The following is a 57,671-nucleotide window of genomic DNA, read 5'->3' on the forward strand; positions in this document are numbered from 1 at the left end:
GGGCAAGAATCCTCCTATAGAGGAGAAAAAAAATCAACGTCGACATAAAAACCGTACGGATGATGCCTCTAAAAATGATTAAAAAAACGAAGCATCTCCAAAATCGGGTTTTTAGAGATGCCCTTAACGATTAACGATTAACGATTAACGATTAACGAACTCACCATTAACCGATAACAGATAACCGCCTTCAACAATGAAAAATATTCTCACAGAGCTAATAGATCATCGGTCATTGACTAAGGATACTGCACGTGATGTGCTCCTGGATTTAACGAGTGGAAAATATAATCCGAGTCAGATGACAGCGTTTATGACGGTGTACATGATGCGGAGTATTACCGTTGACGAACTTCAGGGCTTTCGTGATGCCATGTTAGAGCTTTGCATTCCTGTTCGGTTTGATCAACCGGTGATGGATGTGTGCGGCACTGGAGGTGATGGAAAAAACACCTTTAACATGTCAACACTGTCGTCCTTCGTGGTGGCGGCTGCAGGACAGCCTGTTGCCAAGCACGGAAATTATGGTGTATCATCCGCGTGTGGGTCGTCTAACTTGTTGGAATACTTCGGTTATAAATTCACCAACGATCATGATGAACTGAAACGCAGTATCGATCGCGCCAATATCTGTTTCATGCATGCGCCACTCTTTCACCCGGCAATGAAAAACGTTGGACCAATACGAAAAGAGCTCGGCGTGAAGACGTTTTTTAACATGCTTGGGCCAATGGTAAATCCGGCGTTTCCCAAACGTCAACTGGTAGGTGTATTTAGTCTTGAACTTGCGCGTCAATATGGATATCTTTATCAGAATACGGATAAGGAGTTTGTAATCCTTCATTCGATCGATGGCTATGATGAAATTTCGTTGACGGGGGCTTTTAAATATTATTCTAATAAAGGAGAGCGACTCGCCACACCTGCCGATCTTGGATTACCCCAATTGCAATATGAAGACCTTCGCGGTGGAGAGACTGTTGAGGAATCTGCGAAAATATTTATGAACGTGTTGGAAGGTAAAGGAACGACTGCGCAAAACTCGGCGGTTATCGCTAATGCAGCATTGGCATTGTATGCAGGTCATCAAAACGATGGACTTTCTGCTGCGTTGTCGCGCGCAAAAGAGTCATTAGAAAGTGGAAAAGCGCTACAATCATTTGAGAAACTTATCGAAGGTCAACGCTAAAAGTTATACGTTATGAATATTCTCGATCAAATCATCGAACACAAAAAGAAAGAAGTAGAAGACCGTAAGTCGCTCTACCCTGTAAAGCTTTTAGAGAAAAGCATCTTCTTTGCAACACAACCCGTGTCGATGAAGAAGTATATCACACGTGAAGATAAAACCGGAATCATTGCCGAATTTAAAAGGAAGTCGCCAAGTAAAGGTATTATCAATGCGCATGCAGGTGTCGAGCGAACTTCCATTGGCTACATGCAAGCGGGAGCGTCTGCACTTTCGATTCTCACCGATAAACAATTTTTCGGTGGCGCTAACGAAGATCTCACCACGGCCAGGAAATATAATTTCTGCCCGATTATTCGTAAGGACTTCACGATCGATGAGTATCAAATCATTGAAGCTAAATCAATCGGGGCGGATGCTATTCTTTTAATTGCGGCAGTGCTTGACCCAGAGCGTTCGAAAATATTAACGGCCTTTGCGCATTCTTTTGGACTTGAGGTTTTGTTAGAGGTTCATGATGAAGATGAATTGAAGAAAAATCTCGACGTCGGTGCCGATATGATCGGCGTGAATAACAGAAACTTAAAAACATTTGAGGTGAGTATCGATGTGTCAAAGCGCCTTTCTGCATTGATGCCGGAGCATGTTGTAAAAGTTTCAGAGAGTGGAATCTCGTCGCCAGAAACAATTCTTGAACTCAAGAAATACGGATATCGTGGTTTTTTGATGGGAGAAAATTTTATGAAGCACAGCAGGCCTGATGAAGCAGCGATGGAGTTTATGACTGAGCTTCGTAAACAAGAAACTGTAAAGCAACACGCATAAGCATATGAAAGAAAATCTCAAAATAAAGATCTGTGGCATGCGCGACCATGATAACATTGTGGAAGTCGCGACCTTTCAACCAGATCTTATGGGATTCATCTTTTATGAAAAGTCGCCACGATTTGTGGGAAGCGATTTTATAGTACCACCAACATTTCCATCAGCAATAAAGAGAGTGGGCGTATTCGTGAATGCCTCAACAGAAGAGATGATTCAACAAATGCAACGTCTTGAGCTTGATTTCCTCCAGCTTCACGGCAAAGAATCGGCGGCGCAAGTAGCAGCACTTGCAACGCGTGGTGCAAAAGTGATCAAAGCATTTTCTGTTGACGACAATTTCGATTTTGAGCAAGTGAAGCCTTACGAAGGGTTGGCGTCATATTTTCTGTTCGACACGAAAGGAGAATACTATGGTGGAAATGCGAAGGTTTTTAATTGGCGGGTGCTCGCCAAATACAATCAACATACCCCGTTCTTTCTTAGTGGCGGTCTTACACCTGAAAATGTTGTCGAGATCGAGCCGCTCAAAGATATGAACCTATACGCGCTCGACATCAATAGTGGAGTGGAGCGTTCACCAGGCGTTAAAGACCTGGAAAAAATTAAGGCACTCTATAAAGTAAAAGAAACGATCAGTTAAAATTATTGTATGAGTAAATACACAGTTGACGAAAGAGGATATTACGGCCAATTCGGAGGTGCATACATTCCCGAAATGTTGTATCCGAACGTTGAAGAATTGCGACAAAATTATTTGTCAATCATCGAGTCGGCCGATTTTAAGAAAGAGTTCGATTTGTTATTGCGTACATATGTTGGCAGGCCCACACCATTATATTTCGCTAACAGACTCTCGGAAAAGTATAAGACTAAGATTTATTTGAAACGTGAAGATCTTTGTCATACCGGCGCACATAAAGTAAACAATACAATCGGTCAAATACTGCTAGCCAAGCGCTTGGGCAAACAAAAGATTATCGCAGAGACCGGAGCCGGGCAACATGGCGTTGCAACAGCAACGGTTTGTGCGTTGATGGGAATGGAATGTATCGTCTACATGGGGAAAGTTGATATGGAGCGTCAGAAGCCCAACGTAGAGCGTATGCGCATACTCGGAACGAAAGTAGTTCCTGCACTGAGCGGTAGTATGACGTTGAAAGATGCGACCAACGAGGCCATGAGACATTGGATCAATAATCCGACCGATACACATTACATTATTGGTTCTGTCGTAGGACCACATCCGTATCCTGATATGGTGGCGCGCTTTCAATCTGTGATCAGTGCCGAAATAAAAAGTCAACTGCAGTCGGAGATTGGAAATCCATTTCCCGATTATGTCTTCGCTTGCGTTGGTGGTGGTAGTAATGCTGCTGGTGCTTTCTATCATTATTTGAATGATGAGCATGTCACACTCGTTGGTGTGGAGGCTGCTGGCAAAGGTGTTGATTCAGGAGAATCGGCAGCGACAACAGCACTCGGAAAAATCGGCGTGCTGCATGGGAGTAAGATGCTATTGATGCAAACGCTGGATGGACAAGTTGTAGAACCACATTCGATCTCCGCAGGGCTTGATTATCCGGGTATTGGTCCGATGCATGCTCACCTATTTGATGTTGGCCGTGTGAAGTTTGTGAGCGCAACGGATGATGAATCTATGAATGCGGGTATTGAATTAAGTAGACATGAGGGAATTATTCCTGCGATCGAATCAGCGCATGCATTGGCCGCATTGAAACAATTTGAATTTGCTGAAGATGACGTTGTGGTAGTGAACTTGTCAGGAAGGGGAGATAAAGATCTGGAGACTTACATCCGATGGGGTAAGTACTGATCCATTTTAATTATTTCTCCACCTTAAGTTTATTATCATGAAAAATAGAATTACAGAATTATTTTCTAAGAAGAAAGACAACCTCCTTAACGTATACTACACTGCAGGCTATCCAAAACTAAACGACACGATTGTCATTGCAAAAGCCCTTGAAGCGGGAGGCGCTGACCTTATCGAAATCGGAATACCATTTTCCGATCCTGTGGCCGATGGTCCAACGATCCAAGCCAGTAATAAAGTAGCGATCGACAACGGTATGAATGTGTCACTTTTGTTAGCGCAAGTACGCACCATTCGTAAGGATGTAAAAATACCGATCATCTTAATGGGGTATCTAAATCCAGTGATGCAGTATGGCGTAGAAAAATTTGTGAAAGACGCATCGGCCGCCGGTGTTGACGGATTGATCCTGCCTGATATGCCAATACATGTATATGAGGAGGAATTCAAAGAACTCTTCCATCAGCATAACCTTTGTAATACATTTTTGATTTCACCGACAACCTCAGAAGAACGTATTCGAAAAATTGATCATGCGACCCATGGTTTTATTTATGCCGTATCATCGTCGAGTATTACAGGCGCGAAAGGCGAATTCACACAAGGGCAATTGGATTATTTCAAACGTTTAAAAGATTTAAAATTGAATAATCCATTCATGATTGGTTTTGGTATCTCTAACAATGCGAGCTTTAAAAAAGCGGCAGCGTATAGCGCGGGTGCTATTGTTGGTAGTGCCTTCATCACATTACTCGGTGAAGCAAAGGACTTAGATAGTGAAATTCAAGCGTTCGTAAAATCGTTGAAAGGATAATCTTAAACACCAACGTTATGATCATACAATTAAATCCAAAGATCACGCAAGCGGAAAAAGACGCAATCGTAAATGCTGTCAAAGGGCTGGAGTACAAGACCACGTCTGTAAAAACGCAAGTGGGATCGTACCTTGTTGGAATTGGTAAGAAAGATTTTGATATCCGCCAACTGGGCAACTTAAGCGGAATTGTCGATATCCATCGCGTGTCTGACGACTACAAGCTCGTCTCACGTAAATGGAAGGTTGGCCGGACACACATCGACCTCGGTGATGATGTCGTGATCGGAGACGGATCGTTGTCAATTATGGCAGGGCCTTGCTCCATCGAAAATGAATCACAGGTTCAATTAACGATTGATCACCTTGTTAAGAATGGTGTGAGAATTATGCGCGGTGGCGTGTTTAAGCCACGAAGCTCGCCCTACGCTTTTAGAGGACTTGGTGTCGAAGGCCTGAAGATGTGGTATACACAAGCGCGCAAGGCAGGGATTAAAATTATAACCGAGGTGATGCAAGTGAGTCAGATTGCTGAGATGTATGACTATGTAGATGTGTTTCAAGTCGGCGCACGCAATACTCAGAACTTTAACTTGCTCGATGAACTTGGGCGCGTTGACAGAGCAGTAATGATCAAGCGCGGAATATCTGGAACCATTGAAGAGCTATTGTACTCGGCTGAGTATGTATTCTCAGCAGGTAATGAAAAATTGATGCTTTGTGAACGCGGCATTCGTACCTATGAGAAGGCAAGTCGAAACACCATGGATGTGAATGCGATTCCGATTTTAAAATCAAAAACACATCTTCCAGTGATCGCAGATCCCTCACATGGAATCGGTATCCGCGAGTTTGTTGAGCCTGTTGCATTAGCGTCAATAATGGCTGGAGCGGACGGTGTGATTTATGAGACGCATCAGAAACCAGAGGAAGCTGCTTCCGATGGACAACAGACTTTGGATTTCGAAGAGAGCGCGAGATTAATTGAGCGCATGAAAAAAATATTTGAATTGAAGGAGTCCTTCTGATTTTGATTAAAACATTCTCGTATGAAGAAAGTTTATGGAATTAAAAATTGTAATACGGTTAAGAACGCTCTTGATTGGTTGAAAAAGAACAACGTCGAGTATGAGTTTCATGACTACAAGAAGGATGGTATAACGGAAGCAAAGTTAAAATCATGGAGCAAGCAGGTAGGGTGGGAGAGTCTTGTCAACAAGCGTGGCACAACATGGCGACAGCTTGATGAAGCGACACAAGCAAAAGTAAAGAGCGAGTCGGCCGCGATTGCCTTGATGAAAGATAAGACCAGCGTTATTAAACGCCCATTGATAGAAGATGGGGACAGTGTCGTGACATTGGGCTTTGATGAAGAAGCTTTTAAAAAGGCATACAAGTAATTTTGCTGATTCGGTTACAACGGCGGGACTTTTTTGCGTGTCTAATGCAGAAATGAATTGCCCATGAAAAAGCTTTTTGGAATAGTATTGATTGCTGTCTGTTTCGGACTCTGCGCCTTTACGTGCGACGAATCAGATGACGGCGATGTTGTGACGGAGTTTTCACCGATTACTTCTACAACGCTGCCTGACGAAGGGAAAGTTAATCAGTCAATCGAATTCGTGATTACGCATCGCGGTAGCAATGGATGCGCTCAATATTCACACAACAAAACCGTTACAAAAGGCCGCGATGTTTTCGTGACATTTTTTAATAGTTACAAGAAAGATTCATTTTGTACCTACGCGCTGACAACGTTGGAGACTTCATATTCTTATAAACCATCGGCGGTTGGTGAGTACACTTTTCACTTCAAACAGGAGGATGGGAAGTATCAGGAAGAAAAGATTACGATTTCGGAGTAATCAAAATGGCGAATTGGAGTTAGCGAAAGTAGACGTTGACTCCAATGCTCACGTTGTGTTGCTAAATGTTACGAGATGGGATAGGGCGTGAAAGAGATTACAAAAATAATCAACGAAATCCATCCAAGAATGACGCGCGTTCTGTTTAGCGGTTGCTCAATTTCAGAGGGCGGATGATATAATCCGATCACGCGTGCGATGAGAAACAAGAATAACATCCCGCCAGAGTATCCCGTGATCTGCGGTGCTAGCCATCCGATGACAAGTTGAATTGCAAAAACAAGCAGCGTAATCATCACTGTATTCTCTGTCGTCGTCTTTAATGCGCCGAAACAGAAGTAATAGAATAGTAGCGTCAACGGTACACTCCATTGAAGTTCGTCAAACGAGTCGGTGGGCTTCACAGATCCCAGTCCGGCAAAGAAAATTAGCGAGACGAACGTAACGGTTGCAATAAGACGATGCTTTTTCTCGCCGAACAAACCATACGTGATATGACCGCCATCTAATTGACCGATTGGAAATAAGTTAATGCTTGTAAAAAGCAGCGACAATAGCCCAGCCATTAAGACAGGATAGTGCATCAATTCATGCGGATTGGGAACACGTGCAGGATCAGCAACAACATGTTTGAAAAAATAGAACAAGAGGTTGTCGCCGAACTTGATATCAAATATCTGTTTCCCTTCGATGTACTCCGGCGTGTAAACATGGCTAGCATAATCTAAACCATACTGTTTATACTCAGGATGGAACTGAAAGATATACTCGGGTGGAGGAAGTGTTAGGAAACCGTAAGTGATTACAATTAGCGCTACAATAAATCCAGCAAGAGGTCCTGCGAGCCCAATGTCAAAATTCTGTACGTTGGTTCTAACGCGCTCACGAATTCGGATGACAGCGCCGAGCGTTCCAAAGCTTGGCAACCCTGGTATAGGCGGCACGGGTAAATAGTAGGGCAATGAAGATTTAACTTTATACGCTAATGCCGTGAAGTAATGACCGAACTCATGCACGGTTAAGATGAGTAAGAAGGGTATTGAGAAATTCATACCCAGACAAAAATCAGCCCAACTGAAGTTAGTGTTTATGCCGAGACCAGCTTCCTTCGTGTAGCTATAAATTGATTTTGAATAAGCCCATTCAGCACCAGCTAAAGTTGTAGATACGAAGGTGAACAAGAAGAGAAAGATCTGGACAAGAATTGTCTTTGTTTCTTTTTTCATCGAAAGTACTCCGTTACAATATCTGGATGAGTAACCAGTAAGGTTTTTATTCCCAACGCTGCTGCGCCCTCTATATTTGCTTTATTATCATCAAGGAAGAGTGTTTCCTCGGCCTTAAGATTATTCTCTTCGAGTACTTGCTGGAAAATCTCAGCGTCTGGTTTTCTTTTCTTCATCAAGTGGGAGTAGTATGACTTGTGAAAATATCCATCGAGTGAAGTAACGCCAGCGACCGGTGGTAAAATATTTTCGTTGATGAAGCGAAGGTGAATGGTGTTGGTATTGCTCAGTAAAAATGTTTGGTGCGTCGACATAAGTCGCGTGAGTAGATGCAATTTTGCTATCGGCAGGCCAAGTAGCATTGCATTCCAGGCGTGATCAATTTGCGCGTCCGTGGCGGTCACATTGTAAGTTTCGCGAACAAAGTCACGGAACGCATGCTCATCGATGAGTCCTTTTTCGAATTGCATAAAACCCTGCGCGTTCACGAAATGGTGAACAACCTCGTTTTTATCAAGTCCGGAAAGCTTTGCGACAGCTTGTAGGGTAGTGTCTACAGACAGGTCAAGGATTACGCCACCCAGATCGAAGATCAAGTTTTTAACAGAAGAATCTTTCAGCACAAAAGTATTTTGTCTATTCGGTCCCAAATATGTAACATTGCACCACTTTTTCAAAAGGAATTAGTACAACCTGGTGCAAACCAGGCATTTTGGACACTTGGGATGAAATCCCTGCTCCAAAGAAGTCTTCCTAGACTTAAAAAACTTGGGCCCTTAGCTCAGCTGGTTAGAGCACCTGACTCATAATCAGGGGGTCGTGGGATCGTGCCCCTCAGGGCCCACTAAAAGACTTCTGAAAGGAAGTCTTTTTTCGTTGTATGTCACATTACGTCTATATACTTGTACGGATCGATATTATGTTGGTCAGACAGAAGATTTCACGAACCGCTTAGCGATGCATCATAGTGGCTACTCTGCTTTTACCGCGAAGGCCAAAGATTGGAGTCTTTATTTGATCATTGAATATACAAGCAAGTCTGTGGCGATGAAAATAGAACGACATATCAAGTTGATGAAAAGTCGTAAGTATATTGAGAATCTTTTACGCCATAAGAAAATTACCGAGCATCGCTCTCTCGCGATAATGAACGGACTCTTAATCAACACGGTAGTTGTTACTCCACCAACATCTTCCTTACAAAAACTTTGCTACCGTTTTTCAGTTTCACAAGGTAGAGTCCGCGAGCGGGGGATTGTAACGTGATCTTTCTTTGATCCTGAAAGAACTCGTTGCTGAATGGAACAGCTTGTCCCGCTAAGTTGATGATTCCTGTCACTTCTGTTCTAACATCTGTAAAGAATTCGCCGCGCGATGGATTAGGATAAAGGGGCACATTTGTCAAATCTTCTTCAACGCCTGTCGGAATCCGAACGCCAGTACCAAAGAGTGGTCGTATCATAATACTGCCAACAAATTTGTCGGTATGGAACCATTCGCCTCCCTTGGCGACAAACACTTTGTCTACGGTGTTATTACTGCGGTCGACGCCGACATTAAATTTGCCGAAGGTTGGATGTACCCAGCCGATATAAATCTTGTCTTTAATCTCCAACTGCACTTCTTCGCCTTCAGGAATGGTAAAGCGTTGGAACTTGTTGAGCGGCGTACGTGCGATAACTTTACTCGGCATGGTGTAGATCGCTTCTCCTGGGCCATTCTTTTCAGTATCATGGTCGTAGAAAATAAAGTCTATTCGCGATTCATCCGTTACGGTAAAAGCTGGTACAAAAATATCAAAGCCTGCAAAGCGTCTTAGCTGCGTCGAATCAATATCGAATTGATAAAGAATTCTATTGCCTGGTTGCGCAAGCTCTACGGAGTACTCTGCCGACCCATCATCGTAAGCGTAGTAGTTGTGCAGACGATAGTGTGTCCGTAAAGTGTCATTTACGCGATAACGCAGTGGCTCATCGATTTCGCTCGTTGTTGTGTTGAATGCATCTAGCCATACCGTTACGTCGAAGTCGACCCAGTCGGAGGTATCGATCACGCTACTCTCTTCGATGAAGTTGTCAGGGATTGATGCTTCTTTGCGTTCGAAGGGAAGAAAATTCACCGAGGCAGCTTCAAGTGGGCCGTATGAATAAGATTCTTCCAATACTTCATCGCTGTAATTTTTAACAGCAGCAGTTGCAACTACTTTTCGGTTTTCTGCTACGTCTTGCAAATTTTGCATCGCCACCGTGATGGGACTGAATTTTTCTTTCGTCAATTTGAATACACCCACAGGAACAGAATAATAGCGTCCAAACAATGGCGTTAATGGTGCAGATAAGGCAATGTCTTCTGGCTTTTCGTCAACGCTTAGCCGTCCTTTATTCAGGTAAATGTGGTCTACCATCCAGGTGTCGACTGGACCTTGTAGTCCTCCAAATGAACGGAATCGGAATTGAAACTCGTTGTGAAAGAAATTGACATCTTGGTTTACAGAGATCGTCGTGTCATAAAAAACGTTCACGGCGTCTATGGTTTCGGGATATATTGTTGCAACTTCTTTCCAAACAGAATCAACATTTAAAAACTCCAAACGTAAAAAATCATTCTTGTCAGGCGCTTCGCCATTACCAGCAAATTGATAGTAGAACGTAAACAGAACGGTGCTCCGTTCTCCATTGGATACGGCTACGGGGCCGAGGTCTATCAGCTGAGAGGTTAGTACATCGCGATACCCGTTTGCATCTTGGTTTGATGAATAAGCTCTTCCCGTAGAATCAAGGCCATCGAAAACGGCGGCGTTGATTGAGGGGAGGTTGATTCCTGTAGCGGATGTAATGGCTGTTGAGGAGCTCTTCATCCACCGGGATTTCAACGGGAAATTTGATTCTGGATTTGTCGGATCGTCTACCGGTGTTGTTGAAAAATCTTCGAAGAATGGAAGCTGTAAAGTCACTGACTTGATCCTCGCATTAGACAGTGGTGTGGATGCCGTTGTGGGCGGAATTCGTTCAATCGGTGATACTTTGATCTGCGTGTAACCCAATGAGGTGGCCAGTAGCATCAACATCAATACTAGCGCATGGCGGTGGAGCGCTTTTCCCGTAGTAGCTATCGTGTTCTTGATATTGAAATGCATAAAGACGTTTTAAAATTCTTCTTCGGGTACTTCTGTTCCTTCTTTACCTATCCAAAGATCAACGTTGTCGCCTACCTTAACATTTTCTCCAGCCGTAGGTTTTTGTTTCAACACGACGGCACCAGTAGTATCTCCACCAACGATGATCACCTCTCCGAGATTTAAGTTCTTTGCTCTGATGGTGAAGAGCACGTCATCGACAGGCTGTCCAACCCAATTTTCGATACCTATTTCGTTCAGTCCTCCGTCCATCACAACCAGGTCAATCACTGAACCCTTTGGAACGCGATCACCAGCATGTATCGGCTGACCTTTGAACTTCATTTCTTTCACGATATTGAAAGGTCCTCGCACCAAGGTGATCTTCCCACGCTTCAGCTCATTGCTTTTGAGTACAACTTCGGCGTTCAATACCGAGGCGTCGATCAAGTTCGGCACGGGTACACTTGGCGGTGTAACGCTGTTGATCGAGATATAGATTTTTCTACCTTCTTTAACTTTTGAACCTGCCTTCGGGTATTGCTTGAGTACCGTGAGTGGTTTAAAGTCCGGCGAGTATGAAGAATCGTCAATCACATAGTCGAGATCTTTTTGAATCAACTTCTCTTCCAGTTCCTCAAGGGTTGCGCCTTCAATGTCCGGCACAGTGATCGTCTCACCATGGTTGGTAGTGCTTGGAAGGTATGCGTAGAAATAGATTACAACCAGCGTCATCATGATGGCGAATGCAATGAAGAAGTGAATCAACACACCGCCGAGATTGTCCTTGTTGTATTTGCCGAATTTGATATTCATAGTGGGATAAGGATCAAAGATAAGCGATTAGAACTTCAGCGAAGATTGGAAATCGCGCGCAATGCGTTTGCTTCGGTCGTAACGCTCTTGTGCGAGGTCAAGCAGTCGTGTGATCAGTTCCTTAAATCCGATACCGCGCTCTTGCCACATCACAGGATACATACTTGAATTGGTAAATCCTGGAATACTGTTTATCTCATTGACATAGATGTTTCCTTTCTCGTCGAGAAAAAGATCGATGCGTGAAAAATCTTCACAATGAAGCGCTTCGAAAGCTTGAACCGATGCCTTCCGAATTTTTTCGACAATATTCTTGGGAAGCTTTGCGGGTACGTCAATGCGCACGGCATTAGGATCTACGTATTTTGCATCGAAGGTATAAAACTCGTAGTCTTTGCTGATCACAACTTCGCCGGGGAGCGACGCCTCTGGTGGATTATTTCCTAAGATTGCACATTCAATTTCGCGTCCTTTTACATACGCTTCGGCAATCATTTCATGATCATATTTAAATGCCTCCTCAACGGCTTTCTTAAAATCCTTTTTGTCGTTCACCTTCGAAACACCAACGGAAGAACCCAAGCTTGCAGATTTCACCATGAACGGTGTTCCAAGTCTTTTTGCAATAGCATTGAAGCTGATTTTATCTTTCTGGTCAAACGTAAAGGTTACAAAGTCTGTAACAGGAAGTCCAGCATCGCGTAGTAGTCTTTTCGCGACGATTTTATTCATCGCTGTGGATGATCCTAACACCCCCGTGCCAACCATTGGAACGTCCATTACCTTAACCAATCCTTGGATGCTACCATCTTCGCCGTCTGTACCATGAAGCACCGGGAAGATGATGTCTGCTTGAAAGCGTTTGCCGGTTTTTAGATTGATAAAAGCGGGCTTGGCAGGATCAAGAGACAACGCGAGAGGTTGGCCATTTTTCTTGATGTCTTTATTGACACCGGTGGTCAGGTACCATTGGCCGGTGGTACTAATGCCTATTGGAATTGGTTCGAACTGTTTCTTATCGATGTTTTCGAATATGTTACGGGCTGAATTGATGGAAACACCGTGTTCGACCGAACGGCCTCCGTAGAGGATCACTACTTTCTTCTTTTTAGGCATTCAAAAAAAATTTGCGGCAAGATAATGAAAAGCGCTTTTTAAATAACATGCTATCGGATATGCACGAATTTTTCAGTATAGCTTTTCTTTGATGTGACGACCTTAACGATATACACGCCAGGGCTCGCGTCCAACATTGGAAGCGGTATCGTCTGATTCAAACCATTGGTATAGGGAAATGAAAACAGATGTTTACCCGACGTGTTGGTAACGCCGATTTCTACATTGTCGCGCTCCGGCAGGTTTAATCGCAATGACGGCCCCGCGGAGTAGTCGTTGAAGATTTGTAAATAGTCGTTGCCATCGGCGCGTGTATTGGTTTCGGAATCGAAAAAGTCTATGTTGTCGAGGTAGAGATTGTTGCCATTTGCATTCGTAAACACAAAAGCAATACGCACGTTCTCAAAGCCAACCAGTCCCATCAGTGATAGATCTACATGACGCCAGTCATCTTCATTTACGGGCACCCATTTAATATTGCCATTGTCAACTTTTGGAATGGTGTTTCCCGATACGTCATACAACACGACATCATAGCTATCGCCGCAGTTTGTCGACGCGAGAACTTTCAGATTATCATTCTTCCCAATGCGATACACATACGATATATCGAAAGAAAGGCTGGCCTCCATGATTCCGGATAAATCGAGTAAAGGACTAATCAACCATGCGCGGTCACCAAGTAGTTGATTGGAATAACCATCGAAATGAACGGAGTTAGCAAAATTAGTCCCAGCGTCTTGCCAGTTCATGCCTTGTCTGGGATTGGTTGCAATCCAGCGGTCGCGATAGTCACCGCCAAACGTCTCTTTCAACGGAAGAAAATCCGTCTCATCGTTTCGATGTATTGTATAAGTCAGCACATTGTCGGCTGGATAGGTATCGGCATTACCGTTCGGTTGCGTGAGTTGGACCGTAAAAATGTTAGCACCAGCATTCAATGCGTTGGCGGGTAAGGTGAATGTTGCTTCATCGCCGGGCATAAAGTTCAAATCACTAAAAGGAACAGTAGTGGTACCGTTGATCACCGCGGAAAACGAGTTCACTTCAACGCCGCTGTTTCGAACTTTTAAAATTAAATCGGATTGCGCTTCACAGGTCACTACTTTTCCATCCACGCTTTTTAGCGTGAGGTTCTCTGTCGTGACAGGATCGGGATCGTTCAAACCATCCGACACCAACAAACTCGCGCGTCGCGGACTGTTCTCCAATACGGTCGACATTCGCTCAATTTGTTGAATAGTAAAAAGGTTCATACACTCGTCGTCAGTGTAATCGAGGTAATTTTGATACATGGTGTTGACACCGCAGGCCGTTCTCACCCCGGCAGGGCATCCAATAGTATTACCAGCTTGATCGGGCGTGTCGGCAACAAAATCATTGTCGTCGTTGCAATCATTCGTATCTCCCCAAGTGTGACGAAGACCGAAGAAGTGCCCGACCTCATGGGTTGTCGTTCTTCCTTTATTGTATTGATCATCAAGGTCAAAATCGCCGTAGTCCGTTGAACCAAAAACTTCGTAGCTAATCACCACGCCATCGGACTCTGCTACATCTGGTGATCCTTCTAACCCCGGTAAATCAGAGACTGGGAATTGTGAGTAGCCGAGATATCCCGTAAGGTTGATTACCCAAATGTTTAAGTAGTTTTCGGAATTCCAGTAGCTCAGTGATTTGAATTCGGCATCATCATTCATCGACCAACTTTCACGACCTCCGTTGATGCGCACGATACCATCTGTGGGAAGCCCATCGGGTGTGCGCCGCGCTAATTCAAAACGGATGTCCATCGCGCCGGCAACACCAAGAAACATTTCAGGTGTATTGCTGGCGTCATCATTTAGGCGGGCGTAGTCTTTGTTGAGTACATCGATTTGAGAGAGGATCTGTTCGTCAGAAATATTGGCGCCTGTTCCGAGGGGTTCTCCAAAGTGAATGACGTGTACAACGACTGGGATACGATATGTGTCCTCCGTGCCGCGTGTAGTGGAGCGCTCATGAAGACGTTGCTTGATTTTTTTTCCGAGCCAGAATTCGAATTCAGGTTGGGTTTGTTTGGAAGGCTTCGACTGGATGTAGTCGACCGCTCCACAACGAGACTGTGCAATCATCAGGTGTGAGATGCAGCAGCCGAAGAATATCAATGTCAAGAAGAGGGTTCTATGCTTCAACACGGTACGTTAGGTTGGATCTGTGATATAGATCAACCAAATATAAAAAGAGTAACCGCCGCTACAAAGAAAAGCAATAGACACCTCGGCCGGATAACACCCAGGTCTGTGAACAAAATCCTATTAAAAGATTGGTGTCAAATTCACCACTTCGATAGCCTTCACTTCAGGCACATCACGTTTGATTGCGGCTTCAACACCGGCTTTAAAAGTCATGGTCGACATAGAACAATTGCCACAAGCGCCGACGAACTCCAAGCGTACAACGTTTTCAGGTGTAAGTTCATTGATACGAACATCGCCACCGTCGGCTTTCAAATATGGACGGATTGAGTCTAGCGAGGTTTCGATCTTCTTGATGATTTCTTCTGTATTCATTCGAGTATTTTCTCTTGTTAAAGGTAGCGCTTTTTACGCGGATGCATAAGTGATTTTCTCTGCATTGCGGATAGCAATTTGTCGTGCTAGAGTTTGTGCAAGATCTTGAAATGCTTCCGCTGCAGGGCCTCCCTTCAATACGGCGGGAAGTCCGCTATCGCCACTTTCGCGTATCCCTTGTACCAAAGGAATTTCACCCAGTAAAGGAACGCTATATTTGTCGGCCAAATTTTTACCACCATCTTTTCCAAAGATGTAGTATTTGTTCTCCGGCAACTCTTCTGGCGTGAAGTAAGCCATGTTTTGAACAATGCCTAATACAGGTACATTGATCTGCGATTGTTTGAACATCGCCAGACCTTTATTGGCATCGGCAATAGCAACTTTCTGAGGCGTCGTGACAATGACAGCGCCTGTTACAGGCACAGTTTGCACAAGTGTGAGGTGAATGTCGCTGGTGCCTGGAGGAAGGTCAATGAGAAGATAATCAAGGTCACCCCAATCAGCATCCGTAAAGAATTGCTTAAGGGCCGAGCTCGCCATTGGTCCACGCCAAACAATGGCGCTATCGGGTGGCGCAAGGAAACCGATAGAAATAAGCTTAACGCCGTATTGTTCTATCGGAATGATTGTATTTTTTCCATTTACCTGCTTGATCGATGGCTGCTCATGCTCGCAGTTAAACATCGTCGGGATCGACGGACCATAGATATCAGCGTCGATAAGGCCGACTTTAGCACCTGATTGCGCCAAGGCAACAGCCAAATTTGATGTTACCGTAGACTTGCCTACGCCGCCCTTTCCGGAAGCGATCGCGATAATGTTTTTTACGCCGGGTAGGAGCGGTGCATTGTCGCGGAGGCTGGTTACTGAGGAAGTCATGAAAATATCGATCTCGGTTTCCTCTCCAACTACTTGACGAACAGCATCTTCACAATCTTGTCGGATCTTCTCTTTCAGTGGACAAGCAGGTGTCGTAAGGACTACCGTAAAGCTCACCTTTCCCGTCGAAATTTTGATGTCTTTGACCATCCCAAGGGAGATCAAATCACGCTTCAAATCCGGATCGTCGACAGTAGAGAGGGCTTTGGTAATATCAATTTGTGTAAAACTCATGCTTTGTAAACAATAAAAGGCTTCAGAAATTCCAAACAGGGCGCAATTTAGGTCGGAAAGTTTATAGTCCATGGATTTTTAACCGGATAGTTTGCGCTCATCGCAATTTGCCGTGTGGAGCGATTGTGTATTCGCTGTTCATTGTTAACCAGCGCCGAACTCTTACTTTTGCACCCCGAATCTCATTAATTTCAACTAGCTTGTAGCCCTCGCTGAATGATCTCTCGCGAAACCATAGATGAAGTAAAAAATCGCGTCGACATTGTCGATGTGATCGGTGATTTCGTGACGTTGAAGCGCTCCGGTCAGAACTACAAAGCGCTTAGCCCTTTTGCAAACGAAAAGACACCTTCGTTTTATGTCGTGCCGTCAAAGGGAATCTTCAAAGACTTCAGTAGCGGAAAAGGGGGAGATGCCATCACCTTTGTGATTGAACATGAAGGGATGAGTTACGTTGAAGCGATACGCTACCTCGCCAAGAAGTATGGTGTCGACATCAAAGAAAACCAAGTCTCTCAGGAAGATCAAATTCATCAAGATGAACGCGAAGGCCTTTATCGCCTGATGAATTATGCAAAAGACTACTACAAAGAATCACTACTCCATTCCGAAGAGGGGCAAAGTATTGGGTTGACCTATTTTCGCGAACGTGGTTTTAACGATCGCATCATCGATAAATTCGAGCTTGGCTATACGTTAAACGAATGGGATCACCTCAGTAAAAAAGCACTGGGCATCGGCTACACCGTTGACCTACTGGCCAAAGCGGGCTTGATTGTAAAGAAAGACGACGGACGGTTTTATGATCGCTTTCGCGGAAGGGTAATCTTTCCTGTGCATAATCTGAGCGGGAAGGTAATTGCTTTTGGTGCGCGTATCCTCACGAAAGAAAAAGATCAGCCGAAGTATATCAACTCGCCGGAGACAGAAATCTATCATAAGAGTAATGTGCTCTATGGTATGTATCAGGCGAAAAATGCGATTCGTCGTGAAGACTTCTGTTATCTGGTAGAAGGCTACACCGACGTGATTTCGATGCACTTGTCGGATGTCGACAACGTTGTGGCATCGTCGGGAACAGCACTCACGGAAGAACAAATCAAACTCATTCGAAGATTCACCGAAAATGTAACGGTGTTGTTCGATGGTGATGCGGCAGGTATAAAGGCTGCGCTCCGTGGGATCGATCTTATTTTGAAGGGCGGACTCAATGTTCGCGTACTCCTACTCCCTGATGGCGACGATCCTGATAGTTATTCAAAAAAGGTAGGAACCACTGCCTTTAAACAATACTTAAAAGACAACACGAAGGATTTTATTTCCTTCAAGATCGACTTACTGGCCGCGGATGCCAAGCATGATCCGATTAAGAAAGCGGAAGCGATTCGCGACATCGTTACCAGTATATCGTTGATCCCCGACGCGATAAAAAGGTCGGTCTACATACAAGAGTCGAGCTCGCTACTAAAAATTCAAGAGACTGTTCTTCTTACCGAACTGAACAAGCTCCGCATTGGGGACTTGAAGAAGCAGGACCAAGAGAACGCGCGAAAAGGATTCAATAAAGGATTCGACGAGCCTCCGCCGATGATTCCGGACGATGAACCGGTGTCTACTTCCAAAACAGACGTCGTCAGTATGGTGGAGGCACAGGAGCGCGAAGCGATTCGATTGCTCGTGAATTACGCAGAGAACAATTACGACGATAAAAAGCTATTGGATTTCATGTTGGCAGAGTTGGAAGATGTAGAATTTACCAACGCTTTGTACAAGGAGATTTACAGTCTTTTTGTAGAAGGTGCCGCCCGTGGAGAAGTCTTGGACACGCTGTACTTCATGGAACATGGCTCACCAGAAATGCGAACCGTAGTGGCAGAATTGACCACCTCGCGTTACGAGACAAGCAAGAACTGGAGTGAGATGTATGAAATTTATTTTCCGCACGAACAGGAGATCCTTCAGGATATGGCGTATTCTAACGTGCTGCGCCTTAAGTTCAGAATGATTCAAAAGCTAATAGTCGATAACTTGCAACAAATGAAACAAGCTTCGAATGAGGAGGACCTGGAGAAATTTTTTACCATTCACGAGCAGTTAAAAGGAGCAGAGAAAGAATTGGCATTGGTGCTGGGTATTGTTGTTCCGCGTTAAGGAACACTCTCGCATCATTTTTTGTTGTAGCACTAACGAAACTCAACCTCACATCATCAACGTATTCCCTTGAACATGAGCGATATCAAACTCAACACCATTCCAGAAGCGCTGGAAGACATTAAAAACGGTAAGGTCATCATTGTCGTCGACGACGAAGACCGCGAAAATGAAGGTGACTTTATATGCGCCGCGGAATGTATCACACCGGAGATCGTCAACTTTATGGCGACACATGGTCGAGGTTTGATTTGCGCGCCGTTGATCGAAGACCGTTGTGAAGAACTTGGTCTTGAGTTGATGGTCGGAAAAAATACAGCTGTATTTGAAACTCCCTTTACGGTGTCGGTCGATCTTATCGGTCATGGTTGTACTACAGGTATCTCTGCCCACGATCGGTTTAAGACGATTCGTGCGCTGGTAGATCCTGAAATAAAACCTGAAGAACTCGGTAAGCCCGGACATATTTTTCCACTGCGTGCTAAGCGTGGAGGCGTGTTGCGCCGCGCTGGACATACCGAAGCAGCGATCGATTTTGCGCGCCTTGCGGGCTTTAAGCCGGCCGGTGTTCTCGTCGAAATCATGAACGAAGACGGCTCGATGGCTCGCCTTCCCGACTTGGTGAAGGTAGCTGAGCGATTCAACCTGAAGTTAGTTTCTATTAAAGACCTGATCGAGTATAGACTCAAGAAGGAATCACTCATTCACCGTCAGATCGATGTAAATATGCCAACAGAGCACGGTGATTTCAACTTGGTAGCTTTCGAACAAACCAATACCCATGATATTCACTTGGCGCTGGTGAAGGGGACCTGGGAGAAGGATGAGCCAATCTTAGTGCGTGTACATTCCTCATGCGTAACGGGCGATATTTTTGGCTCTTGCCGTTGTGATTGCGGCCCGCAACTTCACAAGGCTATGGAAATGGTAGATCGTGAAGGAAAAGGAATAGTGCTTTACATGAAGCAAGAGGGCAGAGGCATCGGTCTGCTGAATAAACTTAAAGCGTACAAATTGCAGGAGCAAGGGCTTGATACCGTGGAAGCTAACTTGCAACTAGGTTTCGATATGGATGAGCGCGATTACGGTGTTGGCGCTCAGATCTTACGCGACCTCGGCGTCTCAAAGATTAGACTGATTACAAACAATCCGAAGAAGCGTGTGGGATTGATGGGGTATGGATTGGAAATTGTAGATAATGTTGCTATTGAAGTTGTACCTAATCCACATAATGAACGATATTTATTAACGAAGCGGGATAAACTTGGACACAACATTTTGCGTCAAAGCAATAGTAAATGATCTTATGTATGTTGAACCGTAACAATCGTAACAATCGTTCCTTCTTAAAACATCTTGGTGCATTCATGATAATTGCACTCGTCACAATTCTTACACCGAACGCATCGGCGCAAGAGTGGCCCTCCGAGATGTGGCACGAAGGGAAGATCGTATTGTTGGAGGGAGATACATTGAAAGGTGCGGTAAAGTACGACATGCAACAAGACCTTATTCAATTTACCCCATCGGCATCTCAAACGATAGCGTATACAGCCCGCAAGATTCTATACTTCGAAATTTTCGATCAAACCGTTCGTCGCTATAGACAATTTTTTGCGTTGCCTTATACAACACAATCCCGCTATCGTGCGCCCGTTTTTTTTGAACTGCTTACGGAAGGCAAACTCACCCTGCTCGCGCGCGAATCCATTGAGCTGCGAACCTACAGCTCGATGTACTACTATGGCTCGTCGTATTCGCGCCAAGTGCTCATCTATAAATATTACTTCTTAACAGAAGAAGGCGACATTGAAGAATTTACAGGCAACAAAAATGACTTGCTCGATATGATGGGCAAATATGACGAGGATGTGGAAAAATACATCCGTACAAACAAACTTAGGTTTGAAGACAAAGCAGACTTCGCTAGAATTGTAGCCTTTTACAATTCATTATTTTAATCGGACTCAGTCCGCTCAGTTATTATTTTATCGATTCCATGAACAGACCTTTGATTTTAGTTTCCAACGACGATGGTATTACATCGAAAGGAATTTTCACGCTTGTTAGCGTTATGAAAGAAATCGGCGATGTGATCGTTGTCGCGCCGGATAGCCCGCAATCTGGGATGGGCCATGCGATCACCGTAGGAGAAACACTTCGTTTGGAGGAGAATTTTATCTTCAAAGATGTAAAAGCTTATGAATGTTCAGGAACACCTGCAGATTGCGTAAAGATGGCGCGTCACTTTGTATTGAAAGGCGAACGGCAACCAGATATCGTCGTGAGTGGCGTGAACCATGGAAGCAATACGTCCATCAGTGTGTTATACTCAGGAACAATGTCTGCGGCTATTGAAGGCGCGATAGAAGGCACGCCAGCGATTGGCTTTTCGCTTTGTGATTTTAATCACGATGCCGACTTCTCGCATACGCAGGAGTATATCAAGAAGATTACCCTTCAGGTACTGGCGAAAGGACTTCCAAAAGGTGTAGCATTGAATGTTAATTTTCCTGCGAAGCAAGCCGAGCCGTTAAAAGGAATTCGTGTATGCCGGCAAGCCAATGCAAAGTGGATGGAAGATTTTGATGTTCGATTCGATCCGCATGGCCGTCGCTATTTCTGGATGGTAGGAAACTTCGTCAACTTCGATAAGGGTGAAGACAATGATGAATGGGCAATTGCCAATAACTATGTATCGGTAGTGCCCTGTATGTTTGATCTCACGGCGCATCAAAGTATTCCTGTCCTGAATGAGGACTGGGATATTTTGAAGTGATTAGTCCAGCGCGACAGACGGCAAGATATTCATGGATGACAACAGGAGCAGTTGTCATTTTTTTTTGCCGGAATCTATCAGTTTAAGCTAGCGTAGTTGATGCTTTTTGAATCCCACTTTAGCGACCCATACTCCTTATAAAAATCTAATCAAATTCTAATGTGTTGATTCTCAATTAATCATAAGGCGTTAGAAAAATACCCAACTGCAATCGTGTTCTTTATAAAATCTTGAAATCGTGGTTCCGATTTGGCCTTACTTTGGAAAAATCTGATAGCTTTGACAACTCAATATAAAAATTACAACCACCTATGGCGCAACTACGATTCGAAGCTTTAAAGAAGTTAGGCGAGCGTCCCCGCGTACATGTTGAGCAACCGACAACATTAGTATCGAAACTTTTCGGAGAAAATGTATTTGGTCTCGAACAAATGCGTGCGACGTTAGCACCGGCTGTTTTCAAAAAAGTCAGCCAGGCAATTAAAAATCACGAAAAAATTGATGAGTCTACCGCCGATGCAGTAGCCTCTGCTGCGAAATCCTGGGCTATGGCCAAGGGCGCAACACACTTCACACACTGGTTCCAACCGATGACAGGTGGTACGGCTGAAAAGCACGACTCTTTCTTCGATGCTTTGGCTGGTATTGAAAAATTTAAAGGTAGCGAGCTCGTTCAGCAAGAACCAGACGCTTCTTCTTTCCCGCACGGTGGTATCCGCAGTACTTTCGAGGCTCGCGGTTATACAGCTTGGGATCCAACATCGCCTCCATTCTTATACGGCAAAACGCTTTGTATCCCTACCATCTTCGTTTCTTATACGGGTGAAACACTGGACACAAAAGCACCGCTTCTTAAAGCACTTAAAGCAGTTGATCTAGCAGCAACAAAAGTTTGCCAACTGTTCGATAAAGATATTCAACACGTAGTAGCATCGCTCGGTGCCGAGCAAGAATACTTCGTTGTCGATAAAGCATTGTTCAATGCGCGTCCTGACTTAGTCATGGCCGGACGTACTGTGTTTGGACACTCTCCTGCACGTGGACAACAATTGGAAGATCACTACTTCGGTTCTATCCCAGGACGTGTTTACGATTTCATGAAAGACTTCGAATTCGAAGCTTGGAAATTGGGAATCCCGGTTCGTACACGTCACAATGAAGTAGCGCCAAGCCAGTTTGAAGTAGCGCCATTGTTTGAAGAAGTTAACGTTGCTAACGACCACAATCAATTGATGATGGACGTGATGGCACGTGTAGCGGAAAAACACAACCTGGCGGTATTGTTCCATGAAAAACCATTTGCTGGGTTGAACGGAACAGGTAAGCACAACAACTGGTCGTTGATCACCGATACCGGTATCAACCTCTATCAACCTACCAGTAGCGCACGCGACAACCTCATGTTCCTTACGTTCTTCGTAACAACAATCAAAGCGGTGCACGCACATGCTGATTTGTTACGCGCAAGTATCGCGACGTCTGGAAATGATTTCCGTCTTGGTGCAAACGAAGCACCGCCAGCAATCATGTCTACCTTCATTGGTTCACAAATGAGTGCTGTACTCGACGAACTTGAGAAGAAAGGAAACGTGAAAATCGAGAAGGGCGATAACATGTACATGAAATTAGGTATCGATCAGATTCCTGAAATCATTCTAGATGCAACTGACCGTAACCGTACTTCACCCTTTGCCTTTACCGGAAACAAGTTTGAGTTCCGTGCAGTAGGTGGTAGCGATAACTGCGCTGTTGCCATGACGGCGTTGAACACCGTGGTTGCTGAACAGCTCGATCAGTTCCACGAAGCCGTAACAAAACAAATCGACAAAGGCGAAGAAAAACGTCTCGCGGTAGTGAACGTACTCCGTCAATACATCAAAGAATCAAGAGATATTCGTTTCGAAGGCGATGGTTACTCTGATGGTTGGGTTCAAGAAGCAGCAAAACGCGGCTTGAGCAACATCAAAACAACACCACGTGCACTCGATGCTTACTTGACAAAGGCGTCAATGGATCTTTTTGAGAAGCATGGTGTGATGTCGCACAAGGAAACTGAAGCACGTGTAGAAATCAGATTGGAGTCTTATATCAAGCGTGTTCAAATTGAAGCGCGTGTGATGGGCGACATCGCGATGAACCACATTGTGCCGACAGCGATCGCTTACCAAAGCAAACTGATTAATAACGCTAACGGATTGAAAGGTCTTGGCGTTGATAACACAGCGGTAGTGCAAACGATCAGAGAGATCTCTGGACACATTGATACGATCAAGAATAACGTTCGTGCGATGGTTGATGAACGTAAGCGCCTCAACAAAGAAGGAAATACACATACACGTGCCGTCGGATATTGTGAAGATATCAAAGAGAAATACTTTGATGTTATCCGCGATGCCGTAGATAAACTTGAGCTTCTCGTGGATAACGAAGATTGGCCATTGGTGAAATATCGTGAGCTTCTCTTCTTGAGATAGTTTAGAAATGTAATACTGTAAAAGCGGACTCGAAAGGGCCCGCTTTTTTTTATTCTGAAGCGGTTTCTTTCTCGCGATTCAGCATTCTTATAATCGCATTCCGAATCAATTCAGGATCGCTCCAGGGAACAAAATGATTCATGTCGTCTTTGATGACATACTCTACAGGTGCGTTGGTGAGATACTTTTTCGCGAAGTCTACATTCTTAAAGTCAACCAGTTGGTCTTTCTTTCCGTGGATCACAATCACAGGACACGTTATGTTTTTCCAATAGGGCAGCATCTTTTCGAGCTCCGGCTTCAAGTGATAAATCTCTTCATTGGAAGCGCGAAACGAACGGGGTATGATCCAACTTAAGAACGGCGTAGCCAGTGGTGCACGAAACCATGTCTCGTTGGGTTCAAGTTCTGGATCGATGGAGCCGGCAACAATGATTAGTCCGTCGATGAGATCAGGATATTCTATTGCCATTTTAGCAATCAGTGGGCCTCCAAGAGAATGCCCTACCAGTATCACGGGGTTATTATGTTTGTGTTTTTCTAAGATTGGTTTGAGTGCTTCACATTGTTTCAATAGCGAACCTTCGCCTCTTCCAAAGTTGGAATATCCAAAGCCTGGTCTGTCGGTGGTAATCAGGAATGTATTCGCGAGCAATGTACTATCCGCTAGAAAATCAATGAAGGCGCTTAATGATCCTGGTGAACCGTGAACAAAAAGCGTTAACGGTTTTATGCTGTCACCACTCTGCACGTAGTGGATATCAAAGCCATTTACACTGTAATGCTGTTGCTGCGCAGCCACCTTCTTCTCGTTGAAGAAGTTGTCGATTTCTTTAGGCGACATTCGGAACGTCATACACGAGTGCATGAAGACCATGATCACCACAAAAACACCGGAGGGTATTAACAGCAGTTTCTTTTTGAGAGATCTTTTCATCGTAACGCATCAAGATCGGCTCGCTGCATAAAACTAGTTTTGATTCAGAATCTTTTTGTACTGCGAAGGGCTGTGCAGAATGTCAATCGCTTTTTTGATGTCTTGATCGTACTTGAATCCGACTTCAATACTGCCGCGCTCAAGCAAGTGACGTCCAACGATTTCTTCCTCCAATAGCATTTTGATTTCTTCTTTATACAGCATCAGCTCATTCTTCTTGCTATCGGCAATGCGATTATTGATTTGATCGAGTTGAGCTTTTAAGTCGCCGTAGTATTTTTCTTTTTTTGCTTCCGCTTGGAATTTTTCCAGCTCGTACTCAAGATATGATTTATAGCTGTAGTTTTTATTTTTCATCCAGTTCACAAACTCTTGATAAGTCTCGTCGCTCAACGCAAACTCTCGTGGCGATACAGGCTCAGGATGTTTCAATACATATTGTGTGGCGAAGTCGAACAAAAATCCCTTCTCGAAGAGGACCTGGGTTACAAGATGCGCTTCAACCGCGTTGGAGATGATGTCTGGATCAATACCGCCACCATCGTATACCGTTCTTCCTGTTGATGTCTTGAAAGGTCGCTTGAGGGAATCGGGAATAGATTCGACACTGCCATCTTCACGACGGTGCGCGTAATCCAATACCTGTATGCATCGGCCAGTAGCGGTGTAATATTTTGCTGTAGTAACTTTCAATTGCGAATTGTAGGAGAGAGGACGGCTCACTTGCACAAGTCCTTTGCCAAATGATTTCTCACCGATGATCACGCCACGGTCATAATCTTGAACAGAACCCGCCACGATTTCAGAAGCGGATGCACTACCTCGGTTGATCAGTACCGTAACAGGAATATCAACGTCCGTTGGCGCATTCAAAGTTTCGTAATTCAAATTGTTCTCAGGAATTTTTCCTTTTGTGCTCACCACCAATTTTCCCTTCGGAATAAAAATGTTGGTGATGTTGACCGCTTCCATCAACAAGCCACCTGGATTTCCACGTAAGTCGAGGATCACACCTTTGGCACCCTTTTCCTTCAGTGCGATCAATGCATTGCGTACTTCTTTTCCAGCATCGGGTGTAAAATCAGAAAGCTGAATGTAAGCGATGTCTTCTCCCAACATACCTGAATACGGTACGTTGTTCACTTTGATACGCTCTCTTTTGAAATCAATTTTAATAGGTTGTTCTACACCCGGACGTTTTACCGTTAGTGTTACAGGCGTACCCACCTGTCCTTTCATCAGTTGTCCTGATTCTTCGCGCGTGAGTTTTGCTAATTCAATGTCGTCGATCTTGATGATTTCATCGCCGATCTTGAGTCCGTTCTTTTGTGCACCAAATCCTTCCATAATCATTGTGACAACAGTGCGTTTGCCGAGCTCACGTGTAATGGCACCGATACCTCCGTACTGACCAGTGTTGATCGTGCGATAGTCTTCTACTTCGTCTTCAGGAATATAGTTGGTGTAAGGATCTAATGAATTTAACATGGCGTCGATGCCGGTACGAACCAATTTATTTGGGTTGACATCGTCGACGTATAGCGCATTCACTTCCTTGAACAGCGTAGCGAAGATGTCCAAGTTTTTAGCGATTTCGAAATAACGTTCAGCCGGGCGGGTAAACGATAATGCTGTGAGTGCCACAACAATTAGCAGGAGAACTTTATAACGCGTCTTCATCACATTTGAGCTTCAGTCTTCAGAAAGTTAAGCATTCAATTGGTTTCAATTCGCTCGTTCGTGGGGTATTTATTACCTGTGGTGTAAAAAGGAGTGTTGATGAGCTGGGGAAGGTGGGATTCAATGGTTAAGTGTTCAAGTGTTCAGGTGTTCGAGTGTTCAAGAAAAATGCATTTCTCGCAACTCGAAGCTCGCAACTCGCAGCTTTCTAACAAGCTACCGGAAACGTGTTGACGTGTTGGTGTGCTGACGTGTTGGTGTTGAATGCTTTTTACTGTGTCCCTCCGCGTACCTCCGCGCTTTCGCGACTTTGCGGTAAAAAAATCGTTCACCTTAAGGCATGTTAGCCAAGGAGCTCGCAGCCTTTCTGACGTCCACCGCATTTCTTGCAACTAGGAGCTCCTAGCTCGCAGCTCTCTACCGTGATCTTCCCATGTAGCGGTCCTATTTGCTTCATTAACGACCCATTCTATGAAACAAACACCGCATCTTCCTAGGGGCGATAGCCAGAATAATGAGAGCGCAATGAACGGACATCTGGAGAAACAGCGAATTAATGAAAGAATAATGAACGCGCGATGAGAGAAAAATGAACCAAACACCGGAATTTATGATACGTCGTCTATAGCGCGATGAAACAACATCTATAGAACAATGATAGAAGTACTGGACGCGTATGGAGAACATATGGAGAAAATGAAAGGATGTCTACAGCTTCTCTAGAGGATCAAGCCAGGATGACTGAAAAAAGCTGAAAGCTTAAAGTAGAAAGCAGAAAGTTGGAAATCGAAGACGGCGCGCTTCGCGACGCGGAAAGTAAAGGCGGTGCGTCACGGGTTGTCACGCGACGCAGGAAATTTGCAGCGCCAGGGTAAAAGAATTTTTCTGTATGAAGCGTGAAGTACCATAACAAAGTATCAACGATTTTTGAAGGGGAATCGTGATTTGATGCAAAGTTTGAATTTCCATCTACCCATGTGGCCATGAGCAGATATATGTATTTTTACATATTGACGTTGTAAGGCATTGTTTATGTACAGATAGAATAGGATAATGGAAAGAATTAAATTCGGGACGATTAAAAAGGAAATTCAAGACATCTTTCCAAGTGCAAACCTTGAGAACTGGGACTTGATTCCAGAGTCCATTCACCAATTAGCAGCCTCTCAGGGAACAGATTTACAGTGGGAAAGAATTTCAAACTGGATCGAATTTGAAGAAGGACAGTTAGAATTTGAGGAAGAGGAGTTTCTAAGCCTAGCTTTCTATAAGCATAAACCGAGGGGACAAATTTATTTAGTGACAGATAGTTGTTTCAAGACAAGAGAAGCATACCGTGTAGATTCTGATCAACTGGTAGACTTTGTAAGAAATATTGACCAAGTAGAAAACGAGATTCCTTTTGTTCAGCCATCGGATTATGTTTTTATTAATCCGGAGCAAAAACTTGTAACGTTGATACACCACGAAGGTCAGGTAACGCAATATAAAAGATTTATCTAACAGCACCTTATAACAACGTGCACGCGCCAATTAATTGTTGATTAATTTTAAAGGGAAATTTTAAACAGCTGCATACACGAACGTCTTGCGTTATGCCCTGATCCAGGTAAACAACGAGATGACTAAATATCTAATACTTTTTAGCGGACTGATTTTCAGTTTAGGTTGCAAACAGAAAGAATCGATAATTACCATTGTCGACATAGGACACCTCGACAGAATTGGAATTGCAAAGGAGTTGAACATCATTAATAAATACTCGCCCAGAGTAATTGGATTGGATTTTTTATTAACCACCGACAGCCTCGATAAAGACATTCTGCTTTCTGAAGAACTCTCCAAGACGAAGAACATGGTTCAAGCATGTAAACTCCATGATAGCAACCTGATGCAAACTACTAGATGGGATAGTCTTGAGACCTATCATCAAAAATTCAGATATGGGAAGCATGGATTTTCAAATATCACGGCCACTAAAGATTGTGTACTCGTTCGCGAGCTACCCATGCGGCAGTACTACAGAGATGATACTGAGTTTGCATTTAGCTACTTGATAGCGAGCGAGTACGACTCGCGGAAGGTAAAACAGCAATATAAGAATGGTGACAATGACTTTTATTTCAGTAAAAATTCCATTGAGCGACAGTTCAAAATCATTTCTGTTAGCGATTTGATGGCAGAGAACTTTGATAAAATGGACTTGACCGATAAGATTGTTTTAATGGGACATGTAAGCGACAGAGAGGATTCATTCTACATCGACGATGAAAGAACGAAAAGAATAAGTGGGGTTGAAATACATGCTTGTATAATTGAAGAAGTATTGGATTAGTGAACGGCTAGGAAATGCTAACAGTTCGCGTTAGGTAGTAAGTTTTGTTCATCAATATTTTTTGTGGTGGTGTAATTGGTAACCTCGAAAAGTATTCACTTGAAAATGTTACTTATGACGAGTTATCATGGCGTTAGACAGGGTTCACAGGACTCCAGAAAACTATGATAGGGACGAATAGCCAAAAAAATCGTAGATTAGAGTCATGTACCAAGTCAAAGATTACATTGATATAAATAGGGAAATTCTTCGTGGGAATGCGGTTTTCAAAGGTACGCGTGTTCCGATAGAGAGTCTTTTTCTTCACCTTGAGAATGGTATCACGTTGGATGAATTTCTGCAAGATTTTCCTTCCGTTGCTAAAGATCAAGCAATCGCAGTTATAGAGATCGCGAGCAAGCTATTGACTTCAAAGAATATTGAGAAGATTTATGAGGCTGCTGCTTGATGAGAATAGGCAACGCCCTCGGACAATTTTGACCCACCGAAATCAACAAGTAATGACCGTCGACATGGAGAGTATTAATCAGTATGACGTAATTGAAATAACAGAGGACATAAACCCGAAAGTGAAAAGAGGAATGCAGGGGGCAATTTTGGAGAAGTACAATGAAGACGATTTTGAGATTGAGATACTGGACAAAGAAGGAGTAAACATCTCCTTTGGCAACCAATTTACATTTACGGTTAACAGACGACAATAAGAAAGGTAGTGTGAGCGGGGCACATCCTACAACATTAAGCCATGTAGATATAACCCGCATTAAAAGCGTGATGACTTTTGAGAATGACGTAGTAGAACAGTTTAAAGAAAAATAGATGCATGGTAGAGAAAAATGCTATTACATTCATTGCGTACAAAAACGATTCACCTTTCACCGTACAGCTAGAACCAGAAGCAATAATGTTGACGGTCAATCCAGGTGAAGAATTGACTTTTGTTGCAAAGAATGTACTGCATGAATTCTCATGGGCAATACGATATGCAGACAGTGGAATTCAGTTGTTCCCTGAAACATTCGACTATGGACGTATTGAAGTTTTTAGGAACGGAACTCCGTCAACAGAATTGGACTTTTTATATGAATAAAAATCTAGAAATATCACAAGCGTAATACCCTACACCCAAGCTTTTCTTAAGAATCTAAGCCAGTTGCCATGCAATACGTTTTCGATATCTTCGGAAGAATAGCCTCTCTTTGCCAGTAGCGTCGGTATTTTTTGAAGGTCGGCAATCGTTTCGATATCATAAGGACATTGCTCTTTACCGAAAGCGCCGTCCAGGTCGGAGCCAATACCGATATGGTTGGCGTTTCCTGCGATCTGACAAATATGATCCATGTGATCGATTAATTTTTCAAGATTGCAGTTCATGTTTTGTGGCGTTGATTTACCGCGCTCCCAGTTCGATACCATCATCCATGCATCCATCACGCCGCCGATTACTGCGCCGCGCGCAATGAGTTCTTTGATCATGTCGTCACTGAACTGGCGATTATGATCTACCAAACTGCGACAATTGTTGTGACTTGCCCAAACATGTCCCTTGAAATGATCGAGTGCTTCCCAAAAACTTTCATCACATAAATGGGTAGCATCGAGTATGATGTTAAGCCGCTCCATTTCGCGGAGAAGTTCTTTTCCGGCTTGACCAATACTACCCGTTGCATTGGTACCTTGCGCATAACGGCCGGGACCATAATGACCAGGGCCGATCGCGCGAAGGCCGTTGCCATACGCGCGCTCAACGTAGCGCGGTGTTACGATAGAGTCAGCTCCCTCAAGACTGAGAATGTAGCCGATAGGATGTTGTTTGGTGTGATCATCCCAACGTTGCAAATGAAAGTCTAATGTCTCGAGATCTGTCACTTGAAACAATTCTCCTTCTGCTTCCATCTCGCGATACCAGGTAAGTTGTCCTTGTGTTTGTGCCCACGCTTGATGTGGCGAGTTCCATCCTGGTAAGTCGTTATCAGGTGCTACATAACGCGCAATTTGTGTAGCAACCACCAATCCTATATTTCCTTTTCGCAATTCAGAAAAACAGACAACGCCTTTTTCACGATCGGGTTTGTCGGTTTTGCCAGCTTCTCTTTTTCGAATAACGTCGATGGGCTGTCGATAATCCCGATTCCATTCCATCGCATTCATCGAGAGATCCAAATGCGCGTCGATAATGAAATTAGCTTTCGGTTTGGTTGCCATGCTTTTTTAGATTGAAATGAAATGTAGCGTTAAATATTACACGGAGATCTTTCTTTTCCGCGAGATGTTGATCCATCGGTCGATCACGTGATTCGACTCGACAACAGTAGCTTCCTCATGCAATGCGACAGTAGGGCATACGTGGTGAGGAACACCGTATAACGCATCACCGACGCGATATTGTTCAGGATTACTTGTTGTAAATACCATATGCTCTTCGCTGTGGCCCGTAGGCAACAGATCAGGGGCGTTAAGAAAGTATACACGATTTGCTAATGGATTTTCAGATGCGATAGCCTTATGACCAAGGTCGGTACAAATTACGCCAGGCGAGGGTATAGAGATAATTCTTGTTAATACGAGTGCCGCGTGCAGGTAGTGTTGTTCTTGTAAGATCTGTTCGTAGCCTTTGTCCCAGTAGATAAATGTACCTGGACTACACTCTACAGATTTTCTTTTCGAGTGAATAGAATACGTAGGCGTTCCACCTGCGACGATCACTAATTTCTTATTGAATTGCTTGTCTACTTTTTCTTGAAGGTCAACGACTGGCGCAAACGCATCATCACATTGACGTGTACGAATGGTCATGTCTGTGTCGCGAAGGTGTCCATCATATGCGTGTAGACCTATGATCGCGATGTGCTTCAGGGAAGAGCATGCGGTGTACAAATCAAATGCTACAGCGGGCACGATTCCCGTACGATTCATGCCCACGTTTAGATCGATATAGACATTGATCGTGCGATTGTGTTTCTGAAAAGTGCTATTTATGGCAGACGCAGATTGAACGTTGTCAATAAGACAGGAGAACGTTGTTGATTGAAATTTTTCTTGTAGTACGGCAAGACGTTCTGCTTTTGGTCCTACGGGTTGGTAGGCGAGGAGCACATCTTTTGCACCGGCGCTGGCAAGCATTTCAGCTTCTGCAATTGTCGCGCACTTGAATTTTTGGATCCCGGCTTGCAACATCATGGCCGATACTTCAGCCGACTTGTGTGTCTTAATGTGCGGACGTAGGCGCGCCACATCATCGATGCTACGTATTAACCGCGCTATATTTTCTACAATCCTATCTTTATACAAGATCAACGCTGGTGAATCGACTTGGTCGACATCACGAAGAGCATACCATTCTTGCATGTTAGTGTAGTTCAAACATCGCCTCGATCTCCACCGGGATATTGTCTGGAAGTGATCCCATGCCAACGGCGCTACGCACACCAATACCATTTTTTTCACCCCATACTTTAGCAAAAAGTTCACTGCAGCCATTGATCACATAAGGATGTCTTTCAAATTCCGAAACACAATTAACCATGCCGAGTACTTTTACAACGCGCTTGATCTTGTTGAAGCTACCGATATTTTGTTTTATCGTTGAAAGGATAGCCAATCCAACTTGTTGTGCAGCTTGTTTTCCCTCTTCTATATTCATGTCTTTTCCAATGCGCCCAATGATGAGCGAACCATCATCTTGAACGGTACCATGTCCGGACACATACAAGTAATTTCCTACGATGAGGAAAGGTTTGTAAACACCCAACGGCTTAGGTGCAGGCGGAAGGTTTAATCCAAGTTTTTCGAAGTTGTGATCGGGTGTCATGATATGATTAGTTGTTTGTTCATTACGCTTATGGGAGAGCCATCAGCCAAGAAAACGGATGTTGGTTTCGCACGCAACACATCTTCGAATTTTTGGCCATACAAATGTGCAACATCGCATTTAAATTCAAACGCGTTTACGGGATGAATTTTCCATTTTGGATGCTGAACTTCGTATGCGGAAGTTTTTTCGTTGCTTAGCCTTGTATATCCCCAGTAATGTTCGGTGATAAATTCTTCTTCACTTCCGCTAACAATCGCTTCTTTGTGAATTGACGCAGTGGCTTTCAAGTAGTTCCATTCGCGTACCTTCCATCGATATTCCACGTCGATCGTATCGTGTGCGTGTGTGAATCGATGCGCCATCTCGCGTGTCTCATAATGTTCTTTATAAAATAGATTGGCGATCATGGTGATCATCGCACGAGGCACGATTTCTTTAATGAACACAACGCCACGCACCCATTCATTTGATTTTTTATAGCGCACATAGAAACGCAAGTTGACTTCTTCGAATGTTTTGTGTCCTGGAAAAGTTAACCCTTGCACTTTGGTGTCTTGAAAAAGAAAGCCCACCAGACTAACATAGTAGTTACCGTTCCACTCATCGAGTTCGGTGTGCGCTGGCACATAAGGGAGAAGAATATTTTTGTCGATGTGAAAATTGGCCATCAATAAATTGACCCATGATGCCGTGAGGAATGCAGCCATTTAATGAATGATTATGTTCAATATCATCACCGCCATGATGCCAACAATAGCAACGATTGTTTCCATCATCGACCACGATTTTATAGTGTCTTTGATGCCGAGGTTAAAGTACTCTTTGAACAGCCAGAATCCGCCGTCGTTCACGTGAGAGAACATGAGACTTCCGGCGCCAACCGCGAGCACCAATAAATTTGGATCAACACCAGCGACGACAAACGGTTCTACGATGTTAGCGGCAGTAAGTCCCGCTACGGTAGCCGAACCCACGCACACACGAATGATGGATGCAATGGTCCATGCAACAAACAATGGGTGTGCGGGAAGGCCCTCAAGCATACTGCCGATTTCTTTATCAGCACCGGTTGTTTGGAGAATTTGTTTTAACGCGCCTGCGCCACTCATGATGAGGAGTAACATGGCGATGTCTTTTACCGACTCGCCGTACGTGTTCATAATCTTCTTGATGTCGATCTGCTGCGCGATCCCTAACGTGAAAGTCGCCACGAAGAGTGATAGAATCATGACGACGGCGGGATCACCAAAAAATTGAAGCAACGGCATGGCTACATGGTCGGCAGGTACAAAACGCAACAGCAGCGTGGTGATGGCAATCAAGATGACAGGAAGCAATGCTGAGAAAATACTATTGAAAAGACTTGGAAGCTTATCTTCTGGTAGATCGATAGACTCAAATGTTTTGATGGACGTGGATTTCATATTCCGTAACGTCTTCGCGAAGATTGGTCCGGCAATGATTACGGTAGGTATGGCAACGATGATCCCATATAACATCGTTGTACCAATGTCGGCATGCAATGCTCTGATCAAGCCTACCGGCGATGGATGGGGCGGTAAGAAGCCGTGGGTAACAGAGAGTGATGCCAACATCGGCACGCCAATATAGACGGGCGGAAAGTTGAAGCGATAAGAGACGGAAAAAATCAGCGGCATCACGAGTACGAAGCCGACGTTGTAGAACAATGGAATACCGATGATAAAACCAGTAACAACCAACGCCCAAATGATATACTTCGGTCCGAACACTTTCATCATGCCGGATGCGATGCGTTGGGCTGCACCACTATCGGCGGTGAGTTTTCCAAGCATGGCGCCACACACGACAATGATGGAGAGGTCGCCAAACATTTTTCCGATGCCGATCTGAATTTCCGTTGTCACTTGCCCCGCAGAGATTCCGAGACTTAGTCCAGCGATAACAGATACGATGAGGAATGCTAGGAAAGCGTTGATCTTTAAAAGCGAGATGAGAACAATGAGCAGAACAATGCAGCTAAAAATGATGAGAAGCGTCATCGGTAAAGGATTGGTTGAATAGCTAATGTAGAGTTAAAAGTTAAAAGTTTAAAGTGGAAAGTTTGTGAATCACACGTTGGTTGTTGGGAGCAAGCTTGATAGGAAATTGGTAACCATAATTGAATATGGTTGAGTTAACACAGCCATGATAGCGTGTGCTAACGCGAAGACGAATGCAGATTTAGTATGCTGATGTATGGACGCAACCTCAGATTCAAATAACGCAGTGCCGGTGGTTGTTATCTTATGGAGTGGTGTTCAGGTCAACCATCAAATAACAAAAGTGAACCGCAGCCAGCAAACAGTAGCCAAAAGCCAGAAGCCCCTTTCAGAATTTATCCGGTATCTGAATAATTCTCACGACAATCTCGTGTGGGTCGCCGTCTTTGTCGAGGAGGCTAAATTTTACCATCGGGTTGTCTTTGCGAATATGGCTCTCCACGTGAATGATCTGGTTGTCTTGTAGATGTTTTTCCAGTTCCTTCTGCAGAATGTAGAGGGCATTTGCAAAATCAACTTCTAGCGGACTTGGGTTATAGGTCGAGGTCTTCATTCTTTTTTTATTTCACGTTCGGGAGAGGTCAGCGGGATTTACCAGCGGATTAATGCGGATGCCCACGTGAATCCGCTGCCGAAAGCAGCTAGACAAATTAAATCATTTTCTTTGATTTTCCCTTCTGCCCAGGCTTCGCTGAGCGCGATCGGAATAGAGGCTGCCGTCGTGTTTCCGTAGCGCATAATGTTGTTATAGACTTGATCATTACTCAACGCAAGCTTCTCTTGAATGTATTGGCTGATGCGCAAGTTCGCCTGATGAGGAACCAACAAGTTGATGTCTTCTTTTGAAAGGTTATTGGCCTCAAGTGCTTCGTTGATCACTTCCATGAACCTTACGACAGCATGTTTGAAAACTTGATTTCCATTCATCACAACCTTGAAAGTTGACGTGTCGGTGATTTGTTCAGGCTGTCGTTCTTGGTGAGGTCGGCTGCTGCCAGGATCTTTCACGTATAGCTCTTCTGCAAAACGTCCATCCGAATGGAGGTGTGTTGAAAGTATGCCTGGCTTATCACTGGGTTGAAGGATCACGGCGCCGGCACCATCGCCAAAGATCACCGCGGTATTTCTGCCGCGCGTTGTAATATCTAATGCTGTCGATTGGATTTCCGCGCCCACCACGAGAATGGTTTTATACATTCCAGTTTTGATGAATTGATCGGCAACGGAAAGTGCGTAGATAAAACCCGAGCATGCGTTGCGTATATCCAAGGCGCCAATGCTTTCTAGGCCGAGTTCGCGCTGCAAGAGTACACCAGATCCCGGAAAGAAGTAGTCGGGTGTGATGGTGGCGAATACGATGAAGTCGATATCTTTTTCAGTGAGTTTTGCACGTTCCAGGGCCATGCGGGTTGCTTTGGCTGCCATGTTCGCTACCGTGTCCTTTGATGGATCCATCCACCGGCGCTCGTTGATCCCCGTTCGCTCGACAATCCAATCATTGTTAGTGTCCATTACGGTAGACAGGTACTGGTTCGTTATAATATTTTCAGGCACATGGTGGCCGATGGCTACAATCTTAGAATTACGCATTCGTTTGAAATTAAAGACTGTAAATGTAACGAATGAAATGCAAATGCACGTTAGGGTGGATTAGCATTAAAAACGCATTTTAATTGCGAGAAACTGGTACCAGGCCAGTTCAGATGCATTACATAAACGTCCGGTATTTTGTGTGGCAATTCGATTGTACTGTTAAAACCGAGCAGCGACAATTGCCATGTACTTTTTTTCTCCTTGAGATAAGGTAGGTGCCGAATTGTACATTACCTTGCACTGAATTTATATTACCCCAGTTTGAAATGTATTTTCTGAATTGTAGCCGCAAATTGGCTGTACTCTTCATCATTCTCGCTGTTGTCTTGCAAGGTTGTGGCGATGATACACCCGAGCAATCGAAGACTCCTGCTATAGTTTTGGCAGAAACGACCAAGCATATCTTTAGCGGTTCAAGTGCCAAGCTTTCATTCACGGTGTCTGCCGGAGAATCTATAGAAACGGTCAGCGTGTATGTCGATGATCAGATGATCGATAATCATGCCTTTAATGGTGATAAATTTTATGAAGTAATATGGAATACAAAAACCGTTGAAGATGGCGTGCATAAAGTGACGGTTAAGCTGACTGATAAAAGCGGGAATGTATCAGAAGAGACGTTTGAGGTCACAGTTCGTAACGTGCTATTAAAAGTGATTGTCAAGCCCCATGCGATGTCGACAGGTTCACGTGCGATCATGTTTATTTCAGACAACAACGGAAACCCAATGGTCACGCGTGAACTCGTGAACGGCACAGAAGTAATTTTTGAGAACGAGGTGGGCTATCAAGAGGAGACGTTTTTGCTTTCGGTATTCTACCGCGGCGAGTTCGAAATGACGATTCAATTGCTCGACACATTCACAGATTTTCGTCCCGCGACAATCTCCTATGGCGACGATTTACAAGCAGAAGAAACTGAAGGGCAGGCCGTTCCGCTAACAATCTCTAACCTTCCTTTTTTGAGCAATGAATTTGTAATAAACGGCGCGTTTATCAAGCGTTTCCAGAAATCAGCAAATGGTGACAGTGAACTCAAAACCGAATTAGTTTTTACACAAAGTAAAAGTGATCTTTTTGTTCTGAATACAGATTGGGTAAATGGTAATGCATATCTATTTAAAGAAACGCTAAACGTTTCCGAAGGGCAATTCAAGTTGAACTATGACGATTTCTTAGCGATTGAAAAGGTTAAGTTAACAACACCTGGAGGAACTAATTATTTTAATTCAACTAATGGCTATAGAAGAATTGGTGGTAAACCGTATTCTTATTTTTTAGGTTTTTATAAAACTCAAGAAAACGATACGCTTCTCTTGCCACAAATGTCGGAGGGCGTGTTTGACTATTTTGAAAGCAATACCTCTTTTACTATCGAAGGCGTCCGCTACGAAAGTTCAATTATCCGTGAGGAGTTGCCAACGTCTATCTTGTTGCTTGATGCAAGTATTACATCGCATGATTTTTCTGACGGCAACTTAACGGTTAATACTCAGGGCAGTTGTGATCTACTCATGTTTCGTGGTGATAGGATCACCACAATTGACGGCAAACCGTTTCAGTACGGTACATTATTACTAACTGGCCACGAAGGAACCGTTGCGGCTCGCCATCCTAAACTTCCAGAGTATATAACATCACAATTTGATCATGTTGATCCGGTGGCCATCGGTGTTCAATCAGTTACAATGACGGACTATGAAGACTTTTCTTCTTATGACGCCTTTTTAAACAATTTGGTAACGGGTGAGTCATTGCCACATTATAGTCGACTTCAGAAGGTTTACGATTTTGAAGCGTCCAACGGTAGACTGCCTTACAAGATTGATAAGTCAGAAACTTATTCAGGGCTGTTTCATCATCTTAGACATTAACCGGTGCTTTTTCAGGGAAGCACTTTGATCTGAAAAAAAAAGTAAACGAAGTAAAACCGAGCAACGAAAGCAGCCTACCCTAAGGCTGTTTTTGTGGGAACTGAAGATCCCGAACCAACACCGACGAATGATAAACCTATAATCATTTTGAGCAAGCTTCAACAGCTAAATTCTTTAACACAGTCAACCTATCCTTCATTGCGAAAGATGATGTGGAAATTACAGCCTTAAAAGTTTCACTTGATGGGAGACTGTTAAAGGAAGGTACCTTTGATGTTGCTGAAGCAAAGCGCAAAATTTCGTGGGATACAAAGTCAGCTGATGACGGACCGCACATGCTAAAGGTTATGGCGAGTGACGATGCAGCCAACGTTACTGAAAAGGAATTTGTCGTGACAGTCGACAACTTTTTGGTGACCGTGCCGATTCCTGACGATTACCTGAACGGTACGTTTACAGATGTGGATCTAGATCGATGGATTTTTATTCATAAAAAAAGAGGTTGCTATGAAGACAACCTCTTTTTTATGTTATATGAGAACGACTGTATATGCTCCACCTGTAAGCCTTTAAACGGCTAAAGTACCACGTTCACAATCTTGCCCGGAACGATAATCACTTTCTTCGGTGGCTTACCTTCTGCCCACTTCTGAACGATCTCCGACGCGATCACTAATTTCTCAATGTCTTCTTTCGGCATGTCGAGTGCAAAGTTCATTTTAGCCCTCACTTTTCCATTAATCGAAATCGGATATTCAAATGAGTTTTCGATCAGGAAGGATGGATCGAATGAAACGAATTTGCTAGTCAAGATCGACGTGCTGTGACCAAGCTTCGACCAGAGTTCTTCTGCGATGTGTGGCGCGAAAGGAGAAAGCGCGATTACCAATGGTTCGAGGATGGCACGCTTATTACATTTCGCAGAAGTCAAGAAGTTGCAGCAAATCATAAACTCACTCACCGATGTGTTGAATGAAAATGTTTCGATGTCTTCTTCAATCTTCTTTAACGTCTTATGGAGAACTTTGTATTCCTCTTTTGTTGGCTCATCGTTCGAGATGGCTACGTTTCCGTTGGCATCATGGAAGAGGTTCCAGAACTTTCTCAAGAACTTATAAACACCATCGATACCGTTCGTTGCCCAAGGTTTGGAAAGTTCCAATGGACCAAGGAACATCTCATACATTCTCAAAGTGTCTGCACCGTACGCAGAAACAATGTCGTCAGGATTAACAACGTTGTACTTCGACTTCGACATTTTTTCAACTTCACTGCCGCAGATGTATCGACCATCTTCAAGAATGAAAGTAGCGTCTGCGAAATCTTCGCGCCAGTTTTTAAAGGCTTCAATATCCAACGCGTCATTCTCAACCATGTTGATATCGACATTCAGAGGCGTTACCTCATATTGTTTGCGAAGTCCGGCTGATACAAATTGCTTCGTTCCGTTAATACGATAAACAAATTTGGACACGCCTTGGATATGCCCTTGGTTGATCATCTTCAAGAACGGTTCTTCAGAGTCTACGTGACCGAGATCTTTCAATACCTTACACCAGAAACGTGAGTATAGCAAGTGCCCTGTGGCATGTTCAGATCCACCGATGTATAAATCGACAGCTTTCCAATATTGCTGTGCTTCTTTGCTGACAAACTGATTTTCATTTTTCGGGTCCATGTAGCGGAACCAATACCAGCTTGATCCTGCCCATCCCGGCATTGTTGTAAGCTCGTACGAATGCCCTTTGTAATTCCAATCCTTCGCGCGTCCAAGAGGAGGCTCGCCAGTTTCCGTTGGCTTATATTGATCGATATCAGGTAATGTTACAGGAAGATCTTTGTCGTCTACCAATTTCGGCAGGCCATTCACGAAGTACACAGGAAATGGTTCACCCCAATAGCGCTGTCGACCAAAGATTGCGTCGCGCATTCTGTAGTTTATTTTACCTTTTCCGATTTTCCATTCTTCAACTTTATCGATACCAGCTTGAATCGCATCGTCTACGACCATGCCATTCATGAAGCCTGAGTTGATGATCTTTGCTTCCCAACTCACAAATGCTTCCTCGATTACATCTGGGCCTTCTACTACTTGTACAATTGGCAAGTTGTAATGCTTCGCAAAACGGTGATCGCGTTCATCATGACCCGGAACCGCCATCACGGCACCTGTTCCGTATCCCGCCAACACATAATCGGCAATCCAGATGGGAATCAGTTCGTTATTGAATGGGTTCTTCGCGTAAGCACCCGTGAAAGCACCGCTCACACGTTTCACTTCACTCATGCGCTCACGCTCACTTCTGTTCTTGGCAACACTTACATATTCGTCAACTTTCGCGCGTTGTTCGGCGGTTGTGATTTTATCGACCAACTCATGTTCCGGCGCAAGTACCAGGAACGTTACACCAAAAACAGTATCGATACGCGTCGTAAAAACCTTAATCCCTTCCGACGCCTCACTTTTGTCTCCTGACTCCTGACCTTTGACAATCGGAAATGTGAGCTCGCAGCCCATGCTCTTTCCGATCCAGTTGCGTTGCATTTCTTTTACGGCTTCAGGCCAATCGATCGTGTCGAGTCCTTTCAGCAATCTTTCTGCATAGGCCGTAATGCGCATGCTCCATTGCATCATCTTGATACGCTCAACCGGATAGCCTCCGCGTTCGCTCACGCCATCCTTAACTTCGTCGTTCGAGAGTACCGTACCCAATGCTGCACACCAGTTCACCATCGTTTCACTGAGGTAAGCGATGCGGTATTGTTGGAGAACAGCTTCCTTGTCGGCCTCTGATTTAGCTTTCCACTCCATGCCTGTAAATGCAGCGACCGCTTCGTCTACAACGGCATTGATATGCGCATTTCCATTCTTTTCGAACTCGAGTGTAAGTTTTGAAATTGGTTCTGCGGAATCTGTATTCTTGTTGTACCAGCTGTTGAACAGCTGCATGAAAATCCATTGTGTCCAACGGTAGTACTGAGGGTCAGAGGTCTGAACTTCACGATCCCAGTCGTAGGAAAATCCGATCTGCTTAAGCTGACGTTTATAGGTTTCAATATTTTTTTCAGTCGTCAAACGCGGATGCTGTCCCGTTTGAATGGCATACTGTTCAGCGGGAAGACCGAATGCGTCGAAGCCCATGGGATGAAGTACATTAAATCCTTTAATGCGCTTGTAGCGGGAGACGATATCGGAAGCGATGTAGCCGAGGGGGTGACCAACATGCAATCCGGCTCCTGATGGATACGGAAACATGTCGAGGGCGTAATATTTGGGCTTTGAGGTGTCGTTGACAACCTTGTACGCGCCATCGGTGGCCCATTTCTCTTGCCACTTCTGCTCAATTCGTTTAATCTCTTCTTTACTGTAATCGGCCATTTTCTTGAATTCTTACAAATGAACCGCAAAAATAACCCTTTTGCGAAAATTACCCCACGGGCCACGGCAATCAGGTGAGATTTTAATCGATTGCGATACCGTCATTTTCGACGCTCATTCATTTGGTGGAAATTAATTTGTCAAGGTTGCGCGCAAGACTGTAGTGTATGTGGTCTGGATTTTTATTTTTGTCTTTACCTAAATAACTCATGAATGAAAAACCTACTGATCGCGCTAAGCTGCTTAGCGGTGATGAGCTGTTCTAAACAGCCAGAGTCGGCGCCCACGCCCCAAGCCCAGTCGATGGGCAATCTGCTTGAATCATACTATGAAGATTATCTGATTCTCAATCCGCTCGAGGCAACGCAGATCGACGATAAGCGATATAATAACATATTACTAAACGATATCAGCGAAGCGCATCGCAGCAAAGTGGCAAGCTTCTGCAAGCAATATCAAGATTCTCTTCAGAATTACGATCGTGCCGCGTTGAGCACACAAGACCAACTTAGCTATGACATTCTCCAGTTCGAACTTGCATTGAAGACTGATCTTCTTAAGTATCCGGAGAACCTGATGCCCGTGCAACAATTCTGGGGCATGACCTTAACCATGCCTCAACTCGGTAGTGGCAAAAGCTATGTGACTTTTAAAACTGTCGATGACTATGAAGATTTCCTCGGACGTATCGATGGCTTTACCGTGTGGATGGATACTGCGATCGTGAACATGCGTAAAGGTCTCGCGCGAGGCACAACCTTTCCGAAGATCTTAATGGAACGTGTGCTCCCGCAAGCCAAAGCGATGATGGTATCCGATGTTAAGCAGAGTGTTTTCTGGGGACCGATTGCAGATATGCCTGCGACAATAGGCGAGAAGGAAAAAGGTGAGTTAACAACGGCTTATACGGATGCGATCAAAACGAAAATCGTTCCTGCGTACACGAAGTTATATAACTTTCTTAAGGACGAATATATACCTAAGACAAGAACAACTTCAGGCGTTGGTGAAATTCCCAACGGTAAGGAATACTATCAGTTGATGATCAAACAGTATACGACAACGGAACTTTCACCGGATTCAATCTTTAATCTTGGAAAGGCGGAAGTGGCGCGTATCACCCGCGAAATGGAGGCTGTCAAAGAACAAGTAAGTTTCAAAGGCGATCTGAAAGCATTCTTCGCGTACGTAAACAACGACAAGAAATTCATGCCCTATAAAACGGCGCAAGAAGTTATCGATGCTTACAAAGCGATTGAGACCAAGATCGAACCCAACTTGAAGAAAATGTTTAACATGGTTCCGAGAAGCAAATTCGAAGTTCGCCAGACCGAAAAATTTAGAGAAGCATCTGCGAGTGCAGAGTACAACCTTGGCTCTCCCGACGGAGTACGTCCCGGAATTTTCTATGTGCCAGTTCCGGATCCTAAAACGTATAATAATGCCGGTATGGAAACGCTTTTCTTGCACGAAGCAATTCCAGGCCACCACTATCAATGTATGTTACAGTTGGAGAACACGGAATTACCGCGCTTCCGCAGAACGTTGGGCTATAGTGCTTACGGCGAGGGCTGGGCGTTGTACACAGAGTCGTTGGGCAAGGAACTCGGCTTGTACACAGATCCAATTCAATACTTTGGGCACCTTGGCGATGAGATGCATCGCGCAATTCGTTTAGTTGTTGATGTTGGTATGCATGTAAAGGGGTGGACACGCGAGGAGGCAATCAAGTACATGATGGAGAATGAACCTATTGCTGAACAAGGTGCAATCGCAGAAATCGAACGCTACATGGCTATCCCTGGACAAGCATTGTCGTATAAGATAGGACAGTTGAAAATTTCTGAGCTTCGAGTGCGTGCCGAAAAAGAATTAGGTGACAAGTTCGACCTTGGATTATTCCATGATGAAGTGCTGAAATACGGAAACCTTCCGCTGAGTATTCTTGACACCCGCATTAAACAATGGATTGAAGAAAGAAAAAAAGTTTAACGTAGAGCGATCAAAGCTTTTCGCGTAAAACAATAATTTGATTTTTATTTGGCCGCAATGAATGGTCAGAACAAACCGTAGATTTTAGAACGCTTCAAAATTATAGAGGCAAGAATTAGGCGCCCATCTTCCGCATAGATCCCAGCTCCATCTTCTCATTTTAACAGCTCATCTACCTCACTCAACACCTTGGTAGGTCAAATTCGCTCAAAAAACGTGTTTTCTCAATCTTTACTGCGTAATCACAACAAACACAGTATGAAAGCACTCTCTACGTTTCTTTTTGTTCTCATCGGGTTTCAAGTCCTCGCCCAAACCAAGATCACCGGACAAGTCCGTGATCAAAAGGGCGATGTTGTTCCTTTAGCCAACGTCATACTTCAGGATACTTACGATGGAACATCCGCTGATGTAGAAGGGAAATTTGAATTCACAACGACGGAAACAGGCAAACAAATTCTAGTGGTCAAGTTTATGGGATACAAAGATTTCGTAAAAGAAATTGACGTCATGGGTAAGACGATCTACGTAGACGCAGAACTCGAAGAAGCCATCAATGAACTTTCTGCTGTAACGATTTCGGCAGGAGCATTTATGGCAAGCGACGAAAAGCGAAGAACTGTTTTTCGTGCAATAGACATTGCAACGACTGCGGGCGCGACAGCTGATATCGCAGGCGCTTTGAATACATTGCCTGGAACGCAAAAAGTAGGAGAGAGCGGAAGACTTTTCGTGAGAGGTGGCGATGGCAACGAAACCCGTACATTCATTGACGGTATGGTGGTACTCGACGCGTATAGTCCAGCGGGACCAAACACGCCATCACGTGGACGCTTCCTTCCCTTCATGTTTAAAGGGACAAGCTTCAGCACAGGCGGATACTCTGCCGAATTTGGACAAGCATTGTCGTCGGCATTGGCACTCGATTCGAAAGACAACGCTGAGCTTACACGCACAGACATCGGCATACTCTCTGTCGGTGGAGATATAGCACATACGCAAGCTTGGAAAGGGGGATCTGCCGCCGGTAAGATTCAGTACACCAACATTCGCCCCTATTTCAACCTTGTGGAGCAAGATGTAGACTGGAAAAAAATGCCATCGTCGCTCGAGACAAGTGCAGCATTTCGTCAACACCTTGGAAAAAGCGGTATGATTAAATTCTACGGAAACTTCAATCAAACTGATTACGCGTTATACAATCATCCCATTGATAATCCGCAGGCAAGAAACCTGTATGACTTAACGAACAAGTACCGCTACATGAATGGATTTTTTAAGAATGTGTTGAATGAAAATTGGAGTGTTCGCGGCGGTGTTTCTTATACGTATCAACAGAACAACGCGCTTGCCGCCGCCGACAATATTATCGAAACACAAAAGGGACTGCATGCGAAAACTGTATTGGAAGGAGCGCTCTCGGAGAAAATTGAATTGAAGTCCGGGGTTGAGATGATTACACGCACCTATGATCAAGATTTCTTTCTCGCCGAAGGAGCAGATTATACACGAGGATTTGAAGAGACCGTCACAGCCGTGTTTACGGAAGCGGATGTATACACCAGCAATAGCTTTGTGACAAGAGCCGGTGCGCGCTTGGAGTACAACGCACTTTCAAAAGATATTGCCGTTGATCCACGTCTTTCCCTTGCGTATAAAACCGGAGACAACAGTCAGGTGTCGTTGGCTTACGGCAAGTTTCGTCAATCGCCCAACGACTTGTGGTTGCGTTTGAACAAAGAACTCAATGCAGAAAAAGCTGATCACTATATCCTTAATTTTCAACACATCGCCGATGATCGTACGTTCCGCGCGGAAGCGTATTACAAAAAATATAACGACCTTGTGAAATTCGCCGGCGATGATGCCTCCGATTTAAACAACAATGGAAACGGATTTGCGAAAGGTTTCGAGTTATTCTGGCGAGACAACAAAACAGTAAAAAATGTTGATTACTGGTTTTCGTATAGCTTCCTTGACACCGAGCGCAATTACTTACAGTTTCCAAAAGCATCGGTACCGAACTTTGCTTCACGTCACAACTTCTCTGTTGTTTACAAACACTTTATCAAGGACCTCAAGAGTCAGGCTGGGTTAACATACTCTTATGCATCGGGGCGTGCCTATAACAATCCGAATCAGGTTAAGTTCAACGACGGAAAAACGCCACATTACAGCGACTTAAGCTTCAACTGGAGCTACCTGCCAAGACCTTACGTGATCATTCACTTCTCTTGCACAAACCTTCTGGGTCGTGATAACATCTTTGGATACGAATATGCTTCGACACCGGATGCGGAGGGCGTTTACAACGGTAGATCTATACGATTATCGGCACCGCGCTTTTTGTTCCTCGGTATATTTATTACGCTTTCGAAAGAGAAATCTATCAATCAATTGCCATCACTTTAAAATAAAAACATTCACCATGAATAGTTATACTATGAAAAACTACAGCAAACTTCTTCTTATCATCATTTTCTTCAATGTGTCAGCGGCTTTTGCGAACGACGAAAAGTACATTGCAGCCATGCAAAAGAACATTGATGCATTATACAAAGCGCAGGATCCGGCAGCGATTCAAAATGTTGTTAACGCACTGGATAGAATTGCCGCTGCAGAAAAAACAAAGTGGGAACCCCAGTACTACATCGGATACGGATACGTGATGATGGCTTTTCGTGAGTCTGACAAAGTGAAAAAAGACAGCTACCTGGATTTGTCCCTTGCTGCAATCAATAAAGGAAAAGAGCTCCTCCCGAATGATTCTGAGTTCGCTGCGTTGGAAGGCTTTGTGCACATGATCAGGGTGACAGTCGACCCGCCAACTCGTGGACCTCAATTTGGCCGCCTATCCATGGAGATGTTTGAAAAATCGTTAGCGCTCAATCCTGAAAACCCACGCGCCCTTGCGCTAAAGGCTCAAATGCAATATGGAACAGCAAAGTTTTTTGGCCAATCAACAACCGAAGCGTGCACAACTTTGAATGCATCATTAACGAAGTTTGAAACCTTTAAATCGGAGAATGTACTTGCTCCAACTTGGGGAAAGATCATGGCTGATGGAATGAAAGAAGATTGCAAGTAGGCGATCAATCATGTTTCAATCAAGGTGCAGGATTAAATGCAAGAATGCATGTTCGTTCTTGCGCCTTGATTGCTACTTCTTTATTTTTCCACTTTCATGCTTTGTGAACGGATTCAAGCATACGGTACATTAAATTAACAGAGGTTCATGGTATTGACGCGCAAGTTTATTCTCACAGAGCTCCGTGATTTTGCATTCCTAATCATTGGCGGTTTCTTGATGACGGCGTTGGGCCTGACCTGCCGAAATTGCGTAAACAGTGCAAAAGATTTTTGGATCATTGGTTCTTTTACGGCCATCTTATGGTTGCTGCTTTGGAAAGGCAATTCATACCTCACCGATTACGTCAGCAGTAAAATCTCGTGGCTGAAAACGCCCATGAAACGATTTATTGTCGGTATCGTGTCGACCGTGGTGTACACCTACGCGGCGATATCGTTGATGACATTTGCGTATCAATTTTTTTCAGGTTATAACTTTTCGAGAGCTGGTGCAACTTCGATCATGTCGATCATTATTACGTTGATCATTTCGTTGTTCATGCATTGTCGCGCCTTCCTACATCATTGGCGTAAAACGGCTATTGATGCAGAAAAATTGCAGAAAGAAAGTATCGCTGCGAAATATGAAAGCTTGAAGAACCAAGTGAATCCTCATTTCTTGTTCAATTCTTTTAATGCCCTAACTAACCTCGTGTACGAAGACCAGGACAAAGCGGCAAAGTTCATCAAGCAGTTGTCAAATGTATATCGGTACGTGTTAGATACCCGTGACAAAGAACTGGTGTCGCTCGAAGAAGAGGTCGGCTTTTTGAATGCGTATATGTATCTTCAAAAAATCCGGTTTGGTAACAAACTTCAGATGGACATGCAATTGACTGGTGTGGAAAGTATGGTTGCACCTTTGGTGTTGCAAATGCTTTTTGAAAATGCTATCAAGCACAATATTGTCTCCGAAGAAAATCCACTTACCATCAAAGTGTTTGCCGCCGACCAATACCTCATCGTTCAAAATAACATTCAGCTTAAAACGGTATTGCAAGAGGAATCGAATGGCATTGGGTTAGAAAATATCTGCAAACGATATGAATTTTTAACGGATCGTAAAGTGATTATTGAACAAACTGAAACCTTTACTGTGAAACTTCCCATTATTGCCGCGAGCTTATGAAAGTGTTGATTATAGAAGATGAACCTCAGGCCGCGCAGCGTTTAGAGAACCTGGTGAAAAGTTTAGTTGAGCATGTCGTGATTTTGGACAAGATCGATACTGTAAAGAAAGCGGTTGCCTGGATTACGACAAACGAGAAACCGGACTTGATCTTTATGGACATCCAGCTTGCCGATGGAATTAGCTTTCTCATCTTCGAGCAATGTGAAATTATATCACCTGTTATTTTTGTTACCGCTTATGACGCCTATGCGCTAAAGGCGTTTAAGGTGAACAGCATCGACTACATTCTGAAGCCCGTTGATAAAGACGAGCTTAGTGCTGCATTGAAAAAGTTTGAGACGCTTTCGGGAAATGATGTAAAAACAAAAACGGTGTTGCATAACATTGATCAGGCCGTGCAAATGCTCACAAAGAAGTTTAAGACACGGTTTATGATCAAGGTTGGTGAGCATATTCGAACCATCGAAGTCAGTAATATTTTATATTTCTTTAGCCAAGACAAGGCAACGTTTTGCTACACCTCGGATAATCGTCAGTTGATTTTAGATTACACCCTCGATCAACTTGAAGAAATGGTTGACCCCGCTGTTTTCTTTCGCATCAACAGAAAGTTTCTCGTCGCAACACAATCGATCCAAGATATTATCAGCTACACGAACAGCCGCTTGAAGTTGGTGGTAAAGGGTTCAACAGATAACGATATCATCGTAGCCCGCGAACGTGTGCAGGAATTCAAAGACTGGCTTGACAGCTGATAACTGATAACCGTTAACAGTTCACCGTTAACAGTTCACCGTTGACAGTTCACCGTTGACAGTTCACCGTTTGACAGTTAACAGTTCACCGTTAACAGTTCACAGTTTGACAGTTCACAGTTTGACAGTTCACCGTTAAACAGATAACAGATAACCGTGAACCGTGAACTGATAACCGTGAACAGTCAACCGTGTACCGTGAACTGATAACTGATAACCGTTAACCGTTAACTAATCAATAAGTCTTTTCAAATCCTCGATGTCGGTTTGTTTCAGCGGTTTAGTAATGTACTGAATGACATTGTTGAAGGAGAAAGCGGTTTCGCGGTCTTTGGCGTTATTGGAGCTCGTCAGTACCACAATTTTGGATTTGGAGCGAACGGGGTCGGGCAGGAGCACAAAGTTTTTGAGGAAAGAGAACCCGTCGATTTCGGGCATGTTGAGGTCGAGGAAGATGACGTCTGGCGGGGTGTCATCGTGTATTGACTTGAGCCATTCAAGGGCTTCTTCGGCCGATTTGTAAAGCACGAGTTGCTTCGAGAAATTGTATACCTCAAGGAATCTTCGCTGGATGAAAAGATCGATATCGCTATCGTCGATCAAGACGGTTTTATCTACTAATCTTCCCATAAGGCTCGTTTATCTAAAGGTGCATAAATAAACTTATGAAAAACAGCCATCGGCGTAAAATTTAACCCGAATTTCTAAAAACGAGGTTTTAAAGGATTGAAAAATATATTAACATTGGACCTTCTAAACCTTATCGATTACCTATGAAAATCAATAGACTGATTCACTTCTCGTTATGCCTGGCAGCGGGTTTCTCCCTTGTTTCCTGCGGATCATCTTCCGACAAACAGAAAAACTCCGATGAATTTAGCGCAGCGGAAGACAGTCTCAAGCAACAGATTGAGGAAGTGGTTTACAATATCCCTTCACCATCTGAAATTCCATACCTCCTGCAAACTACAGGCGCTGAGTTCAATGAAGGTCTGCTAAGCAGCCGTGAGAAAGTTGACCAGTACGCTTCCCGTCACGACAAAGCCGCCCTTAATTTGGGTATTTATGCTTCCGATATCGGATACCTTACCTCTTACGACAAAACGCAAGAAGCTATCGACTACTTGAATGCTTCTAAAACACTGGCCGATAACCTCGGCGTAACAGGAACTTTCGATGCACAGTTGCTGAAAAAATTTGAAGAGAATATCTCAAACAAAGATTCCCTCACACGCGTGTTGGACAACACGATAAAGCAAACGTCTAACTTCTTGAAAGACAATAAAAGCAACAAGCTTTCTGCGTTGATCATCACGGGTAGCTTTGTGGAAGGTTTATACATCTCTACAGGTGTGGTAAAATCTTATCCGAAGAACCTCCTGCCTGATGATAAGCGTAACCAGGTACTTACACCGCTCATGCGTATTATCCTTCAGCAAAAGAAATCAGTTTCAGAACTCTTGAAGATGTTGAAAACAGTTGAGCAAACTGAGCCAGTCGTAGCGATTGTTAATGACCTTGTGTTGCTCGAAACTGCTTACGGCAAACTTAACATTGAAGAGCAAATCGCGAAGAACCGCGGTGACCTTGTGCTGACCGATAAAAACCTCGAAGAAATTACGACTATTACGGAACGCATTCGCAAAGGCATCACATCATAGTCGCATAATACTTGACAAACTTTTAGGAAAAGGGACCGGCATAACCAGTCCCTTTTCTTTTTCATGGCTATCTTTCATTATCTTTAAAGAGTATCCTGGACGAAATTCTATCCTATGAGCGAGCGTTTACTTAAGGCAATTCTTCGGTTGTTTGCAGCAGTTGCTAGTGAAGATGAGATCTCTCACCATGAGCGCGATCAAATTCGCGTTTTTTTGGAAGACCATCTTAGCAAGTCGGCCGTCGAATCCTACCTTGCCTACTTCGACGATTTCTCACAATCGCTACCGACCATTAAGGGCGGCATCGAGGAAGAAACGAAATTAGTCCATACGCTTTGCCAGGAAGTAACGGGCGAACTCACCCAGAAACAAAAGATTATCATCCTGCTCGATCTCATGAATATCGTGCAAGCCGATGGAACGATCTCGCAACATGAAGAGACGCTCGTAAATGCTGTCGCAGTTTCGTTCAAAATCACCAACGAAACAGTAGCAGCAATCAAGGTCTTTGTACTCGGAAAAAGCCAACAGACGCTTGACCATGATCACATCTTATTGGTCGACACAGCCACTGCTGGTCCCGGGAAAGCACGCCACATCAAGCGTAAAGAACTCAACGGATTCATTGCTATTCTGTTCGTCGAGCAATCTGAGTTGTATTTCATTAAATACCTAGGCGGATCGGATCTGTACCTGAACGGCATTCCCGTGAAGAGCGGAAAAATTAACGTCCTCGCCGTGGGCAGTCTCTTGCGCTGGGATAAAGACGAACCGATTTACTATGGCGATATTCTGAACCAATTCAAGAAGTTTGGTGAGTTTCCCAGACTATCGTTTGAAGCGCGTGACATTACTTTCAAGTTTAAAAATGGACGCTTGGGTTTACGTGAAGTAAACTTAGCGGAAGAATCGGGAAACTTAATCGCGTTGATGGGTGCCAGCGGTGCAGGAAAATCTACGCTGCTTCACGTGCTCAATGGATCAGAAAAGCCTTCTGCCGGAAGTGTGCTCATCAATGGTATCGACATTCACCGCGAGCCGGCCAAAGTAGAAGGTGTAATCGGCTTCGTCCCTCAAGATGATCTCCTCATCGAAGACCTTACGGTTTACGAAAACTTATACTTCGCTGCGAAACTTTGTTTTAATAACAAACCTGAAAAGGAAATTGACGAGCTCGTCATGAAGGTCCTTGAAGATCTTGGCTTAGAAGAAACCAAGGATCTGAAAGTAGGATCGCCCTTGCGGAAAACCATTAGCGGAGGACAACGCAAACGTCTTAATATAGGTCTTGAACTTTTGCGCGAGCCTGCCGTACTTTTTTGTGATGAACCTACGAGTGGACTTTCGTCGCGTGATTCCGAAAATATTATTGATCTCCTAAAAGAGCTTTCATTAAAAGGTAAATTAGTATTCGCTGTAATTCACCAACCTTCATCCGACATCTTCAAGATGTTCGATAAACTCCTAATCCTCGATACGGGTGGTTATAAGATTTATTACGGTAATCCTGTGGATGCCGTCGTCTACTTTAAGAAGAGTATTGATCTTGTGAATAGCGACGAAGGGGAATGTCATGAATGTGGGAATGTGAACCCTGAGCAGATCTTCAACATCATCGAGGCGAAAGTGATCAATGAGTACGGTCACTTCACGAATGAACGCAAGATCACAGCCGAACAATGGAATTCGATTTACAAGCAGAACTATAAGCCGTTCTCGGTAGACACCTCACAGGAAGTGCCGCACTCAACGTTGGATATTCCAACACGATTTAAGCAGGCACACCTTTTCTCGATGCGCGACATTCGTGCAAAGATCCATAACAAACAATACCTCATCATCAATCTCCTGGAGGCACCGGTACTTGCCTTCATATTGGCCATGATCGTTCGCTACTACAACGTGGATGATACACTGAAGCTCGGGTATGTATATGGAAAGAACCTGAACATCCCGGCGTATCTCTTCATGAGTGTAATTGTTGCGTTGTTTATGGGGCTTACAGTTAGTGCGGAGGAAATTATTCGCGATCGAAAGATCTTGAAGCGCGAAGCTTTCCTGCACTTGAGTAGGAGTAGCTATATCTTGTCAAAGATTTCGATACTGTTTATACTGTCGGCTATTCAAACACTCACCTTCGTGATCGTCGGCAATACATTACTTGAAATTAAAGGCATGTATATCGAGCACTGGTTAATTCTGTTCACAACCTCTTGCTTTGCAAACTTGCTAGGGTTGAATATTTCTTCGGCATTCAATTCAGCGGTCACGATTTATATCTTGATTCCTTTACTTATTATTCCCCAGTTGATTCTCAGTGGGGTAGTAGTGAAGTTCGACAAACTCAATCCTGCTATTGGTAACACAGCAACAGTGCCGCTGGTGGGCGATTTGATGGCATCACGCTGGGCATTCGAGGCGGCTATGGTAACGCAGTACAAAGACAACGACTACGAACGGATGTTCTACAAGTACGATAAAGCGATGGCCAATGCCGATTATCAAAAGGTTTATTTCCTGCCGGAGATTCAAACACGCTTGCAGTATTGTTTAAATAATTTCAAATCAACTGATCCTGCGGTAAAAGATAAAGTGGAAAATAACTTTACACTCATCCGTTCGGAATTAGCTGAAGAGACGGACGTACGGAAAAAGAAATTCCATCGCTTCGACGATCTTACACTCGCGAAATTTGATTCATCGGTGTTCAACGATACCTACGACTACATTGAGCGCGTGAAAGAATATTACGCCAATCGTTATAATCTCGCCGACAAAGCCAAAGACAAAGCGATTGTGGCACTTACCGATACCCCGGAGAAAGAGGCCGCGTTTACGGCGTTTCGTGAAAGCTATCATAATGACGCGATACGAGATCTGGTGAAGAACACCACAGAAACACATCGCATCATTGAGAAAGATGGCAAGCTCGTTCAGAAAATTTATCCGATCTACAAAGATCCTGATCCCGACCACGCCATTGATTTTAATGCGCAGTTTTATATGCCTGCAAAACATTTTCTGGGTAGAAACGTCGATACATTCTTCTTTAACATGGGCGTGATCTGGTCGATGACGTTAGCGTTAGCGTTGACGTTATACTTCGATGTACTGCGACGAATCGTAGACGGTATTGGCAATCTTTCAAATCCATTAAATCGACGAAAGTAGTTTAATAAGCGTGTTGTTCTCGATCACTAATTTGATGTTATGTTTTTTGTTCTTTCTAAGACGGTAAGTGTTCTGGTTCTTCCGCTCACAATTATTTGCATTTTGCTGCTGCTTTCGGTTTTCTTGAAGAAGCCTAAGCTCAAGCGGATTTCATTTTGGCTCGCCGTCGGACTGTTACTGTTTTTTTCGAATCACTTTATCGCAAATGAGATGATGGCGTGGTGGGAAACAGAAGCGGTAGCATTCGAAGATGTGAAACCTCATAAGTTGGGCATTGTACTCACGGGCTCAACCATTCCGAATCGTGTGCCGAATGATCGTGTTTATTTTGCCAGAGGAGCAGATCGCGTAACGCATACCGTGCAACTTTATAAGAAGGGCTTGATCAACACCATCTTGATTAGCGGCGGAACCGGAAGTTTAACGAACGTTGATGAACCCGAAGCGGATAAATTTCGATCCGCAATGATGATGATGGGAGTTGATTCTGCTCACATTATGATTGAAAATCGAACACGTAATACGGCCGAGTCTGCCATTGAGGTGCGAAAGATTTTAGATTCACTTCACTACCAACCTTCCGACTGCCTTCTTATTACCTCCGCGTTTCATATGCGCCGGTCGCTGGCGTGCTATCGCAAAGCAGGACTTGATCTTGATACTTTCTCAACAGATTTTTATTCTCACGAACGAAACTTCTATCCAAGCACGTTTCTGTTCCCGAGTATCGACGCACTCGTCATATGGCATAAGCTCGTAAAAGAGTGGGTAGGATTAGCCGCCTATTGGGCTGCTGGCTATGTTTAGAATGTGTTGAGGTGCTGACGTTCGATTCCAGTGTTCGAGTGTTCAAGGGATGTGTGGACGTGTTGGTGTTTTGAGGTGTTGACGTTGAATTCCGGTGTTCAAGTGTTCGAGGAAATACAGGCCACCGATAACCGATAACTTCTCGCAGCTCGAAACTCGCAGCTGAAAGTTTTTTATCACTAATACACGGTGTTTGAAGTGTGTAAAAAGAGGGGTTTGTCTCTAAATAATTAAATGTGATAGAGCGTGCGCGCGGTGGCCCAACTTAAACGCGGGGGAGCCCCGGAATGTGCGATGGGCAGCATGTTTAAGTTTCCCGTTTTTCTTTTGTTACTTTTCTATTGGGGAAGCAAAAGAAAAGTAAGAAGAGGATGATGCATGAACTAATCAGACATACTCAGTAGAACGTTCAAAAAGTTGATAAGAGGAGAGTGCGATCCGGTTTTTGGGGCCGCTATGAAAAATTTTCTCCGGACACTAATAGTTCGAAACTCGCAGCCGAAAATTGTTGACGTTGTTCTTTACTTATCTTTACGCTGTAAACTCACGATGATGAAATCTGCGATACTATTCTTTATGCTTGTTGCTTGTGTCCAAGAAACGACGACGCTGGCGCCGAAGGATTTTCAGAAGAAAGCAGCTGAAACCAAAGATGTTGTCATTCTGGATGTCCGTACGAAGGAAGAGGTTGATCAGGGCGTCATTCCAGGTGCGATTAACGTTGACTTTAAAAGTGAGAACTTCCAAGAGCAGATCAGCAAGCTGGATAAAAACAAAACTTACCTTTTGTATTGTAAGGGCGGCGTGAGAAGCAGCAAGTCTGTCGACATCATGAAATCGTTAGGCTTTAAAAAATTGTATGATCTCGAAGGTGGTATTGATGCCTGGCGGGAAGAGGGATTGAAGACGACGAAATAGTGCTGCAGCAATTATCTTGGCAGACAAGACATCACAAATGTGCATAGCGCGATAGACAACAAAAAAAGCCTGTGAGATCATCACAGGCTTTTTATTAAGTAATATTTGCTAAGGTGCAGGGGGACTAACAGGAAGTGCTGTGATTCCATAGTTGCCGAGTTTTGCCTTAGGAATTGATGACCCAAATTTTGCGTTGATAGCGTCAATAAAGATGTTTGCAGTAAACGCATATCCACGGCTATTAGGGTGTAGTCCATCTTCGCTAAAGATACCTGTTGGTGGTGCGAAGTTCGGTGTCATGTACACATTATCCTGAATTGCTCCCTTTGCTGCTACAAATGCATTGTATGTGCTACGTACATCGGCGACCGTTAAGCGTCCATCGCTATCTTCTACGGCCGCGTTGATCGCGGCGTTGAAATCTGCCGTGCGTGCAAGAATTGCCTGCGTTTCTGAAGGGATGAGAATGTATTTATCTGCAACAGGGAAGCTTACGCCAAATACAGCGTTAGGGCTGTTCATATAGCATGTTCCAAGAACTGAACCTGCGGCCAGTGGAACCAAATCCTGTGCGGTAGTTTGTCTTGCACGGGCATACGGTGCAAGAGCTGCCGCTTCGCCAGTCATGTAAGTAGATAAATCTGTTAAAGTTTCATCGGTCAAAAGAATTGGATTTTTTCCGGCTACATAATTTAATGTACGTTTCGTTTTCTCCTCTTCGCTAATGATTCCATTGGCGACCATCAAAGTTAAGAACCCATTGTACTTATCGGCGAGGTTAGTTTTTAATGCACCCGCTGTTGTTGCGTCAAGGGTGATTTGGTTCCAAGCCACCGTGTAAAAGTAGGGGAGACTTGTGAAGTCAGGAATATTTCCCACAACGCCTTTGAATATCGGATTGGCACCAAGCATAGATGAAATCATTTGGCTGTAATAACCTGCAAAATCTTCGCTTCCAGTCATAGGATACGTGCCATCGGCGCCCGTCGCAGCATATAGAAGAACATCATCGAATCCCAGCCACACCAAGTAGAAACTACCAGCAGCGCCAAGTGCGTCTTCGATGAGCTTTGATGATCCTGGATTTGATGCAAATCGAGCATACAATGGATTGTAATATGGATTCGCTGTTGACGGACCTCCTGTTTCTTTGATCAACGCTTGACCAAGTTGAATCAGCGGGACCGAAAAATTATTCAGCTTAGCCTTATCACCTGCGTAAGGAGCTGGCAGGTCTGCTGTGTTGTAAGGCGCTGGTGATGCAGGTGTGTTCACTGCAGAAGGGCAAGTGGTTGCCGTCGCAGGCATTCCTGCAGCTGCCGGCGCAGGTGTACGAGGTCCCGACCCGTCTGGATCAAAAAGGAAAAGCCTTCCTAATATCAATGTTGGAGGCGCGGATGACTGTAAGTTGTATCCGTTGACAGAATTGATATCAGGTTGGTTAAAGACCAATTCAGTATTGACGCACTTCAATTGATTTGCAACGATAGCTCCCAGTGAGTTTTGTTGCCCCTTGGTGAAAAGAGCACCCGCTTGGAACCCTGCTGTGTACGAGTTTCCTAAGACCACGAACTTAGTGAAGTTAGCAGTTCCTGCTTCGGCATCTTCACAACTTGTGTCGGGAGCGCAGTTCTCAGGATCAACAGCGCAAGGATCTTGAAGGTCGATATCTTCCTGCTTGCACCCTGAGATCAGGAGCAGCAATGAAAGTGAGTAAGCTAAATATTTTATCGTTTTCATGTTGCTTCAATTAGGGTTTCATGAATTGATCGAATGTGAGCGAAATGTAGTAGGTCTGTCCTACGAATGGACCACCGAAGTTTGTGCGGTAGTCGCCACCGAAGAGGTTTGTTCCACCCACTTTCAACATCGTTTTGATTGATGGAATCTTGTAGCTCACTTGAGCGTCGAACACACCAAACTCCGGAATCATAGCAGAACCAAAATCAGATTGCCACAAGAATTCTTCTTGCCAACGATAGTTAATACTGAAACCTAAGCTCTTGGTAACTTTTCTGTTGCTCAGTCCAATGTTGAATTTGTTTTCTGGCGTGTTGAAACCAGCACGGAATTCTTCGTTGCCTTCGCTGTTGTCATCGAACGTCGCGTAGTTGTAGTTACCGGTAATTTGATAACCCTTCGGTAGGTTGTATCCAAAACCTAAACCGATACCGAATGACGTAACTTCTTCAGGTGAGTTTGTATAAGGTGAATATACTTTGCCAGCTGCTACTTCTTTCCCTTGATGAGTTGTTCCAACCTTTAATACATAGTCCGATCCTCCAATAAAATCATTGTAGATGGAATAGTATCCATTGATGTCGATAAGTAGTTTGTTCTTTATTAATCCCTTGTATCCAAGTTCAAACGACTTTAGCTTTTCTGGACCGACATACGGTATGTTGGCAGTACGCAATCGTGAAGAGTCGCCCGATAGCACTTCGCCAGTGGTACCATCTACCGTGCCACCGTTCGCTCGGAATTCATCCCACGAAGCCTTTGTATAAGCACCGCCTTCATGTAATCCATAACGCTCTGCATTAACCTTTGCACTTCCCAACAGTGTGTTTGTACCAAGATCGAAGTAGATAAACTGTGCTTGCG

At 44.1% G+C, this 57,671-nt stretch carries 51 protein-coding genes and 1 tRNA gene (1 of these 52 running past the window's edge); 31 read left to right on the top strand and 21 right to left on the bottom strand.

Annotated features, from left to right (window positions below; genetic code table 11):
* The first annotated feature begins 196 nt into the window (after positions 1 to 196).
* The 8 genes from trpD (at position 197) to DQQ10_RS25295 (ending at position 6,527) form a co-directional block, all read left to right on the top strand.
* Positions 197 to 1,189 (top strand): anthranilate phosphoribosyltransferase, encoded by a 993-nt coding sequence (gene trpD, locus DQQ10_RS25260; RefSeq protein WP_112749732.1) that lies wholly within the window; start codon positions 197 to 199, stop codon positions 1,187 to 1,189.
* A 12-nt stretch (positions 1,190 to 1,201) separates the two neighbouring features.
* Positions 1,202 to 2,014: an indole-3-glycerol phosphate synthase TrpC gene (trpC, locus tag DQQ10_RS25265; RefSeq protein WP_112749733.1), complete on the top strand. Its 813-nt coding sequence runs from the start codon at positions 1,202 to 1,204 to the stop codon at positions 2,012 to 2,014.
* 4 nt (positions 2,015 to 2,018) lie between these two features.
* Positions 2,019 to 2,654 (top strand): phosphoribosylanthranilate isomerase, encoded by a 636-nt coding sequence (locus DQQ10_RS25270; RefSeq protein WP_112749734.1) that lies wholly within the window; start codon positions 2,019 to 2,021, stop codon positions 2,652 to 2,654.
* Between the two features lie 9 nt (positions 2,655 to 2,663).
* A complete protein-coding gene (gene trpB, locus DQQ10_RS25275; protein ID WP_112749735.1) occupies positions 2,664 to 3,848 on the top strand; it encodes a tryptophan synthase subunit beta in 1,185 nt (394 codons plus the stop codon).
* Positions 3,849 to 3,885: 37 nt separating this feature from the next.
* The gene (trpA, locus tag DQQ10_RS25280) at positions 3,886 to 4,662 is read left to right on the top strand and encodes a tryptophan synthase subunit alpha (protein ID WP_112749736.1); all 777 of its coding nucleotides are present in this window, start codon (positions 3,886 to 3,888) and stop codon (positions 4,660 to 4,662) included.
* A gap of 17 nt (positions 4,663 to 4,679) precedes the next feature.
* Positions 4,680 to 5,690, top strand: a complete 1,011-nt coding sequence (locus tag DQQ10_RS25285; protein WP_112749737.1) for a bifunctional 3-deoxy-7-phosphoheptulonate synthase/chorismate mutase — start codon at positions 4,680 to 4,682, stop codon at positions 5,688 to 5,690.
* Positions 5,691 to 5,711: 21 nt separating this feature from the next.
* Positions 5,712 to 6,062: an ArsC family reductase gene (locus tag DQQ10_RS25290; protein ID WP_112749738.1), complete on the top strand. Its 351-nt coding sequence runs from the start codon at positions 5,712 to 5,714 to the stop codon at positions 6,060 to 6,062.
* A gap of 63 nt (positions 6,063 to 6,125) precedes the next feature.
* Positions 6,126 to 6,527, top strand: a complete 402-nt coding sequence (locus DQQ10_RS25295; RefSeq protein WP_112749739.1) for a hypothetical protein — start codon at positions 6,126 to 6,128, stop codon at positions 6,525 to 6,527.
* A 68-nt stretch (positions 6,528 to 6,595) separates the two neighbouring features.
* Here the strand turns inward: DQQ10_RS25295 and DQQ10_RS25300 are convergent, their stop codons facing one another.
* Together DQQ10_RS25300 and DQQ10_RS25305 are read right to left on the bottom strand one after the other, a co-directional pair.
* Complete coding sequence (locus DQQ10_RS25300; RefSeq protein ID WP_112749740.1) at positions 6,596 to 7,753, bottom strand: site-2 protease family protein; 1,158 nt, start codon at positions 7,751 to 7,753, stop codon at positions 6,596 to 6,598.
* Positions 7,750 to 8,403: an HAD family hydrolase gene (locus DQQ10_RS25305; protein WP_133259763.1), complete on the bottom strand. Its 654-nt coding sequence runs from the start codon at positions 8,401 to 8,403 to the stop codon at positions 7,750 to 7,752. Before DQQ10_RS25305 ends, DQQ10_RS25300 begins: the two co-directional genes overlap by 4 nt.
* Before the next feature lie 120 nt (positions 8,404 to 8,523).
* Here DQQ10_RS25305 and DQQ10_RS25310 point away from each other — a divergent pair.
* Both DQQ10_RS25310 and DQQ10_RS28480 read left to right on the top strand, forming a co-directional pair.
* Positions 8,524 to 8,597, top strand: a tRNA-Ile gene (locus DQQ10_RS25310).
* Positions 8,573 to 9,019, top strand: coding sequence for a GIY-YIG nuclease family protein (locus DQQ10_RS28480; protein WP_394342002.1), 447 nt, complete (start codon positions 8,573 to 8,575; stop codon positions 9,017 to 9,019). The genes DQQ10_RS25310 and DQQ10_RS28480 overlap by 25 nt, the downstream gene beginning before the upstream one ends.
* Here the strand turns inward: DQQ10_RS28480 and DQQ10_RS25320 are convergent.
* From DQQ10_RS25320 to DQQ10_RS25345, 6 genes are all read right to left on the bottom strand, one after another.
* Positions 8,931 to 10,889 (bottom strand): T9SS type A sorting domain-containing protein, encoded by a 1,959-nt coding sequence (locus DQQ10_RS25320; protein WP_112749743.1) that lies wholly within the window; start codon positions 10,887 to 10,889, stop codon positions 8,931 to 8,933. The two genes, DQQ10_RS28480 and DQQ10_RS25320, sit on opposite strands and share 89 nt — an antisense overlap.
* Positions 10,890 to 10,898: 9 nt before the next feature.
* Positions 10,899 to 11,684, bottom strand: coding sequence for a PASTA domain-containing protein (locus tag DQQ10_RS25325; RefSeq protein ID WP_112749744.1), 786 nt, complete (start codon positions 11,682 to 11,684; stop codon positions 10,899 to 10,901).
* A 27-nt stretch (positions 11,685 to 11,711) separates the two neighbouring features.
* Entirely contained in the window at positions 11,712 to 12,800 is a 1,089-nt protein-coding gene (locus DQQ10_RS25330) for a D-alanine--D-alanine ligase family protein (RefSeq protein ID WP_112749745.1), read from the bottom strand.
* A gap of 50 nt (positions 12,801 to 12,850) precedes the next feature.
* The gene (locus DQQ10_RS25335; protein WP_133259764.1) at positions 12,851 to 14,974 is read right to left on the bottom strand and encodes a M43 family zinc metalloprotease; all 2,124 of its coding nucleotides are present in this window, start codon (positions 14,972 to 14,974) and stop codon (positions 12,851 to 12,853) included.
* Positions 14,975 to 15,094: 120 nt separating this feature from the next.
* Entirely contained in the window at positions 15,095 to 15,349 is a 255-nt protein-coding gene (locus tag DQQ10_RS25340; RefSeq protein WP_112749747.1) for a NifU family protein, read from the bottom strand.
* Positions 15,350 to 15,382: 33 nt separating this feature from the next.
* The gene (locus DQQ10_RS25345; protein ID WP_112749799.1) at positions 15,383 to 16,465 is read right to left on the bottom strand and encodes an Mrp/NBP35 family ATP-binding protein; all 1,083 of its coding nucleotides are present in this window, start codon (positions 16,463 to 16,465) and stop codon (positions 15,383 to 15,385) included.
* A 216-nt stretch (positions 16,466 to 16,681) separates the two neighbouring features.
* Here DQQ10_RS25345 and dnaG point away from each other — a divergent pair, with 216 nt between their 5' ends.
* From dnaG to DQQ10_RS25370, 5 genes are all read left to right on the top strand, one after another.
* Positions 16,682 to 18,616: a DNA primase gene (gene dnaG / locus DQQ10_RS25350; RefSeq protein WP_112749748.1), complete on the top strand. Its 1,935-nt coding sequence runs from the start codon at positions 16,682 to 16,684 to the stop codon at positions 18,614 to 18,616.
* 75 nt (positions 18,617 to 18,691) lie between these two features.
* Positions 18,692 to 19,918, top strand: a complete 1,227-nt coding sequence (locus DQQ10_RS25355; RefSeq protein ID WP_112749749.1) for a bifunctional 3,4-dihydroxy-2-butanone-4-phosphate synthase/GTP cyclohydrolase II — start codon at positions 18,692 to 18,694, stop codon at positions 19,916 to 19,918.
* An 8-nt stretch (positions 19,919 to 19,926) separates the two neighbouring features.
* Positions 19,927 to 20,577: a hypothetical protein gene (locus DQQ10_RS25360; protein WP_112749750.1), complete on the top strand. Its 651-nt coding sequence runs from the start codon at positions 19,927 to 19,929 to the stop codon at positions 20,575 to 20,577.
* Positions 20,578 to 20,615: 38 nt separating this feature from the next.
* Positions 20,616 to 21,395, top strand: a complete 780-nt coding sequence (surE, locus tag DQQ10_RS25365; protein ID WP_112749751.1) for a 5'/3'-nucleotidase SurE — start codon at positions 20,616 to 20,618, stop codon at positions 21,393 to 21,395.
* A 311-nt stretch (positions 21,396 to 21,706) separates the two neighbouring features.
* The gene (locus DQQ10_RS25370) at positions 21,707 to 23,869 is read left to right on the top strand and encodes a glutamine synthetase III family protein (RefSeq protein WP_112749752.1); all 2,163 of its coding nucleotides are present in this window, start codon (positions 21,707 to 21,709) and stop codon (positions 23,867 to 23,869) included.
* A 49-nt stretch (positions 23,870 to 23,918) separates the two neighbouring features.
* On the opposite strand, the gene DQQ10_RS25375 is transcribed toward DQQ10_RS25370, so the two are convergent.
* Both DQQ10_RS25375 and DQQ10_RS25380 read right to left on the bottom strand, forming a co-directional pair.
* Positions 23,919 to 24,806, bottom strand: a complete 888-nt coding sequence (locus tag DQQ10_RS25375; protein ID WP_112749753.1) for an alpha/beta fold hydrolase — start codon at positions 24,804 to 24,806, stop codon at positions 23,919 to 23,921.
* Positions 24,807 to 24,839: 33 nt separating this feature from the next.
* Positions 24,840 to 26,486: a S41 family peptidase gene (locus tag DQQ10_RS25380; protein ID WP_112749754.1), complete on the bottom strand. Its 1,647-nt coding sequence runs from the start codon at positions 26,484 to 26,486 to the stop codon at positions 24,840 to 24,842.
* A 1,053-nt stretch (positions 26,487 to 27,539) separates the two neighbouring features.
* Between DQQ10_RS25380 and DQQ10_RS25390 the strand changes: the two genes are divergently transcribed.
* The 5 genes from DQQ10_RS25390 (at position 27,540) to DQQ10_RS25410 (ending at position 29,911) form a co-directional block, all read left to right on the top strand.
* Complete coding sequence (locus tag DQQ10_RS25390; protein WP_112749756.1) at positions 27,540 to 27,989, top strand: hypothetical protein; 450 nt, start codon at positions 27,540 to 27,542, stop codon at positions 27,987 to 27,989.
* A gap of 118 nt (positions 27,990 to 28,107) precedes the next feature.
* Positions 28,108 to 28,821, top strand: coding sequence for a CHASE2 domain-containing protein (locus tag DQQ10_RS25395; RefSeq protein ID WP_112749757.1), 714 nt, complete (start codon positions 28,108 to 28,110; stop codon positions 28,819 to 28,821).
* Positions 28,822 to 29,026: 205 nt separating this feature from the next.
* Positions 29,027 to 29,269 (top strand): DUF433 domain-containing protein, encoded by a 243-nt coding sequence (locus DQQ10_RS25400; RefSeq protein ID WP_112749758.1) that lies wholly within the window; start codon positions 29,027 to 29,029, stop codon positions 29,267 to 29,269.
* A 64-nt stretch (positions 29,270 to 29,333) separates the two neighbouring features.
* Positions 29,334 to 29,525: a DUF4926 domain-containing protein gene (locus DQQ10_RS25405; protein WP_165824127.1), complete on the top strand. Its 192-nt coding sequence runs from the start codon at positions 29,334 to 29,336 to the stop codon at positions 29,523 to 29,525.
* 119 nt (positions 29,526 to 29,644) lie between these two features.
* Positions 29,645 to 29,911, top strand: coding sequence for a hypothetical protein (locus tag DQQ10_RS25410; protein WP_112749760.1), 267 nt, complete (start codon positions 29,645 to 29,647; stop codon positions 29,909 to 29,911).
* Positions 29,912 to 29,940: 29 nt separating this feature from the next.
* On the opposite strand, the gene DQQ10_RS25415 is transcribed toward DQQ10_RS25410, so the two are convergent.
* The 7 genes from DQQ10_RS25415 to DQQ10_RS25445 all read right to left on the bottom strand — a co-directional run bounded on the left by DQQ10_RS25415 (position 29,941) and on the right by DQQ10_RS25445 (position 36,246).
* Positions 29,941 to 31,026 (bottom strand): dipeptidase, encoded by a 1,086-nt coding sequence (locus DQQ10_RS25415; protein ID WP_112749761.1) that lies wholly within the window; start codon positions 31,024 to 31,026, stop codon positions 29,941 to 29,943.
* Between the two features lie 36 nt (positions 31,027 to 31,062).
* Complete coding sequence (locus tag DQQ10_RS25420; RefSeq protein ID WP_112749762.1) at positions 31,063 to 32,169, bottom strand: D-TA family PLP-dependent enzyme; 1,107 nt, start codon at positions 32,167 to 32,169, stop codon at positions 31,063 to 31,065.
* A 1-nt stretch (position 32,170) separates the two neighbouring features.
* The gene (locus tag DQQ10_RS25425) at positions 32,171 to 32,632 is read right to left on the bottom strand and encodes a RidA family protein (RefSeq protein ID WP_112749763.1); all 462 of its coding nucleotides are present in this window, start codon (positions 32,630 to 32,632) and stop codon (positions 32,171 to 32,173) included.
* Positions 32,629 to 33,342, bottom strand: a complete 714-nt coding sequence (locus DQQ10_RS25430; protein WP_112749764.1) for a YqjF family protein — start codon at positions 33,340 to 33,342, stop codon at positions 32,629 to 32,631. Before DQQ10_RS25430 ends, DQQ10_RS25425 begins: the two co-directional genes overlap by 4 nt.
* On the bottom strand, positions 33,343 to 34,656 hold the full coding sequence (locus DQQ10_RS25435) for a gluconate:H+ symporter (RefSeq protein ID WP_112749765.1): 1,314 nt from the start codon (positions 34,654 to 34,656) through the stop codon (positions 33,343 to 33,345).
* Between the two features lie 328 nt (positions 34,657 to 34,984).
* The gene (locus DQQ10_RS25440; RefSeq protein ID WP_112749766.1) at positions 34,985 to 35,209 is read right to left on the bottom strand and encodes a hypothetical protein; all 225 of its coding nucleotides are present in this window, start codon (positions 35,207 to 35,209) and stop codon (positions 34,985 to 34,987) included.
* A gap of 38 nt (positions 35,210 to 35,247) precedes the next feature.
* Positions 35,248 to 36,246: a 3-oxoacyl-ACP synthase III family protein gene (locus DQQ10_RS25445; protein ID WP_112749767.1), complete on the bottom strand. Its 999-nt coding sequence runs from the start codon at positions 36,244 to 36,246 to the stop codon at positions 35,248 to 35,250.
* A gap of 269 nt (positions 36,247 to 36,515) precedes the next feature.
* On the opposite strand from DQQ10_RS25445, the gene DQQ10_RS25450 reads away from it, so the two are divergent.
* Both DQQ10_RS25450 and DQQ10_RS25455 read left to right on the top strand, forming a co-directional pair.
* The gene (locus tag DQQ10_RS25450) at positions 36,516 to 38,123 is read left to right on the top strand and encodes an Ig-like domain-containing protein (protein WP_112749768.1); all 1,608 of its coding nucleotides are present in this window, start codon (positions 36,516 to 36,518) and stop codon (positions 38,121 to 38,123) included.
* A gap of 212 nt (positions 38,124 to 38,335) precedes the next feature.
* Positions 38,336 to 38,704, top strand: a complete 369-nt coding sequence (locus DQQ10_RS25455; protein WP_112749769.1) for a hypothetical protein — start codon at positions 38,336 to 38,338, stop codon at positions 38,702 to 38,704.
* Here the strand turns inward: DQQ10_RS25455 and leuS are convergent.
* Positions 38,701 to 41,502 (bottom strand): leucine--tRNA ligase, encoded by a 2,802-nt coding sequence (gene leuS, locus DQQ10_RS25460; RefSeq protein WP_112749770.1) that lies wholly within the window; start codon positions 41,500 to 41,502, stop codon positions 38,701 to 38,703. The genes DQQ10_RS25455 and leuS overlap by 4 nt on opposite strands.
* A 213-nt stretch (positions 41,503 to 41,715) precedes the next feature.
* On the opposite strand from leuS, the gene DQQ10_RS25465 reads away from it, so the two are divergent.
* From DQQ10_RS25465 to DQQ10_RS25485, 5 genes are all read left to right on the top strand, one after another.
* Entirely contained in the window at positions 41,716 to 43,494 is a 1,779-nt protein-coding gene (locus tag DQQ10_RS25465; RefSeq protein WP_112749771.1) for a DUF885 domain-containing protein, read from the top strand.
* A 258-nt stretch (positions 43,495 to 43,752) separates the two neighbouring features.
* Complete coding sequence (locus tag DQQ10_RS25470) at positions 43,753 to 45,906, top strand: TonB-dependent receptor (RefSeq protein WP_112749772.1); 2,154 nt, start codon at positions 43,753 to 43,755, stop codon at positions 45,904 to 45,906.
* Between the two features lie 16 nt (positions 45,907 to 45,922).
* On the top strand, positions 45,923 to 46,582 hold the full coding sequence (locus DQQ10_RS25475) for a hypothetical protein (protein WP_133259765.1): 660 nt from the start codon (positions 45,923 to 45,925) through the stop codon (positions 46,580 to 46,582).
* Between the two features lie 147 nt (positions 46,583 to 46,729).
* Positions 46,730 to 47,752: a sensor histidine kinase gene (locus DQQ10_RS25480; RefSeq protein ID WP_112749774.1), complete on the top strand. Its 1,023-nt coding sequence runs from the start codon at positions 46,730 to 46,732 to the stop codon at positions 47,750 to 47,752.
* Positions 47,749 to 48,510: a LytR/AlgR family response regulator transcription factor gene (locus DQQ10_RS25485; protein WP_112749775.1), complete on the top strand. Its 762-nt coding sequence runs from the start codon at positions 47,749 to 47,751 to the stop codon at positions 48,508 to 48,510. The genes DQQ10_RS25480 and DQQ10_RS25485 overlap by 4 nt, the downstream gene beginning before the upstream one ends.
* 231 nt (positions 48,511 to 48,741) lie before the next feature.
* Here the strand turns inward: DQQ10_RS25485 and DQQ10_RS25490 are convergent, their stop codons facing one another.
* Complete coding sequence (locus DQQ10_RS25490; RefSeq protein WP_112749776.1) at positions 48,742 to 49,140, bottom strand: response regulator; 399 nt, start codon at positions 49,138 to 49,140, stop codon at positions 48,742 to 48,744.
* A gap of 143 nt (positions 49,141 to 49,283) precedes the next feature.
* Between DQQ10_RS25490 and DQQ10_RS25495 the strand changes: the two genes are divergently transcribed.
* From DQQ10_RS25495 to DQQ10_RS25510, 4 genes are all read left to right on the top strand, one after another.
* On the top strand, positions 49,284 to 50,171 hold the full coding sequence (locus DQQ10_RS25495) for a hypothetical protein (protein WP_112749777.1): 888 nt from the start codon (positions 49,284 to 49,286) through the stop codon (positions 50,169 to 50,171).
* A 114-nt stretch (positions 50,172 to 50,285) separates the two neighbouring features.
* Positions 50,286 to 53,342 (top strand): ATP-binding cassette domain-containing protein, encoded by a 3,057-nt coding sequence (locus DQQ10_RS25500; protein WP_112749778.1) that lies wholly within the window; start codon positions 50,286 to 50,288, stop codon positions 53,340 to 53,342.
* Positions 53,343 to 53,381: 39 nt separating this feature from the next.
* Entirely contained in the window at positions 53,382 to 54,149 is a 768-nt protein-coding gene (locus DQQ10_RS25505; protein WP_112749779.1) for a YdcF family protein, read from the top strand.
* Between the two features lie 549 nt (positions 54,150 to 54,698).
* Entirely contained in the window at positions 54,699 to 55,067 is a 369-nt protein-coding gene (locus tag DQQ10_RS25510; RefSeq protein WP_245970543.1) for a rhodanese-like domain-containing protein, read from the top strand.
* A 108-nt stretch (positions 55,068 to 55,175) separates the two neighbouring features.
* On the opposite strand, the gene DQQ10_RS25515 is transcribed toward DQQ10_RS25510, so the two are convergent.
* Both DQQ10_RS25515 and DQQ10_RS25520 read right to left on the bottom strand, forming a co-directional pair.
* Positions 55,176 to 56,807, bottom strand: coding sequence for an SGNH/GDSL hydrolase family protein (locus DQQ10_RS25515; RefSeq protein ID WP_112749780.1), 1,632 nt, complete (start codon positions 56,805 to 56,807; stop codon positions 55,176 to 55,178).
* A gap of 10 nt (positions 56,808 to 56,817) precedes the next feature.
* A protein-coding gene (locus DQQ10_RS25520; protein WP_165824128.1) for a TonB-dependent receptor crosses the window boundary here: on the bottom strand, positions 56,818 to 57,671 show its final stretch. 1,885 nt of this gene lie beyond the right edge of the window; the window shows 854 of its 2,739 coding nt (coding positions 1,886-2,739); the start codon falls outside the window, past its right edge; it ends in the stop codon at positions 56,818 to 56,820.

The sequence above is a fragment of the Pseudochryseolinea flava genome (assembly GCF_003286915.1).
Lineage (GTDB): Bacteria > Bacteroidota > Bacteroidia > Cytophagales > Cyclobacteriaceae > Ohtaekwangia > Ohtaekwangia flava.

Coding starts and splice junctions, on each gene's coding strand:
- trpD (WP_112749732.1), top strand. CDS start 197: ATGAAAAATATTCTCACAGAGCTAATAGATCATCGGTCATTGACTAAG.
- trpC (WP_112749733.1), top strand. CDS start 1,202: ATGAATATTCTCGATCAAATCATCGAACACAAAAAGAAAGAAGTAGAA.
- DQQ10_RS25270 (WP_112749734.1), top strand. CDS start 2,019: ATGAAAGAAAATCTCAAAATAAAGATCTGTGGCATGCGCGACCATGAT.
- trpB (WP_112749735.1), top strand. CDS start 2,664: ATGAGTAAATACACAGTTGACGAAAGAGGATATTACGGCCAATTCGGA.
- trpA (WP_112749736.1), top strand. CDS start 3,886: ATGAAAAATAGAATTACAGAATTATTTTCTAAGAAGAAAGACAACCTC.
- DQQ10_RS25285 (WP_112749737.1), top strand. CDS start 4,680: ATGATCATACAATTAAATCCAAAGATCACGCAAGCGGAAAAAGACGCA.
- DQQ10_RS25290 (WP_112749738.1), top strand. CDS start 5,712: ATGAAGAAAGTTTATGGAATTAAAAATTGTAATACGGTTAAGAACGCT.
- DQQ10_RS25295 (WP_112749739.1), top strand. CDS start 6,126: ATGAAAAAGCTTTTTGGAATAGTATTGATTGCTGTCTGTTTCGGACTC.
- DQQ10_RS25300 (WP_112749740.1), bottom strand. CDS start 7,753: ATGAAAAAAGAAACAAAGACAATTCTTGTCCAGATCTTTCTCTTCTTG.
- DQQ10_RS25320 (WP_112749743.1), bottom strand. CDS start 10,889: ATGCATTTCAATATCAAGAACACGATAGCTACTACGGGAAAAGCGCTC.
- DQQ10_RS25325 (WP_112749744.1), bottom strand. CDS start 11,684: ATGAATATCAAATTCGGCAAATACAACAAGGACAATCTCGGCGGTGTG.
- DQQ10_RS25330 (WP_112749745.1), bottom strand. CDS start 12,800: ATGCCTAAAAAGAAGAAAGTAGTGATCCTCTACGGAGGCCGTTCGGTC.
- DQQ10_RS25340 (WP_112749747.1), bottom strand. CDS start 15,349: ATGAATACAGAAGAAATCATCAAGAAGATCGAAACCTCGCTAGACTCA.
- DQQ10_RS25345 (WP_112749799.1), bottom strand. CDS start 16,465: ATGAGTTTTACACAAATTGATATTACCAAAGCCCTCTCTACTGTCGAC.
- dnaG (WP_112749748.1), top strand. CDS start 16,682: ATGATCTCTCGCGAAACCATAGATGAAGTAAAAAATCGCGTCGACATT.
- DQQ10_RS25355 (WP_112749749.1), top strand. CDS start 18,692: ATGAGCGATATCAAACTCAACACCATTCCAGAAGCGCTGGAAGACATT.
- DQQ10_RS25360 (WP_112749750.1), top strand. CDS start 19,927: ATGTTGAACCGTAACAATCGTAACAATCGTTCCTTCTTAAAACATCTT.
- surE (WP_112749751.1), top strand. CDS start 20,616: ATGAACAGACCTTTGATTTTAGTTTCCAACGACGATGGTATTACATCG.
- DQQ10_RS25370 (WP_112749752.1), top strand. CDS start 21,707: ATGGCGCAACTACGATTCGAAGCTTTAAAGAAGTTAGGCGAGCGTCCC.
- DQQ10_RS25375 (WP_112749753.1), bottom strand. CDS start 24,806: ATGAAAAGATCTCTCAAAAAGAAACTGCTGTTAATACCCTCCGGTGTT.
- DQQ10_RS25380 (WP_112749754.1), bottom strand. CDS start 26,486: ATGAAGACGCGTTATAAAGTTCTCCTGCTAATTGTTGTGGCACTCACA.
- DQQ10_RS25390 (WP_112749756.1), top strand. CDS start 27,540: ATGGAAAGAATTAAATTCGGGACGATTAAAAAGGAAATTCAAGACATC.
- DQQ10_RS25395 (WP_112749757.1), top strand. CDS start 28,108: ATGACTAAATATCTAATACTTTTTAGCGGACTGATTTTCAGTTTAGGT.
- DQQ10_RS25400 (WP_112749758.1), top strand. CDS start 29,027: ATGTACCAAGTCAAAGATTACATTGATATAAATAGGGAAATTCTTCGT.
- DQQ10_RS25405 (WP_165824127.1), top strand. CDS start 29,334: ATGGAGAGTATTAATCAGTATGACGTAATTGAAATAACAGAGGACATA.
- DQQ10_RS25410 (WP_112749760.1), top strand. CDS start 29,645: ATGGTAGAGAAAAATGCTATTACATTCATTGCGTACAAAAACGATTCA.
- DQQ10_RS25415 (WP_112749761.1), bottom strand. CDS start 31,026: ATGGCAACCAAACCGAAAGCTAATTTCATTATCGACGCGCATTTGGAT.
- DQQ10_RS25420 (WP_112749762.1), bottom strand. CDS start 32,169: ATGCAAGAATGGTATGCTCTTCGTGATGTCGACCAAGTCGATTCACCA.
- DQQ10_RS25425 (WP_112749763.1), bottom strand. CDS start 32,632: ATGACACCCGATCACAACTTCGAAAAACTTGGATTAAACCTTCCGCCT.
- DQQ10_RS25430 (WP_112749764.1), bottom strand. CDS start 33,342: ATGGCTGCATTCCTCACGGCATCATGGGTCAATTTATTGATGGCCAAT.
- DQQ10_RS25435 (WP_112749765.1), bottom strand. CDS start 34,656: ATGACGCTTCTCATCATTTTTAGCTGCATTGTTCTGCTCATTGTTCTC.
- DQQ10_RS25440 (WP_112749766.1), bottom strand. CDS start 35,209: ATGAAGACCTCGACCTATAACCCAAGTCCGCTAGAAGTTGATTTTGCA.
- DQQ10_RS25445 (WP_112749767.1), bottom strand. CDS start 36,246: ATGCGTAATTCTAAGATTGTAGCCATCGGCCACCATGTGCCTGAAAAT.
- DQQ10_RS25450 (WP_112749768.1), top strand. CDS start 36,516: ATGTATTTTCTGAATTGTAGCCGCAAATTGGCTGTACTCTTCATCATT.
- leuS (WP_112749770.1), bottom strand. CDS start 41,502: ATGGCCGATTACAGTAAAGAAGAGATTAAACGAATTGAGCAGAAGTGG.
- DQQ10_RS25465 (WP_112749771.1), top strand. CDS start 41,716: ATGAAAAACCTACTGATCGCGCTAAGCTGCTTAGCGGTGATGAGCTGT.
- DQQ10_RS25470 (WP_112749772.1), top strand. CDS start 43,753: ATGAAAGCACTCTCTACGTTTCTTTTTGTTCTCATCGGGTTTCAAGTC.
- DQQ10_RS25475 (WP_133259765.1), top strand. CDS start 45,923: ATGAATAGTTATACTATGAAAAACTACAGCAAACTTCTTCTTATCATC.
- DQQ10_RS25480 (WP_112749774.1), top strand. CDS start 46,730: ATGGTATTGACGCGCAAGTTTATTCTCACAGAGCTCCGTGATTTTGCA.
- DQQ10_RS25485 (WP_112749775.1), top strand. CDS start 47,749: ATGAAAGTGTTGATTATAGAAGATGAACCTCAGGCCGCGCAGCGTTTA.
- DQQ10_RS25490 (WP_112749776.1), bottom strand. CDS start 49,140: ATGGGAAGATTAGTAGATAAAACCGTCTTGATCGACGATAGCGATATC.
- DQQ10_RS25495 (WP_112749777.1), top strand. CDS start 49,284: ATGAAAATCAATAGACTGATTCACTTCTCGTTATGCCTGGCAGCGGGT.
- DQQ10_RS25500 (WP_112749778.1), top strand. CDS start 50,286: ATGAGCGAGCGTTTACTTAAGGCAATTCTTCGGTTGTTTGCAGCAGTT.
- DQQ10_RS25505 (WP_112749779.1), top strand. CDS start 53,382: ATGTTTTTTGTTCTTTCTAAGACGGTAAGTGTTCTGGTTCTTCCGCTC.
- DQQ10_RS25510 (WP_245970543.1), top strand. CDS start 54,699: ATGATGAAATCTGCGATACTATTCTTTATGCTTGTTGCTTGTGTCCAA.
- DQQ10_RS25515 (WP_112749780.1), bottom strand. CDS start 56,807: ATGAAAACGATAAAATATTTAGCTTACTCACTTTCATTGCTGCTCCTG.